Annotated in this window: 53 protein-coding genes (2 of these 53 cut by a window edge); 29 read left to right on the forward strand and 24 right to left on the reverse strand. The window is 63.0% G+C overall.

The genetic code is table 11. From position 1 onward, the window contains the following. On the forward strand, positions 1-1,464 hold the 3' portion of the coding sequence (locus ACVJNE_RS02670) for a diguanylate cyclase domain-containing protein (protein WP_499562724.1). The gene continues 540 nt to the left of window position 1, outside the view; only the last 1,464 of its 2,004 coding nucleotides appear in the window; its start codon lies off the left edge, out of view; it ends in the stop codon at positions 1,462-1,464. Between the two features lie 21 nt (positions 1,465-1,485). Here the strand turns inward: ACVJNE_RS02670 and ACVJNE_RS02675 are convergent, their stop codons facing one another. The 8 genes from ACVJNE_RS02675 to ACVJNE_RS02710 all read right to left on the reverse strand — a co-directional run bounded on the left by ACVJNE_RS02675 (position 1,486) and on the right by ACVJNE_RS02710 (position 10,712). Continuing rightward, positions 1,486-3,126: an MFS transporter gene (locus ACVJNE_RS02675; protein ID WP_499562726.1), complete on the reverse strand. Its 1,641-nt coding sequence runs from the start codon at positions 3,124-3,126 to the stop codon at positions 1,486-1,488. Positions 3,127-3,238: 112 nt separating this feature from the next. Next, positions 3,239-5,050 (reverse strand): AMP-dependent synthetase/ligase, encoded by a 1,812-nt coding sequence (locus tag ACVJNE_RS02680; protein WP_499562728.1) that lies wholly within the window; start codon positions 5,048-5,050, stop codon positions 3,239-3,241. A gap of 8 nt (positions 5,051-5,058) precedes the next feature. Next, the gene (locus ACVJNE_RS02685) at positions 5,059-5,868 is read right to left on the reverse strand and encodes an ABC transporter ATP-binding protein (protein ID WP_368805221.1); all 810 of its coding nucleotides are present in this window, start codon (positions 5,866-5,868) and stop codon (positions 5,059-5,061) included. A 5-nt stretch (positions 5,869-5,873) separates the two neighbouring features. Then, the gene (locus ACVJNE_RS02690) at positions 5,874-7,049 is read right to left on the reverse strand and encodes an ABC transporter substrate-binding protein (protein ID WP_499562730.1); all 1,176 of its coding nucleotides are present in this window, start codon (positions 7,047-7,049) and stop codon (positions 5,874-5,876) included. A gap of 23 nt (positions 7,050-7,072) precedes the next feature. After that, complete coding sequence (locus tag ACVJNE_RS02695; RefSeq protein ID WP_499562732.1) at positions 7,073-8,116, reverse strand: branched-chain amino acid ABC transporter permease; 1,044 nt, start codon at positions 8,114-8,116, stop codon at positions 7,073-7,075. Between the two features lies 1 nt (position 8,117). Next, entirely contained in the window at positions 8,118-8,999 is an 882-nt protein-coding gene (locus ACVJNE_RS02700) for a branched-chain amino acid ABC transporter permease (RefSeq protein WP_499562734.1), read from the reverse strand. Then, positions 8,999-9,823: an ABC transporter ATP-binding protein gene (locus ACVJNE_RS02705; RefSeq protein WP_499562736.1), complete on the reverse strand. Its 825-nt coding sequence runs from the start codon at positions 9,821-9,823 to the stop codon at positions 8,999-9,001. Before ACVJNE_RS02705 ends, ACVJNE_RS02700 begins: the two co-directional genes overlap by 1 nt. A gap of 112 nt (positions 9,824-9,935) precedes the next feature. Then, positions 9,936-10,712: a FadR/GntR family transcriptional regulator gene (locus ACVJNE_RS02710; protein ID WP_499562738.1), complete on the reverse strand. Its 777-nt coding sequence runs from the start codon at positions 10,710-10,712 to the stop codon at positions 9,936-9,938. A gap of 191 nt (positions 10,713-10,903) precedes the next feature. Between ACVJNE_RS02710 and ACVJNE_RS02715 the strand changes: the two genes are divergently transcribed. The 4 genes from ACVJNE_RS02715 to ACVJNE_RS02730 all read left to right on the forward strand — a co-directional run bounded on the left by ACVJNE_RS02715 (position 10,904) and on the right by ACVJNE_RS02730 (position 15,241). Continuing rightward, positions 10,904-11,983 (forward strand): AI-2E family transporter, encoded by a 1,080-nt coding sequence (locus ACVJNE_RS02715; protein WP_499563200.1) that lies wholly within the window; start codon positions 10,904-10,906, stop codon positions 11,981-11,983. Positions 11,984-12,197: 214 nt separating this feature from the next. Then, the gene (locus ACVJNE_RS02720) at positions 12,198-13,178 is read left to right on the forward strand and encodes a tripartite tricarboxylate transporter substrate binding protein (protein WP_499562740.1); all 981 of its coding nucleotides are present in this window, start codon (positions 12,198-12,200) and stop codon (positions 13,176-13,178) included. Between the two features lie 82 nt (positions 13,179-13,260). Next, complete coding sequence (locus tag ACVJNE_RS02725; protein ID WP_499562742.1) at positions 13,261-13,731, forward strand: tripartite tricarboxylate transporter TctB family protein; 471 nt, start codon at positions 13,261-13,263, stop codon at positions 13,729-13,731. Positions 13,732-13,744: 13 nt separating this feature from the next. After that, positions 13,745-15,241: a tripartite tricarboxylate transporter permease gene (locus ACVJNE_RS02730; protein WP_499562744.1), complete on the forward strand. Its 1,497-nt coding sequence runs from the start codon at positions 13,745-13,747 to the stop codon at positions 15,239-15,241. 5 nt (positions 15,242-15,246) lie between these two features. Here the strand turns inward: ACVJNE_RS02730 and ACVJNE_RS02735 are convergent, their stop codons facing one another. Then, entirely contained in the window at positions 15,247-16,047 is an 801-nt protein-coding gene (locus tag ACVJNE_RS02735; RefSeq protein WP_499562746.1) for a CPBP family intramembrane glutamic endopeptidase, read from the reverse strand. A gap of 110 nt (positions 16,048-16,157) precedes the next feature. After that, positions 16,158-17,849, reverse strand: a complete 1,692-nt coding sequence (locus ACVJNE_RS02740; protein ID WP_499562747.1) for a GspE/PulE family protein — start codon at positions 17,847-17,849, stop codon at positions 16,158-16,160. 178 nt (positions 17,850-18,027) lie between these two features. Between ACVJNE_RS02740 and gspD the strand changes: the two genes are divergently transcribed. The 3 genes from gspD to ACVJNE_RS02755 all read left to right on the forward strand — a co-directional run bounded on the left by gspD (position 18,028) and on the right by ACVJNE_RS02755 (position 21,491). Further along, on the forward strand, positions 18,028-20,238 hold the full coding sequence (gspD, locus tag ACVJNE_RS02745; protein WP_499562749.1) for a type II secretion system secretin GspD: 2,211 nt from the start codon (positions 18,028-18,030) through the stop codon (positions 20,236-20,238). 35 nt (positions 20,239-20,273) lie between these two features. After that, positions 20,274-20,786 carry a prepilin peptidase gene (locus ACVJNE_RS02750; protein ID WP_499562751.1) on the forward strand — a complete coding sequence of 171 codons (513 nt, stop codon included), beginning with the start codon at positions 20,274-20,276 and terminating at the stop codon, positions 20,784-20,786. 120 nt (positions 20,787-20,906) lie between these two features. Then, positions 20,907-21,491: a hypothetical protein gene (locus ACVJNE_RS02755; RefSeq protein WP_499562753.1), complete on the forward strand. Its 585-nt coding sequence runs from the start codon at positions 20,907-20,909 to the stop codon at positions 21,489-21,491. Between the two features lie 27 nt (positions 21,492-21,518). On the opposite strand, the gene ACVJNE_RS02760 is transcribed toward ACVJNE_RS02755, so the two are convergent. From ACVJNE_RS02760 to ACVJNE_RS02780, 5 genes are all read right to left on the reverse strand, one after another. Then, positions 21,519-22,181, reverse strand: coding sequence for a prepilin-type N-terminal cleavage/methylation domain-containing protein (locus tag ACVJNE_RS02760; protein ID WP_499562755.1), 663 nt, complete (start codon positions 22,179-22,181; stop codon positions 21,519-21,521). After that, positions 22,178-22,540 (reverse strand): prepilin-type N-terminal cleavage/methylation domain-containing protein, encoded by a 363-nt coding sequence (locus ACVJNE_RS02765; protein ID WP_499562756.1) that lies wholly within the window; start codon positions 22,538-22,540, stop codon positions 22,178-22,180. The genes ACVJNE_RS02760 and ACVJNE_RS02765 overlap by 4 nt, the downstream gene beginning before the upstream one ends. Beyond that, positions 22,537-22,950 carry a GspH/FimT family pseudopilin gene (locus ACVJNE_RS02770; RefSeq protein WP_499562758.1) on the reverse strand — a complete coding sequence of 138 codons (414 nt, stop codon included), beginning with the start codon at positions 22,948-22,950 and terminating at the stop codon, positions 22,537-22,539. Before ACVJNE_RS02770 ends, ACVJNE_RS02765 begins: the two co-directional genes overlap by 4 nt. A gap of 61 nt (positions 22,951-23,011) precedes the next feature. Next, positions 23,012-23,449, reverse strand: a complete 438-nt coding sequence (gene gspG, locus ACVJNE_RS02775) for a type II secretion system major pseudopilin GspG (RefSeq protein WP_499562760.1) — start codon at positions 23,447-23,449, stop codon at positions 23,012-23,014. A gap of 9 nt (positions 23,450-23,458) precedes the next feature. Next, positions 23,459-24,658, reverse strand: a complete 1,200-nt coding sequence (locus ACVJNE_RS02780) for a type II secretion system F family protein (protein WP_499562762.1) — start codon at positions 24,656-24,658, stop codon at positions 23,459-23,461. A gap of 445 nt (positions 24,659-25,103) precedes the next feature. Between ACVJNE_RS02780 and ACVJNE_RS02785 the strand changes: the two genes are divergently transcribed. The 12 genes from ACVJNE_RS02785 (at position 25,104) to lpdA (ending at position 38,772) form a co-directional block, all read left to right on the forward strand. Beyond that, on the forward strand, positions 25,104-28,124 hold the full coding sequence (locus tag ACVJNE_RS02785) for a S8 family peptidase (RefSeq protein ID WP_499562764.1): 3,021 nt from the start codon (positions 25,104-25,106) through the stop codon (positions 28,122-28,124). 356 nt (positions 28,125-28,480) lie between these two features. Then, positions 28,481-29,194 (forward strand): hypothetical protein, encoded by a 714-nt coding sequence (locus tag ACVJNE_RS02790; protein WP_368804799.1) that lies wholly within the window; start codon positions 28,481-28,483, stop codon positions 29,192-29,194. 49 nt (positions 29,195-29,243) lie between these two features. After that, entirely contained in the window at positions 29,244-30,320 is a 1,077-nt protein-coding gene (locus tag ACVJNE_RS02795) for a hypothetical protein (RefSeq protein WP_499562766.1), read from the forward strand. Beyond that, positions 30,317-30,922 carry a type II secretion system protein GspM gene (gene gspM / locus ACVJNE_RS02800; protein ID WP_421926550.1) on the forward strand — a complete coding sequence of 202 codons (606 nt, stop codon included), beginning with the start codon at positions 30,317-30,319 and terminating at the stop codon, positions 30,920-30,922. The genes ACVJNE_RS02795 and gspM overlap by 4 nt, the downstream gene beginning before the upstream one ends. A gap of 7 nt (positions 30,923-30,929) precedes the next feature. Next, positions 30,930-31,376, forward strand: coding sequence for a hypothetical protein (locus ACVJNE_RS02805; protein WP_499562768.1), 447 nt, complete (start codon positions 30,930-30,932; stop codon positions 31,374-31,376). Between the two features lie 77 nt (positions 31,377-31,453). After that, the gene (locus ACVJNE_RS02810; RefSeq protein WP_499562770.1) at positions 31,454-31,981 is read left to right on the forward strand and encodes a hypothetical protein; all 528 of its coding nucleotides are present in this window, start codon (positions 31,454-31,456) and stop codon (positions 31,979-31,981) included. A 175-nt stretch (positions 31,982-32,156) separates the two neighbouring features. After that, positions 32,157-33,056, forward strand: coding sequence for a DMT family transporter (locus ACVJNE_RS02815; protein WP_499562772.1), 900 nt, complete (start codon positions 32,157-32,159; stop codon positions 33,054-33,056). Positions 33,057-33,119: 63 nt separating this feature from the next. Then, positions 33,120-33,578 carry an RbsD/FucU family protein gene (locus tag ACVJNE_RS02820; protein ID WP_499562773.1) on the forward strand — a complete coding sequence of 153 codons (459 nt, stop codon included), beginning with the start codon at positions 33,120-33,122 and terminating at the stop codon, positions 33,576-33,578. A gap of 241 nt (positions 33,579-33,819) precedes the next feature. Continuing rightward, the gene (locus ACVJNE_RS02825) at positions 33,820-35,052 is read left to right on the forward strand and encodes a 3-methyl-2-oxobutanoate dehydrogenase (2-methylpropanoyl-transferring) subunit alpha (protein WP_499562775.1); all 1,233 of its coding nucleotides are present in this window, start codon (positions 33,820-33,822) and stop codon (positions 35,050-35,052) included. A 2-nt stretch (positions 35,053-35,054) separates the two neighbouring features. Continuing rightward, a complete protein-coding gene (locus ACVJNE_RS02830; protein WP_499562777.1) occupies positions 35,055-36,068 on the forward strand; it encodes an alpha-ketoacid dehydrogenase subunit beta in 1,014 nt (337 codons plus the stop codon). Further along, the gene (locus ACVJNE_RS02835) at positions 36,069-37,370 is read left to right on the forward strand and encodes a dihydrolipoamide acetyltransferase family protein (RefSeq protein WP_499562779.1); all 1,302 of its coding nucleotides are present in this window, start codon (positions 36,069-36,071) and stop codon (positions 37,368-37,370) included. It begins immediately after the preceding gene. 4 nt (positions 37,371-37,374) lie between these two features. Then, a complete protein-coding gene (gene lpdA, locus ACVJNE_RS02840; RefSeq protein ID WP_499562781.1) occupies positions 37,375-38,772 on the forward strand; it encodes a dihydrolipoyl dehydrogenase in 1,398 nt (465 codons plus the stop codon). 189 nt (positions 38,773-38,961) lie between these two features. Here lpdA and ACVJNE_RS02845 read toward each other — a convergent pair whose 3' ends face one another. Continuing rightward, positions 38,962-40,137: an aminotransferase gene (locus ACVJNE_RS02845; protein WP_499562783.1), complete on the reverse strand. Its 1,176-nt coding sequence runs from the start codon at positions 40,135-40,137 to the stop codon at positions 38,962-38,964. 17 nt (positions 40,138-40,154) lie between these two features. After that, positions 40,155-41,144, reverse strand: coding sequence for a transcriptional regulator GcvA (gene gcvA / locus ACVJNE_RS02850; RefSeq protein ID WP_499562785.1), 990 nt, complete (start codon positions 41,142-41,144; stop codon positions 40,155-40,157). A gap of 152 nt (positions 41,145-41,296) precedes the next feature. Between gcvA and speB the strand changes: the two genes are divergently transcribed. The 6 genes from speB (at position 41,297) to ACVJNE_RS02880 (ending at position 47,334) form a co-directional block, all read left to right on the forward strand. After that, positions 41,297-42,358, forward strand: coding sequence for an agmatinase (speB, locus tag ACVJNE_RS02855; RefSeq protein WP_499562787.1), 1,062 nt, complete (start codon positions 41,297-41,299; stop codon positions 42,356-42,358). A 76-nt stretch (positions 42,359-42,434) separates the two neighbouring features. Beyond that, the gene (locus ACVJNE_RS02860; RefSeq protein ID WP_444726316.1) at positions 42,435-43,523 is read left to right on the forward strand and encodes an ABC transporter substrate-binding protein; all 1,089 of its coding nucleotides are present in this window, start codon (positions 42,435-42,437) and stop codon (positions 43,521-43,523) included. A gap of 98 nt (positions 43,524-43,621) precedes the next feature. Then, positions 43,622-44,647, forward strand: a complete 1,026-nt coding sequence (locus ACVJNE_RS02865) for an ABC transporter ATP-binding protein (RefSeq protein WP_499562789.1) — start codon at positions 43,622-43,624, stop codon at positions 44,645-44,647. Positions 44,648-44,900: 253 nt separating this feature from the next. Continuing rightward, complete coding sequence (locus tag ACVJNE_RS02870) at positions 44,901-45,758, forward strand: ABC transporter permease (protein WP_499562791.1); 858 nt, start codon at positions 44,901-44,903, stop codon at positions 45,756-45,758. Then, positions 45,755-46,558, forward strand: a complete 804-nt coding sequence (locus ACVJNE_RS02875; protein ID WP_499562793.1) for an ABC transporter permease — start codon at positions 45,755-45,757, stop codon at positions 46,556-46,558. The genes ACVJNE_RS02870 and ACVJNE_RS02875 overlap by 4 nt, the downstream gene beginning before the upstream one ends. Next, positions 46,555-47,334 carry a carbon-nitrogen hydrolase family protein gene (locus ACVJNE_RS02880; protein WP_499562795.1) on the forward strand — a complete coding sequence of 260 codons (780 nt, stop codon included), beginning with the start codon at positions 46,555-46,557 and terminating at the stop codon, positions 47,332-47,334. The genes ACVJNE_RS02875 and ACVJNE_RS02880 overlap by 4 nt, the downstream gene beginning before the upstream one ends. 3 nt (positions 47,335-47,337) lie before the next feature. On the opposite strand, the gene ACVJNE_RS02885 is transcribed toward ACVJNE_RS02880, so the two are convergent. After that, complete coding sequence (locus ACVJNE_RS02885) at positions 47,338-48,474, reverse strand: Gfo/Idh/MocA family protein (RefSeq protein WP_499563202.1); 1,137 nt, start codon at positions 48,472-48,474, stop codon at positions 47,338-47,340. Positions 48,475-48,753: 279 nt separating this feature from the next. On the opposite strand from ACVJNE_RS02885, the gene ACVJNE_RS02890 reads away from it, so the two are divergent. The 3 genes from ACVJNE_RS02890 to ACVJNE_RS02900 are packed head-to-tail and all read left to right on the forward strand — an operon-like array spanning position 48,754 to position 52,338. Beyond that, a complete protein-coding gene (locus ACVJNE_RS02890) occupies positions 48,754-50,184 on the forward strand; it encodes an undecaprenyl-phosphate glucose phosphotransferase (RefSeq protein ID WP_499562797.1) in 1,431 nt (476 codons plus the stop codon). 11 nt (positions 50,185-50,195) lie between these two features. Beyond that, on the forward strand, positions 50,196-50,969 hold the full coding sequence (locus ACVJNE_RS02895; RefSeq protein WP_499562799.1) for a WecB/TagA/CpsF family glycosyltransferase: 774 nt from the start codon (positions 50,196-50,198) through the stop codon (positions 50,967-50,969). A 7-nt stretch (positions 50,970-50,976) separates the two neighbouring features. Further along, positions 50,977-52,338, forward strand: coding sequence for an O-antigen ligase family protein (locus ACVJNE_RS02900; RefSeq protein WP_499562801.1), 1,362 nt, complete (start codon positions 50,977-50,979; stop codon positions 52,336-52,338). A gap of 70 nt (positions 52,339-52,408) precedes the next feature. Here the strand turns inward: ACVJNE_RS02900 and ACVJNE_RS02905 are convergent, their stop codons facing one another. From ACVJNE_RS02905 to ACVJNE_RS02930, 6 genes are all read right to left on the reverse strand, one after another. Further along, complete coding sequence (locus tag ACVJNE_RS02905) at positions 52,409-53,404, reverse strand: flagellin N-terminal helical domain-containing protein (protein WP_499562803.1); 996 nt, start codon at positions 53,402-53,404, stop codon at positions 52,409-52,411. Between the two features lie 173 nt (positions 53,405-53,577). Continuing rightward, entirely contained in the window at positions 53,578-54,378 is an 801-nt protein-coding gene (locus tag ACVJNE_RS02910; RefSeq protein ID WP_368804820.1) for a flagellin N-terminal helical domain-containing protein, read from the reverse strand. Between the two features lie 315 nt (positions 54,379-54,693). Next, a complete protein-coding gene (locus tag ACVJNE_RS02915; RefSeq protein ID WP_499562805.1) occupies positions 54,694-55,491 on the reverse strand; it encodes a flagellin N-terminal helical domain-containing protein in 798 nt (265 codons plus the stop codon). Positions 55,492-55,806: 315 nt separating this feature from the next. Next, entirely contained in the window at positions 55,807-56,604 is a 798-nt protein-coding gene (locus ACVJNE_RS02920; protein ID WP_499562807.1) for a flagellin N-terminal helical domain-containing protein, read from the reverse strand. 207 nt (positions 56,605-56,811) lie between these two features. After that, positions 56,812-57,549 (reverse strand): flagellar type III secretion system pore protein FliP, encoded by a 738-nt coding sequence (gene fliP / locus ACVJNE_RS02925; RefSeq protein WP_499562809.1) that lies wholly within the window; start codon positions 57,547-57,549, stop codon positions 56,812-56,814. Then, positions 57,546-57,671: the 3' end of a flagellar basal body-associated FliL family protein gene (locus ACVJNE_RS02930; RefSeq protein ID WP_173193120.1), read on the reverse strand. Its footprint extends 366 nt past the window's final position; the window shows 126 of its 492 coding nt (coding positions 367-492); its start codon lies beyond the right edge, outside the window; it ends in the stop codon at positions 57,546-57,548. Before ACVJNE_RS02930 ends, fliP begins: the two co-directional genes overlap by 4 nt.

Consider the following 57,671-nt stretch of genomic DNA (forward strand, 5'->3'; position numbering starts at 1 on the left):
GCGCTGCAACAGCGGGGGCACGCGCTCAACGGCATCCTCGTGGCCGTAACCGACGGCAATGGGCGCATCCTCGCCCGTTCGCGCGACCCTGAGCGTTTTATAGGGAGCCTGGCACCGGACTGGGACAAGCTCGTTGCCATCGGCGATGACGACGGTGCTTTCGAGGCCGTCACCAAGGAAGGCGGCACGGTCATGATGACCTTTCAAAGGCTGGACGGGACACCGGGGTGGGTTGTCGTCGTCGCCGAACCGCTGGCCGTGTTCAACGCGCGATGGCGCAATCCGCTAGTCGGCCTGCTGATCGGTGGCTTGATCGCCATAGCTGCCACGGTTGCTGCTGCAGTCTGGATCGGCCGCCTTATCCTCGATCCCGTCAACGCGCTTGCCAGAAACAGCGCGGCAATTGCGGCGGGCGCCGCTCCTGACAATTTGCCTTCGATACCCCGGTCGTCGATCCGCGAATTCGAGACGTTGCGCCGCAGCGTCGAGGCCGCGGAAAAAACCCGGCGCGAAAGCGACCGCCGCTACCGAACGATGAGCCGCGCCGGCGCCTTGGTGATGTGGCGCTGGCAGGATGGCGCACTCGTGTGGATTGCCGGCTGGGAGGAACTGACCGGTCAGCCCCAGAAACACGCGCTGGGGACAAACTGGCTTGAAAGCATACACCCCGAAGACCGGCAAAGCCTGCTCGTTGCAACCTCCACAAGCGAGGCGCAGACCCGGCAATATCTCGACCTCGAGTTCCGCGTTCGCGACGCCGATGGGCAATGGCGATGGGTTCGCGACAGGGGCGGTGCGGTGCTCGACGAGAACGGTGCCGTGCTCGAGTGGGTCGGCGTGCTTGAGGATATCGACCTGCGCAAGCAGTCAGAAGCGCGCATCGCCCACATGGCGCGTCACGATTCGCTGACAGGCCTCGGCAACCGCGTCATGCTGCGCGAGCGGCTGAAGCCGGCAATCCGGCGGGCGCAGCGCGGTGTATCCGGCGCTCTTCTGGGCCTCGACCTTGACCTCTTCAAGCAGGTCAACGACACGCATGGCCACGCAGCGGGCGACGAGCTGCTCTGCGAAGTTGCCAACAGGTTGCGCGCGTGTGCAGGCATGGACGATCTTGTTGCACGGGTCGGCGGCGACGAGTTTGCCATCGTCCAGCAGGAAGGCGAGCAGCCCGACGTCGCCGCCGAGCTGGCTTACAACATCGTCGAAGCGGTGAGCGCACCCTATTATGTGGACGGTCGGGAAGTCGTGATCGGTGTCAGCGTCGGCATCACTTTGATCGCTGATCCCGAGACGAGCCTGGATGACCTTCTCCGAAGGGCCGACAAGGCGCTCTACCGCGCGAAGCAGAACGGTCGCGGCCAGGTCTGCATTTATGAGCATGACTTGTTGCTCGGGGAGATCGCTGCTCGGATCGATGAAAGCAAAGGCAAGGGCGCAGGGCCGGCCCAACAGAAGGCCGGTTGATCGACCTGTGACGCGTCGTCTTCAGCCGCGCTGGTGCAGGTCCGTCATGCCCTTGGGTTGACCGTCGCGCGCATGCCGTCCCGTCGGCCGCTCGATCATGCGCCAGACCCGCGGCGGCTTTTCGCCGGCATGCAGACGCCTGATCTGGTCGCCCACGATGGCGTCGGCGTGGGTAAGCCGCTGGTTGTAGCGTACATATTCTAGCCAAGTCGGCAGGTGATAGGCCTCGATCCAGTGTCTTGGATGCTCAAGGTCGCGCGTCAGGCTCCAGCGCCGCGCGCCGTCCCGTTTACGGATGCGCCGGCGCTCGGCCATCATTTCCAGAAACTCGCGCGTGTCCTTTTCGTCGATCTCGTATTCGATCATGATCTTGACCGGCCCGCTTCGCGGGGTCAGGTCGAGTTCCAGATGAGGCTGCTTCCAGCGGTTGAGCGGGTCGAGATTAAGCGAGGCCAGCGCCGGCAGCGCCAGCCGCCCGACACCCATGGCCGCACCGAAAAACATGACGCCTGCAGCGAACCAGAGCGCAACATCGGTGCCGTAATCTTCGGCCGCATGCCCCCATACCCAGCTTCCGAGCGCCATGCCGCCGAAGGTCGCCATCTGGTAGAGTGAAAGCGCGCGGCCCACGACCCAGCGCGGCGTCGAAAGCTGCACGGTGATGTTGAACATCGAAAGCGCGATGACCCAGCAAGCGCCGGCGATCATCAGGGCAATGCAGGTTAGCCATCCGAACGGGCTTTCTGCAATGATCACGGCACACGATGCGAAGCTTGCAAAGGCGAGCCGCGCGATCCACTCGGTCGACAACCGTTGCCGCAACAATCCGCTGATGAATGCGCCGCCCACGGCGCCGACGCCAAACGCCCCGAACAGAACGCCATAAAGCAACGCGTCGCCTTCCAGCAGATCGCGGGTAACGAGCGGCAGCAATGCGACGACCGAGATGACGGCGAAGCCGAACACGAAACCGCGTAGCAGTACCTTTTCGATATTGGGCGACATCGCCATGTAGCGAAGGCCGGAACTAATCGCCAGGCCAAGAGGCTCGGGCGGCAGGCTGTTGTTGCCGACGGGCGGTTTCCAGCGCAGCAGCACGACGATCAGGGCGAGGTAGCTGACCGCATTGATGGTGAAGGCGGCCACCGCTCCGAAGGCGGCCACGATGACGCCGCCGAGCGCCGGACCGACGCTGCGGGTCAGGTTGAACCCCATGCTGTTGAGCGCGACGGCGGCCGGCAGGTCTGTCCTCGGCACCATATCGCCGACGGAAGCCTGCCACGACGGGTTGTTGAGCGCAGCGCCACAGCCGATGAGAAAAGTGAAGGTCAGAAGCAGCCAGGGCGTCATCAGCCCGCCATAGGCCGTCAGCGCAAGCACTACCGATACGACCAGCATGAAGGTCTGCGCGACCAGCATGACCTTGCGCCGGTTGAAATTGTCGGCGATCGCGCCGGACACGAGCGCGAACAGCATAATCGGCAGCGCCGTCGACGCCTGCACCAGCGCCACCATGTCGGCGGATGACGAGATGATGGTCATCATCCAGGCCGCGCCAACGGTCTGGATCAGCGAGCCGAGATTGGTCGCTAGGCTTGCAAGCCAGATCGACCGGAATATCCGATGCTGGAATGGTGCGAGAGTGGGAAGGCGTTCGATCACGGCAGGTCTGGCGGCTTGGCTGGACGGCGCGCCCGCGAGGACTCGCCGAAGCACAGCCTAGCCGGGAATGCCAGCAAAGCACAGAGCGATCGACTGGGCCACGCCTTGCCGATCAGGCTGCCGTGTAAAGACCTTCGATCTCGCTGGCGTATTTCTTCTGGATGTTGGAGCGGCGCACCTTCATCGTCGCGGTCACCTCGTCATCATCGTGGTCCAGCTCCTTGGCCAGCAGATGGAAGCGGCGGATATGGGACACCTGCGCAAGCTGCGCGTTGGCCTCAGCGATCTCGCGCTCGATGAGGTCTCGGACGGCGGCGTTCTCGGCGAGATTTCTGAAGTTGGTGTAGGCGATCTTTTCTTCCTCGGCCCATTTGCCGACCGTCTCGTAGTCGATCTGGATCAGGGCGGAGACGTATTTGCGCGCTTCGCCGATGACGATGCATTCCTTGATATAAGGGCTGCCCTTGACCGTGTTCTCGATCTCGGACGGGCTCAGATTCTTGCCGCCCGCGGTAATCATGATGTCCTTGAGCCGGTCGACGATCTTGAACTGTCCGCCTTCCTCCGCAACCACGTCGCCCGTATGCAGCCAGCCATCGCGCAAGGCCGCCGCGGTCGCCTCCTCATTCTTGTAGTAGCCGAGGAAGACAGTCGGGCCGCGCACCAGCAGCTCGCCATGATCGCCCATCCGCGCTTCGACGCCAGCCGCTGCCGTACCGACGCAGCCCGGCACCAGATGTTCCGTCTTCTGGCCAAGCGCCACCCCGCTCGTTTCCGTCGCGCCGTAGACCTCGACCAGCGGCACGCCGATTGTGCGAAAGAAGCGGACGATCTTGGGCGAGATCGGCGCGGCGCCCGTCATTGCGACCCGGGCGCGGCGCAGGCCGATATAGTTTTGCAGCGCGCGGAAGACGAGAAGATAGGCGACCCCGTAACGCAGCTTCTCGCCCATGGAACGCTTGCTCCGCGGTTTTTCGGCCAGCGGCTCGCAGGCTCGATAGGCCCATTCGAAAAGGCGCCGCCTGAACCCGCCCGTCTCCAGCATGCGGATGTGGATCGACGAATGCAGCTTCTCCCATATGCGCGGCACGCCGAGGAACATATTCGGCGCCACCTCGCGCAGGTCTTCCTGCACCGTACGGATGGATTCGCCGAAATTGATCTGCGAGCCCAGATAGACGGGCGCCATCAGCGTCGTCATCTGTTCGGCCACATGGCACAGCGGCAGGTAGGAAAGGTGCGTCGTGCCGGCGTCGAGCGCCAGCCGTTCGGTGATGGCGATCGCCTGCGAGCGTATGTTGCCATAGGACAGCATCGCGCCCTTCGGCTTGCCGGTAGAGCCGGAGGTGTAGATCATCAGTGCGATGTCGGAGAGGCCCTGCCTCGCCAGCGCATTGTCGACGAGTTCGGGGTTGGCTTTCCGATGCGCGGCACCGCTCTCTTCCAGCTCGGCGAACGAAACCACAAGGTCGACCGGGTAGTTGCGCATGCCCTTGGTCTCGACCACGACGATGCGCTTCAGGAGAGGAAGCTGCGCGCGCACCTCGATGACCTTGTCGACCTGCTCCTGGTCCTCGCAGACGATGATCTCCGCGTCGGAGTGTTCCAGCACATAGGCGACCTCGTTCGCCGGGCTGGTCGGATAGACGCCAATGGTCACCGCCCCGACGAGGCCCGCGCCGAGCTGCGCCAGGACCCACTCGACCCGATTTTCCGAAAGCACGGCTACGTGGCCGCCATCTCCAAGCCCCAGCGCGCGAAAGCCGTGTCCTGCATCCGCCGCGCGGTCGAAATAGGCTTTCCACGACACCGGATTCCAGATGCCGAAATCCTTCTGGCGCACGGCGACGCGGGCAGGCGAACGCACGGCATGCTCGCGCAGCATCTGCGGCAGGGTCAGTTCGGGAAAGCTTGGCACGGTCATCGGCACCCTCAGGAAAGCCAGCGCTTGCGGCGCTTGTAGTGTTTGACGTCGCGATAGCTCCTGGCGCCCTCGCCTCCGCTCATGCCGAGGTAGAACTCGCGCACGTCCTGATCGCTGACCAGTCTTTCCGTCGGCCCGTCGAGCACGATCTTGCCGGTCTCCATGATGTAGCCGTAGTGGGCCACCGCGAACGCAACCGCCGCGTTCTGCTCGACCAGCAGCATCGACACGCCGGTCTCGCGGTTGATGCGCGCGATGATGCCGAAGATTTCCTCGACGAGGATGGGCGACAGGCCGAGCGACGGCTCGTCGAGCAGGATGAGCTTTGGCTGGGCGATCAGCGCCCTGCCAATCGCGAGCATCTGCTGCTCGCCGCCGGACAGGTAGCCAGCGCGACCATGTCGGCGTTCGTAAAGCCGCGGGAAGTAGCCATAGACGACGTCGAAGGAAGTGGGTTTCACGCCACGACCGGACAGCGCAAAGGTCGCAGCGGTGAGGTTTTCCTCCACCGTCAGATCTTCGAAGATCCGCCGTCCTTCCATGACATGGAAAAGCCCGCGCCGAACCAGGCCATGCGGCGTGTCGTCGGCGATCGCCTTGCCGTCGAAGGTAATCGAGCCGGCGGTCACCGCCCCGTCTTCCAGCGACAGAAGGCTCGAGATCGCCTTGAGCGTGGTCGACTTGCCGGCGCCATTGGAGCCGAGGAGCGTGACGACCTTGCCACGCTCCACGGTCAGCGAAAGGCCGCGGAGCACCTGGATCGTCTTGTTGTAGACGACCTCGATGTTCTCGACCGAGAGGATGGTATCCGCGGCCACGATGCCTACTCCTGCAGGCTGATCCAGTCGGAGACTGGCTCCATCCGCTTGTCGGCGGCGTCATACTGGTAGATGCGGCCGACCGGCACCGTGTTGCCGGGAACGGAGATCGGCACGCCGACGATGCCGCCAGTATCGAAATCCTCGATCGTGTTCAGTGACGCCTTCAGGTTTTCTGCCGTCAGCTCGTTGCCGCCCTCCAGCGTGCGTTTGGCCGCCTCGGTCATCAGCATCGCCGTGAGGAAGCCCTGCATGTAGCCGGTTGCCTGATATTCGGGACGCATCTCGCGGATGCGGTCGAGCATCGGCGCGTCTTCCTCGTCGTAGTAGTAACGATAGGGCATCACGCCCATGAAGCCGTCGGCGACCTCGCCAACATCCGCCCAGATGCTGGAATCCATCGACCAGAACGTGCCCATGAACTTGGTCTCGAGGCCGAGCTGCTTGGCCTGCGTCATGAACTCCGGCAGCGGCGCGAGGATGTAGCCATGGAAGAGCGTGTAGTCCGGCCGCGCGCGCCGCAGCTTCAGCACTTCGGTCGAAACATCGACCGCACCGGGCGGCGTGATGATCTCCTCGACGATCTCAAGGCCAAGCTCGGCTGCACGGGCGCGCGTCGACTCGATCGGGTCGCGGCCGAACTCGCTGTCGGAATTCACCGTGACGATCCGGGCGCCCGGCTTCTCTTTGGCGATGTATTCCAGTAGGATCGAGAACATCTCGCTGTAGTCCGGCCCCGCGATGAACTGATACGGGAAATTCTCAGGATCGTTGATCTCGCTGGCGAAGGACGCACCGGCCATGATCATCGCGTTGCGGCGTATGAGCTCCGGGTTGATCGTGCGCGAAAAGGCGGTCGAGTCGCCGTAGTAGAGATGCATGTTCTCGTTCTGACTCGTCAGCTTGTTGAAGACCGCCACGGACTGGTCGACCTGATAGCCGGTATCCTCATAGGCCAGCCGCACCTGACGGCCGTCGATGCCGCCCTGCTCGTTCAGGATCTTCAGATAGTCCTGGATGCCGGCTTCGATGGCGACGCCGGCGAAGGCGAAGACGCCGGTGAGCGGTATCGAGCCGCCGATAACGATCTCCTCCTTGTCCTGCGCAAAGGCAGGTGCGCTAAAGGCCAGCGCCGACGATGCAGCGAGCGCAAGCAATGTTCTCTTGGTGATTCCGGACATTTCAAACTCCTCCACGGTTTTGGTTATTTCTTGAACGGCCAGAGATGGAAGAACCTCCGTATCCTCTGGACAATCTCCGCCAGACCCTGCGGCTCCAGCACGAGAAAGGCGATGATCAACCCGCCGAACGCGACCGTGCGGATCGGCGAGAGAAGCGTTGCAGCGTTGCTGACATAGGGAGAGGCGATCTCCACGCCGAAGCGCAGTATCTCCGGCACCAGCGTCATGAACGCCGCGCCGATGACACCGCCGAGGATCGAGCCCATGCCGCCGACGATGACGGCGGCGAGATAGAAGATCGACTCCACTATGGTGAAGCTTTCCGGGCTCACCGAGCGGAAGAAATAGGCCCACATGCCGCCCGCGACACCGGCATAGAAGGACGAGATCGCAAAGCTCAGGAGCTTGTAGCGCAGAAGCGGGATGCCAAGCACCTCAGCCGAGATGTCGCGGTCGCGGATCGCGATGAAGGCACGCCCGACGCGCGTGCGGAACAGGTTCGCCGCGCCGAGCACCATCAGCGCCGCGATCGGCACGAACAGCCAGTAGAGCTGGAAGTAGGTGGTGAGCTGCGTGCCGAAGAAGGTCGCGGGAGCGACGTTGATGCCGCGCGAGCCGCCTGTGACCGAACTCCAGTTGACGAAGAAGAACTGGAGTATGATCGACGCGCCGATGGTCGCAATCGCCAGATAGAGACCCTTGACCCGCAGGCTGGGGATGCCGACGAATACACCGACAAGCGCGGCGAGCGCGCCGCCGGCGACGAGGTTGACGACGAAGGGCGTGCCTACATTCGCCTCCAGCCAGGCGACAGTATAAGCGCCAACCGCCATGAACGCGCCCTGCCCCAGGCTGACGAGGCCGGTATAGCCGGTGAGGATATTGAGGCCCGTCGCGCTGGCGACGTTGATGGCGACGAGGCAGGCAAGATAGAGCCAGTAATTGTTGAGCACGAACGGTGCTGCAATCAGAACCAGCGCGAGGATGCCCATCCACGCCCACTGGGTCCGCGTCGAAAGCAGTGCCTCGTCGGCCAGATAGGTCTCGTTGGCTGTCGCTATGCGCATGTCAGAGCCGCTCGATTTCGGTGGTGCCGAAGAGGCCGTAAGGGCGGATCATCAGCATCAGTATGAGGATGCCGAAGGTGAAGACGAGCTTGTACTCGCCGCCGAGATAGGTTCCGGTCCAGGCCTCGACGAGGCCGATGAACAGTCCTGCGATCAACGCGCCGGCCACGGAATCCAGCCCGCCGACAATGACCACAACCAGCGCCGAGAGGCCGAACGCGCCCATGGTGGGCGCAATGCCGCCGATCTGCCCGAGCAGCATTCCCGCGCCCGCCGCAGTGCCGCAGCCGATGATCCATGCGAGCGAGAAGACACCGGGCACATTGATGCCGCAGGAATAGGCGGCCGCCTGATCGGTTGCCGTGGCGCGAAGCGCGACACCGCCACGCCAGTAGCGGAACAGAACGAGGAAGATGGCGATCACCACCGCGGCGACCACGAAGCTGATCGCGATCTTGCGCGAGACGTACACCTCGCCGAGAAAGATCGGCGCCGATCCCATGAAGTCCGGCAGCGAGCGTGGGTCCGTGCCCCAGATAAACTCGACCAGCCCGACCAGGACCGAGCCGAGCCCGACCGTGACCATGAACACCGAGATCGGGCTTTCGCCGAGCATGCGACGGATGATGCCGCGCTCCACGATGGCGCCGATCAGCCCGCCCCCGGCGATCGCCAGCGGAATGGCGATCCACACCGGCAAGCTCATGCCGGCTGCCAGCGCGAAGAAGAAGTAGCCGCCCATCATCAGGGTCTCGCCGACGGCGAGGTTGATGACGCGGGTTGCCTTGTAGATGAGCACGAATGCCAGCGCGGTCAGCGACAACAGCGCGCCGGAGCCTAGCCCCGCCAGCGACACTTCGATGAAGAACAGGAGATCGCTCATCAGGCCGCTTCCTCCGCAAGCCGCTTCATCAGCGCGGCCGGGTCGCCGCTGCCGAGATAGGCTTCCACCACCTGCGGGTTCTCCTGCACCTCGTGCGGCAGCCCGCTCGCGATCACCTGTCCGAAATTCAGCACAACCACATGGTCCGAGATGTCCATGACCATGCCCATGTCGTGTTCGACCATGAGGATCGTCGTGCCCCACTCCTCCTTCACGTCGAGGATGAAGCGCGCCATGTCCTCGGTCTCTTCGCGGTTCATGCCCGCCACCGGCTCGTCGAGCAGAAGGATGCGCGGACGCATCGCAAGCGCGCGTGCCAGCTCCACGCGCTTCTGCAGCCCGTAGGACAGGGAGGCGACAGGCATGTGCCTGATATGATTGATCTCGAGGAAATCGATGATGTCGCGCTCGACCTCGGCGCGAAGTTCCATCTCCTCCCGCGCCGCCGTGCCGAAATAGGCAAGCGCCTGGAAGATGTTGGTCTTCATGTGTGCGTGGCGGCCGAGCTTGATGTTGTCGAGCACCGTCATGCCGCGAAACAGCGCGATGTTCTGGAAGGTACGGGCGAAACCCATCCGGGCGCGCTCGGGCGGATGGGTGCGCGACACGTCCTCGCCGTCGAAACGGATGGCGCCCCGCTGCGGCTTGTAGAAACCCGAGATGCAGTTGAACATCGAGGTCTTGCCGGCGCCGTTCGGCCCGATCAACGCCGTGATCGAGCCCGGCTCGACGCTGAACGACACCTCGTTGATGGCCTTCAGGCCGCCGAAGGATAGCGACAGCCCGGCAACCTCGAGGCTCGCAGGTTTCATCGGCTCGCGCATGGATGCGTCCCGACGAAAACCTGATCGGCCACGGCCCGCGCCATAACGGCAAACCGGCTCATTTCTCCTCCCTTCCCCTTGCCCACGCAGCCTCCCCGCGCATGAAGGGCACCTACAAGAACGAAGCTCCCGGTGAGAGCTTCGGAAATATTCTTTCAACGGGCTCGTCGATGTCGCGACCGGCACGCTCGAAACCACGCTTCCAGTCGCGCACGTGCCGGAACATCCAGATGCGCGCGCGCTCGACGTCACGCGCCTTGATGGCATCGATGATCTCGCGATGCGCGGCAACCATGCGACTGCCGCCCTGGGGCACGCGGCGGCAGATCATTTCCGAGGTCGGAAAGAAAAGCAGTGCGGCCGGCTCGCGCGCCAGTTCGAGAACCCGGTTTCGGGTGCTGCGCGCCACAAGCGCGTGAAACTCTGTATCGACATCCGCCAGGCGAATGGGATCGTCCACGACGCTTTCCGCGCGAAGCTGGTTTTCCTCGAGCGCGGTAATGTCGTCTTCCGTGGCGCGCTCGACGGCGGCCTCCACGGCGCCACCCTCCAGGACCTGCGCTGTTTCGTAAAGCTCGCGGAACGTGACCTCGTTGATGATCATCGCCCGACTCATCCGGCTGGACAGGTTGCGGTAGCGCGGCACGCACACGAACAGCTTGCGCCCCGTCTCGCGCCGCACGAAGCCGCTTTGCTCAAGCACGCGGATGCCTTCGCGCACGGTCGAACGATTGACGCCGAACTGGCGCACAAGGTCGGCCTCGGTGCCGATTTGGTCTCCCGGCTTCAGCCGGCCGGAGGTGATTTCGCGCTCGATGGCGTCGGCCACCATCTCATAGGCCGAGGGAACCTTGATCCTGTCAAATCTGCCGAGTTCGGTTTCCGACATCGATCCATTCATGCGAAAATGCGCTTTGTCGGACAATTGGCACTTTTGCGAATTTCGAGTCAATAGCGACGCACCAAAACGGCCTCTAGGAACTCGATACCAGTTCGCGCATTGTTGATGCTTCCAGCCGGGGGATCGCCGTGAGCAAGACCGATAGCGACGAGCGTGAGCAGTCGACGACACCCGAGCCGATTCCTGGCCCGGATAGGACAGTGCGCCGCGATTTCGCACTCACGGGCATTTTCGTTATCCTGGTGATTTACGTGCTGTATTTCGGTCGCGAATTCTTCATGCCAGTCATCCTGGCGTTCCTCTTCGCACTTACGCTGACGCCAATCGTCCGCTTCGCCGGGAAGCGCGGCATCCCCGCACCTTTGTCTGCGACTTTGCTGGTAGCGGCATCAGCATTGGTTCTCACCATCGGGGGCTACCTGCTCAGCGGGCCGGTAATGCAGCTCGTTGATGATGCGCCGCAGATCGGACGCGAACTGACCGAGCGCATGCGGGAGCTGCGCACGCCGCTGGACAGGTTGCTTACGATATCGCGGCAGATCGACGAAGCAGCAGACACGACAAGCGACCAGGGCGTGCTGAAAGTAGCCGTGCAGCAGCCCGGCATCCTGTCGCAGGCCGCGGGCAATATGCTGAGCGCGGGCACCACCATCGCGATCGTGTTTGTCCTGTCCCTCTTTCTGCTGGCTTCCGGCACGCTCTTTTACGAGAAAATCGTCCAGTCCTTCACCACGATGACCGAGAAGAAGCGGGCGCTGCGTGTCGTCTACGACGTCGAGCGCGAGGTTTCGCGCTATCTGCTTACGGTCGCAATCATCAATGGCGGACTCGGCGTTGTCGTCTGTGTGGGCCTATGGGCCCTTGGCATGCCGACCCCCCTGCTGTGGGGCGCGATGGCGGCATTGCTCAACTTCCTGCCCTATGTCGGCGCATTGATCACGATACTTGTCGTCGCCGTCATCTCGATCGTCACTTTCGATAGCTTGAGCTATGCGTTGATGGCGCCGGCCTTCGTCATTCTGTGCAATATCATCGAAAGTCAGATCGTCACCCCGCTGGTTGTCGGGCGGCGTCTTGAGCTCAACGCTGTCGCCATTCTCATCGCGGTTGCCTTCTGGTCATGGCTGTGGGGATTTGTCGGCGCGTTGATTGCAGTTCCCCTGCTGGTCGTCATCAAGGTGTTCTGCGATCATTTCGAAGGCCTGCAGCAAATCGGCAACTTCCTGTCTGCACAACAGGTGCTCAACCAGGACGACTGAGCGAACCGCAAACCAGCTCGATGCCGGGCATCTGCGCGCATGTCTCGGCTCCGACACACAGAGCAGTTCGCAGACGCGCACCGGCCGAGGCTGCAGTGCTGCGCACTTCTGGCCCATACCCTCCCGTCTGTCTGTTTCAACCCGGCGGTTGCGCACACGTTCCGTATCGTCAATTCTGGACGGCGCTATCGAGGAGAATTTCGGGAGGAATGAAATGCTCAGAAGATCGGTTCTTGGATTAGCGGCAGCCGGCGCGATCGCCACCCTGCTGCCGTTTGCGACACCTGCCATGGCAGAATACCCCGAGCGTCCGCTGACGATCATCGTGCCCTGGGGCGCGGGCGGCGGCACCGATGCTACGGCCCGTATCATCGGTTCCGTGCTGGAGAAAGAACTGGGCCAGCCGGTGAACGTCGTCAACCGGACCGGGGGCTCTGGTGTCGTCGGCCATTCGGCAATCGCCGAGGCCGATCCGGACGGTTACACGCTGGGCATTGCAACCGTCGAGATCGGCATGATGCACTGGCAGGGTCTCACCGAACTGACCTGGGAAGACTACACCCCGCTTGCGTTGATGAACGAGGACGCCGCGGGCGTGCAGGTCGCCGCGGATGCCGAATATGACACGCTGGAAGCGCTTCTTGCAGCTATCGAAGCTGGCGAGCCCGCGACGTTCCGGGCCTCCGGAACAGGTCAGGGCGGCATCTGGCACCTGGCAATCGCCGGCATGTTGAACGATCGCGGCATCGACCCCGCCAAGGTTCCGTGGGTGCCGAGCGAAGGTGCAGCTCCAGGCCTACAGGAACTTGTCGCCGGCGGCGTCAACATCGTACCGTGTTCGCTGGTGGAAGCCCGCGCGCTGATCGACGCGGGGCGCGTCAAGTCGCTCGCAATTATGTCCGCCAACCGGGCGGAACTCTTCCCCGACGTGCCCACGCTCAAGGAAGCGGTAGGCTCGGACTGGCAGATCGGCGCCTGGCGCGGCATCGTCGGACCGGCCGGACTGCCGGAGGACGTCGCCACGAAGCTGACCGCCGCTCTCGAGACCGTCTACAACAGCGACGACTACAGCAACTTCATGAAGGCACAGGGATACGGCGTGCGCTGGGCGCCGGGTCAGGAATTCGCCGATTTCATGAGCCAGAGCAACCAGGCGCTCGGTGACACGATGAAGGCCGTCGGCCTCGTCCAGTAGCAACCGGACGGCATGGGTGAGATGAAGGGCGCAGCAGCGCCTTTCATCCATCCTGCTGCACTGTCTGCCGCGGGAGGTTTCGATGCGCTTCAGCGACACCATGTTGGGTGCGATGCTACTGGTCTTCGGGTTGGCGGTCGGCATCTATTCGCAGACCTTTCCGGCAATACCCGGCCAGCGCTACGGGGCAGCCGCATTCCCGACAGCCATCGCCATCGGCCTCGTCGGCTGCGGGCTGGTGATGCTTGTGCGTGGGTTTCGCGCCGCGCCGTTTCCGCTGATAACGCGCACCGAGTGGACCCGGAAGCCGGGCGCGATGCCGGCGATCCTGGTCACGATACTCTGCGTCGTCGCCTACATTTTCTTCGCGCGCCATCTCGGCTTCATCCCGATCTCGATACTGATCCTGGTCGTCCTGTTCAGGATGCTGCGCGTCCCGTGGTGGCAGACGCTTATGTTCGCGTTCGCCGCCGCTTTCGTCTGCGATTTCGTTTTCAGATCGATCCTTCTCGTGCCGTTGCCGCAGGGGTTCATGCCCCGCCTGCCCTGGTAGGACGGAGCCCCGTATGAACGCGATCCTTGCCGCATTCGAACTGGTCTTCACAGTCGATGTGCTTCTCACGCTGATTTCGGCGGCACTTTTCGGTCTGCTTGTGGGCGCGGTTCCCGGATTGACCGCCACCATGGCCACAGCGCTTCTGGTGCCGCTCACCTTCTTCATGGACCCCATCCCCGCCGTAGGCGCGATGGTCACCTGCGCGGCGATGGCGATCTTCGCCGGCGATATTCCAGGTGCCTTGCTGCGCATACCCGGCACACCGGCCTCCGCGGCCTATGTGGACGAAGCCTACGCGATGACGCGCAAGGGAGAGGCGGAAAAGGTCCTGGGCGCCTGCGTCGTCTTCTCGGCCATCGGAGGGTTGTTCGGCACGGTCGTGCTGATCTTCGCCGCGCCGGCGCTTGCCGAGATCGCGCTGAAATTCTCCTCGCCGGAATATTTCTGGATGGCGCTGCTGGGACTGACCTGCGCCGCCTTCATCGGTGCTTCTTCACCGATCCGCGGCATGGTGAGCCTGCTGATAGGCCTCCTCATCTCGACCGTGGGACTGAACAATCCGGCCGGCGTGCCGCGCTTCACCTTCGGCTCGACCGACATGCTCGCCGGCATCGACTTCATTCCCGCGATGATCGGCCTCTTTGCGGTTTCGGAAGTGCTGCGCACTATCGCCGCCGGCGCCCCCCCCTGGGACTCGATGCAGACCAAGGTCGGCAACATTTTCCGCGACTGGGGCGCAATGATCAGGACGTACTGGCGCCAACAGGTGCGCGGCAACGTGCTCGGTACAGCGATCGGCGTGCTGCCCGGCGCAGGGGCGGACGTGGCGGCCTATGTCAGCTACGCCATCAGTCGCCGTCTGTCGCGCAATCCGGAGAAATTCGGCACCGGCCATGTCGAGGGCGTGATCGAAAGCACCTCGGCCAACAATTCGTCACTGGCCAGCGCCTGGATACCAGCGCTGGTCTTCGGCATCCCCGGTGACACCATCACCGCCATCGTCATCGGTGTGCTTTATGTGAAGGGCATCAATCCCGGACCTACGCTGTTCCTCTTCAACCCGCAGACGATCTACGCCGTCTTCCTGATCTTCATTCTGGCCAATCTGCTGATGGTCCCGCTCGGCTGGCTCGTCATCAAGCTCGCCAGACACCTGCTGCGCACGCCGAGACGCGTGTTGATGCCGATGATCCTGATCTTCTGTATCGTGGGCGCGTTCGCCTCCAACAACGCCGCCTACGGCATCGTGCTGATGCTGGGTTTCGGCGTACTCGGCTTCCTGATGGAAGAGAACGACATCCCCATCGCGCCATGCATACTGGGCATTGTCATCGGCCCGATCCTCGAACGCAATTTCATCACGACCATGATCAAGTCTGACGGAGCGGTTACCGCCTTCTTCGAACGGCCCATCGCTGCGGCGCTCGGCGCCGTCGTGGTGATTATCTGGCTGTCGCTGATCCTCGGGGCCTGGCGGCGCCGCAGCGCGAATGAGCAAACCTCCTGATCGGATCAGGCCGTACCGGCATCCGGACTGATCGCCAATGCGATGACAGTGAACATGACCCAGTCATTGATTATGTGCGCGCCGGTCGACACCCAGATGTTTTTGGTCACTATGTAGCCGGCCAGCAGCACGATGCGGGCCGTTCCTATGACAAGAAAACACTGGACGAAATTCCAGCCATAGGTCGGCAGATGCAGGGCGCCGAAGATCAGGGCCGCCCCCAGCCATGCAACCACGACGGCGCTCTTTCTAGTCATCGCAAGCTTTGAATGGCAGAACCATAGGATCGCCAGAAACGGCAGGACCGAAACGACCTCTTCGCCGAAGAGCTGGGGGATTGTCCTCGCATAGAACACGACAAGCCCGACGCCCGACGACTCACCGATAATGCCGCCGACGGGATTGGCATTCATCTCAAAAATCGAGCGAATGGCCAGCACGACGGCGACGGAAACGATGAGGTTGGCGACCGCGATACCGACCATCCACAAAAGGTCGGACATGACCGGCTTGCGAAAGAGTGACGTCCACGCAGAGCCAGCGACCATCGCCAGCGTCGCCAAAGGTATCCCGACGAAGAGCAGAACCGGGAGCACGCCGCCAGCCAGGGTTCTCAGAATTCCGATCGGTGCGATCAACACGGCGAAGCCGGCAGCCGTACCGATAAGCAGAACGAGCCATTGAACTCCGGACAGGGAAACGGGGCGTCCGTCGTAGAAGGGAAAGTCTCCGGCGAACTCGCGTTCGATCGCGAATAGATCCGGCGGCGCGGGCGCTGCGTTACCGGGCTGTTGATAATGCGCCATAATTCCGTCCTCCATGCCGGGACCAACGCCTCAAGAGCATCAGGTCGCCATTGACGCGAAAGTCCTGAGGCAAATGCGGCCGGCAGCACCTGCCCCCGTCATTAGCGGCATCAACGAAGCGCAGTCACGCGCACGACTTCGGATGGAGACGTCAGCCCATCGAGAGCCTTGCCCACCGCGTCATCGGCCATCGTCGTCATGCCACCTCGCAGCGCAGCTGCCTCGATCCTCGCATTGTCGCCGCCCTCGGACGTCAGATGCACGACCTCCTCGCCCAGCGTCAGGATTTCGAATACGGCGATACGGCCGCGATAGCCCGCATCGGCGCAACGGGCGCACCCGACGGCCTCGAACACCTGATCGCCAGCCCGGAAACCAACGGCCGAATAGCGCGGGTCGCCTGCAAGCAGATCGGGGGCGATGGTGGTCGGTCGCTTGCAATGTTCGCACAGCCTCCGAACCAGCCGCTGGGCGACCACGCCGCGAACCGCACCGACAAGCAAGTAGTTCTCGATGCCGAGATCGCGCAGACGCGTGAATGCCGCGGCAGCCGTATTGGCGTGGACCGTGGTCAACACGAGGTGGCCGGTGAGACCGGCCTGAACCGCCGCTCGCGCCGTTTCGGGGTCGCGTACTTCGCCGACGAGGATGATGTCAGGGTCCTGACGCACGAAAGCGCGGATCGCCGACGAGAATGTGAGGTCGATGGCCGGCTGCACCTGCGACTGGACGATGCCGGGTATCTGGTACTCGACCGGATCCTCGATGGTGACGATCTTGCGGCCCGGATCGTTCAGGCGAGACAGGGCGGCAGCCAGCGTCGTCGTCTTGCCGCTGCCGGTAGGACCGGCGACGACGATCATGCCATGCGTATGCTCCAGAAGCCTGTGCAGCGTTTCCATGTCACGACCGCGCAGGCCAATGCTGCCGAGATCGACCAGCGCACCGTCGCGCTGCAGGATACGCATTACCAGCGTCTCGCCGTGGATCGACGGCAGCGTAGCAACACGCATCTCGATATCGCGGTCGCGCACCTTGAGGCGCATGCCACCATCCTGCGGCCGGCGACGTTCTGCAATGTCGAGCCCCGCGAGCACTTTGACACGCGAGACGATCGGCTCACCCATATCGGCAGCCGGAGGCGTCATGACCCGCAACACGCCGTCGATGCGGAAACGCAGAACAAGCCGCCCGCGCATGGGCTCGAGATGAATGTCGGTCGCCCGCAGGTCGACCGCCCGCCGGAAAATGTCGTCGACGGCCATGACCACCGGCGCGCCGCTGGCCATGTCCCGCAGGTCGGCAATCGCCTCTTCCGACGATAGCGACGCTTCAGCGACTCCCTCGGGAGCCTGCGCGTCCGCGAGTCGCTCCAGACGCGCTTCCATGTCGGGCGCGGAGACAACGCAGAGCTCGGCATGCTCGTCAAGCACGGCGAAAAGAGCATCGAGCGGCTCATGATCGCCCGGATGAAGCGCACCCACGAGGCGCGTGCCGTCCGCACGGCGCAGCGGAAGAAGCCAGTTGTCGACTAGAAACCTTTGCGAAAGGTCCGACGCCGCAATCTCCATGTCTTCTAGAGCGGCCCCGTCCAGCAGCCGCACCCCATAGCGGCTGGCAAGGAAGGCCGCCAATGCGTCCGCATCGACAAGCTGAGCGTCAACCAGGCGGTGCAGATCGGAGGCGCGGGTTACACCGCCGGCACCGACCACACGCTCCATCGCGCCCAGCCCGGCGAGACCGGCATCCGCAATCGCCTCGAGCATTGCCCGACCCTGGAGCGCCGGATCGTGGATATTCATGCCTTTTCCTTGCTGGCTCGCCGTCACTGTCCGTCAGATGCTGTCTCATCTGCAACACGGTCACGCATTCCTGTTAAGGAGAAATGGGAAAACAGGTAGAACCGGTTGTCAAGCTGAACTGCGCTGCGATAGAAGTCTTTATAATAAGTAAATGTCGCGTACTTGTCGGGGTATTTTAGTGAAAGTCGGGAGCGGGGACATCGTCGCGGCGAAACGCGCGCGTTTCGCGACAGTGCTGGGCACCGCTGCCCTTTTGCTGTCCGCCTGCGTTTCCGGCAAGAATATCGAAGAAGCCATGCGGCCCGACCCGCTGGAGCGGGCAACCAATGCCGACCTGACGGCAAGAAATCCATCCGGTGGTGGCTTTCTCTCGTCTTTCGGTTTCGGCCGCGGCAACAGCTCCCAGGCACAGCTCTACGGCGGCACGGACCGCACATCGGTTGTGGCGCAGGCAAGCGAGTTGTCTCGTGTCGTCACCAGCGGAGAAACTTTCGAGGTCAATCTAGACGGCGCCGAAGTTGCGGTGGCGACACGCACGATCCTCGGGGAGATCCTGCGCATCAGCTACGTGATCGACCCGCGCGTCACCGGACAGGTTTCGATCGTGACGGCGCGCCCCGTACCGGCAGCCGAAATCCTCTCCATGTTCGAGGCTTCGCTGCGCAGCAACGACATCGCACTGGTCCGCGAAGGCAACCGGTTCAGGCTCATGGTGGCCGCGGAGGCCATGGGCGTGGCCCAGCTTGACCAGAGCGTCACCATCCAGCCCGGCTACGGCGCTACCGTTCTCCCGCTGCGCCATGTGTCGGCCGACACGATCCTGCCGCTGCTCGAAAACTTCGTGACGCGCCAGGGCATGGTGCGCGCCGATGCCGGGGGCAATTCGCTGATATTCCAGGGAACGGCAGAGGAGCGGCGCGCAGCGATTGCGGCGGCGCGCTCATTCGACCAGGACTGGCTCGCAGACCAATCGGTTGGCCTGTTCCCGATCGAGAATTCGACGCCGGCCGCGATGATCCCCGAGCTTGAGCGTGTTCTGGGCCTGAACGAAGGCGGCCGGGGCCGCAACACTGTCAGCCTGCAGCCGATCGAGCGCACAAACACGATCATGGTCGTCGCGCGCACGAACCAGTTGCTGCATCGCGCCGCGAGCTGGATCAAGCGCCTCGATACGACGAACGTCGCCGGCTCCAACCTGCGCGTTTACAGGGTGCAGCACGCCGATGCCCGTCGGCTGGCCTCCATGGTCAACGCCCTCTTCACGGGTGGCGCCTCTGCGCAGGATGACCCGTCGCGTCAGTTCCCGCCGGGCTCCACGCCGACGCTCCAGCAAGGCACCGACGACCCCACGGCAATGGCATCGGCGATGACCGATACGCAGAACGATTCGGCGTTTGCCGCCGAACAGCCGCAATCCTCGGCGCCCGTTGGCGGCGGCCAGGCCCTGCTGGAAAACGTACGCATCACGGCCAATCCGGAAAACAACTCGATTCTGATTTACGCGCGCCCCGACCAGCAACGTGTCATCGAGCAGGCGATCATTGCCCTCGACCGCCCGTCGGCGCAGGTGGCGATCGAGGCTACGATCGCGGAAGTGACGCTCACGAACGATCTGCGCTACGGCGTTCAGTTCTTCCTCAAATCGCAGGACTTGGGGCTCGGAGACGATGACGGCTCGATAGGGCTTTTCCGCGATGTTGGCGCAGCCGCAATCGACCGCGTGCTGCCCGGTTTCAACCTTCTGCTGGGGCCTGAAAGCGATCCGCGCGTGATCATCGACGCCCTGCGCGGTGTGACGGAAGTTAAAGTGCTGTCGTCACCGTCCGTGGTGGTACTCGACAATCGAACCGCCAGCCTGCTGGTCGGCGACGAGGTGCCCGTCGTGACGCGCACGGCACAGACGATCGACGATCCCGATGCCCCGATTGTCAACAACGTGGAATTCCGCAACACAGGCGTCATTCTAAACGTCCTGCCGCGCATCACGGCCAACGGCACCATCAACCTGCTCATCGAGCAGGAAATCAGCTCGGTTGCGCGCGGTTCGCCGGCGCTGACGCCGACGATCTCGCAACGCAAGGTTAACTCGACCGTTTCGGTCGCCAGCGGCCAAACGGTCCTGCTGGGCGGCCTCATCAGCGAAAACCAGACCAAGGGCCGCGACGGCATCCCAATCCTCGGCGACGCCCCCATCATCGGCGATCTTTTCCGCACGAACACGAGCCGGGCAACCCGAACCGAACTGATCGTGCTGATCCGGCCGCAGATCATCCGCGACAGCCTCGATGCGCAGAACGTGGCGGAGCAGATGCGTTCGCAACTGCGTATCATGGGAACGCCGAGCCGCAACGTGCCGCTGCAGCGCCCGGCACGCACTCTGATCGAATGACGCTGCCACGGGTAACCTGGCAGGCCATAGCAATCATGACCTGCCTTCTCGCAGCCGCCACCCTCCCGCCGATGCTCGATAAACCGCCTCTGCAGCAGGCGGCCTGGCTATTGCTCTGTGTTCTCGCCGCAGCAATCGCGGTCGAAGATCTCGCGCACATGCTGATTCCGGATGGCTATACGGCTGCGATAGCTGTTGTGGGGGCCGCACTCGCCTTTGCCACGCACGGTTGGGCAGGCCTTGGCGTGGCGTCGATCGAAGCGGCAATTCTTGCTGCAGCTCTGATGCTGATGTCGCTTTTGTATGAACGGCTGAGGGGGCGTTCCGGGCTCGGCTTCGGCGATGTCAAACTTCTGTCGGCGTCCGCCCTGTTGATCGGGGTATGGGGCGTGGGCATGCAGATCCTGTTCGCATCCGTCGCCGCTCTCGTGTTCACGGCGCTCCGCGCCGCTCGCCGCCGGCGCCCTTTGAAGGCAGTCACGCGCATTCCCTTCGCGACCTTTCTCGCGCCTGCCCTTGTCCTCGTATGGGTCTGGGCCTTTCGGTAACCGCCAGTCACCAGTCCCACGCAAGGCCGAAGAGATAGGGTCCAGTCTGCTTGACTCCGTTCCTCGAACGAAATGGGGCGCAAGCACGGCAGATGAAGCTTTGAAGGCGAGGCGTGCAGGATGACAACGATTCCGGGAAACATGCAAAATGGCGCGCATTGGCGCGATTTGCAGAAGCATGGCGCTTCTAAAGGCCTGGAAGACGGCACCGCATTCTTCAACCCTCCCCTGCCCAAACCCGATGGGCTACCCTTCAAGCCAGGTCCTGTTGCCGACGGCTTGCCTGCGATGCCTTCCCCGGTTGTCGAGGGGTTGCCTTTCATGCCGGCACCGGTCGTGGATGGGTTACCTTTTATGCCGCCCCCGAACATTGACGGCCTCCCCTTTGTGCCCGCGCCGGGCGTGGACGGCCTGCCTATGATGCCGCAGCCCACAATTGATGGTCTGCCCTTCATGCCCCAGCCGAGAGCCGACGGCTTGCCCTTCGTGCCGGAGCCGGGAATTGATGGCTTGCCGATGATGCCCGGGCCCGACCCCGTGATCGACGGCCTGCCGGTCATGCCCTACGACCCGCCGAAGGAAGCGGATAAGGCAGCGCCCGGCGACAAGGAACCTCTGGATGTGGCCAAGAAGCGATTGGCGGAGGATTTTGCGACCCGGATGCTGGAGAAGAAGAACCTGACGGATAGCGCGCTGGGCGAGTGAGCGTCCGACACCCTCCTGCGGCGGCTTTCAGCCGCTTCCGCCCATAAGCCGCAGGCATTCCTGGATCAGTTCCTGCGTGGCGCATGAGGCAGGCATCTCCGCCCGGGGGCGGGCGTAGGCGACCTGCTGCCATGGCCGGGGGCTTGATCCCGATATCTCGATCCGCACAAGTGTCGGCAACCTACGCTGATCGGTCCACTCGTCGACGAGGGCGCCGTCAACCGCGCGGTAGGAGAGCGAAAACCGGACATCTCCGCGCATCAGCGGCAGGTCTTCGCCGTTGCTACCTACGTCTGACCCGTAGTCGCGGCGCATCCGCATGATGGCAGCCTCGCCGTCAACCGAGCCATATCCGTAGGTGACCCGGTCAAGCCCTGCCCTGCGCTCGAAGCCAAGCGCCGGCCGCACGAAACTCAAATATTGCGCATTGCCCTCGAAAGTGCCGGCAACCGTACCGCCGTCAAAAATCAAAGTCGGCTGTGCCGCCTCGATTTCCTCCACCATGCGATCGAGCACGATCGCTGCCACGTCTTGATTGGCGCTGAGGAGCGTGATGCGATGCCACTGACCGGCCCAGCTGCCTGTGTAAAGCGCGATGCCCGCGAACAGGATCGAGGCCAGCAGGAGCGCCAGCAACGCCTCGATCAATGTGAAGCCACGCTTCGCCCTGCTGCGGCCGGCAAGGCTCAAAGTGGAGCGCTCCGAACTGTTTCGAGGATCTGCGCCGACGACACCGATGGCTGACTCACGCTCAGCGTGTAGAGCTGCCAGCCGGCGCGTCGCAGATCCGACGTGTTCTCATCTATGCGTGGACGCACCTCGACCCGGAAATCGCCCAGCGTGAAGTCTCCTGCCCGCAGCGGGTTGACCGCCACGGCCGCTGCGGCAGCAAGTTGCAGATTGGCGCGCCTTTCGACAGAACGCTGAAGTCCCCCGAACGAACCCGATATCCCCGATATGATCGAGGCTACCGGGACGATGAGGACCAGCGCGATGACGAAGGCCGCCATCACCTCGATCAACGTGAAGCCGCGCCGCGTCCTTTTCATTGCGACGCCAGTTCGACGCGGCCGGTCAGCCAGTCAACGCGCACCCGCGTCTCATATCCCGCTCCCGCCAGGGTAAGCACGCCGCCGCAGGAGCGCCCGTCCGGCAGGAAGCGCAAAGCGCGCCGTCCGGCATCGACCGGGCACTGATTGGACGTTGACCAGACAACACGGATCCCTTCATGAACCTGCAGTGGTTCGCCTGAACCCTCAATCAGGCCCTCCATCGCATCGACCATGACATCGGTGGATGCATGGCCGCGGATTGCGTCGGTTCGTGCCTGCCGGAAAATGGCTGCTGCCCGCACGGCATCGGCCTTTACGTCATTCTGCGAAAGCGAATTACTTGGTACGGGCATCAGAACGTAAGCCGCAAGGGCTATGACTGCCAGGGTCAGCACCAGATCCAGCAAGACCACGCCCCGCCGCGAATGGCGATTGCAGCGGCAGCCGGAGCGGCGCCCGGCAGTTTTGCTACTGCGTTGCACCGATCCCGTCCGGCCCCATTGTCACGATGGTGTAGGACCCCCCATCGGCGGAGTACCGATATTCCTGCCCCCACGGATCCAGAGGCACCGCTCCCCCGCGCAGATAAGGACCGCTCCACGACTGAGCGCCCGACGGCGCCTCGACCAGAGCCCGCAGGCCTTCCGACTGCGTCGGGTAGCGACCGACATCGATGAAAAAGATGTCCAGTGCACTTGAGAATGCTCTGATCTGCAACTCGGCCGCACGTTCGCGCGACTCGGTCAATTGCCCAATCAGGCGCGGGCCAACCAGCGCCGAGATAAGCCCGATGATGGCGAGCACCACCAGCATCTCGACCAGAGTAAAGCCGGCACGGCGGCGACGCGACCTGTTGCGCGGCTTCGCCTCGGCTGCATCGGACAGCGCCACAGCTAGATCACCCATGCTCCCACCCTATCGCACCAGTTCGTTGAACGACATCAGCGCGGACATGATTGACACGATCATGCCGCCGATCAAGACGCTTATGATGATCACAGCGGCAGGACCGATGAAGCCAACCAGCCTCGAAAGCTGGCGCTCCAGCCTTGCTTCATAAAAATCCGCGGCGCGATAGGCAAGCCCGCTGAGGTCACCACTTTCCTCGCCGATCCGCAACATGCGCACGGCGAGCCCAGGCAGCGACATGATCTCCAGCGCCTCGCCGATCCTGCGCCCCTGTCTTACGGCATCCGAAGCACGTTCGGCGCGTTGATCGGGATCCGCCGGATCGATCGCATCGCCGATCAGCTTGATTGCAGCCGGTACGCCGACCCCTGCCTCGACCATGATGCCCATCAGGCGCGAGAAGCGCGCGGTCCGGTAACTGATCGCGATGTCCGACAGAAAAGGCAGGCGTGCCACGAATTTGCGCAGACGCGCGCGAAATGCAGGTCGCCGTCCTGCAAGCAACCCCACGAGAAGCAGCAGCGCCGCGCCAGCCAGAATGAGGTCGCGGTTGTTGCGGATGCCACGCGACACGGCAAACATGAACTCGACAAAGCCGTTCGCCTGGCCGGTCTGTGCCAACACCGGCTCGAACTGGGGCACAACACCGACGAGGAAGAAGGTCATTACCGCCATGACGCCGACAAGCAGGAAAGCGGGATAGCGAAGTGCTTCGGCGACTTTGGCGGCAAGCCCCTCGAAGCGCTGACGTTCTTCCGCGACGCGGGCGAGCAGCATCGGCAGTCGTCCTGCACGTTCAGCAATCCGTATCATCGCGATCTGAAAGGGCGGGAACAGGCGCGGCCAGTCTTCCAGAGCCTGCGAGAACGATCGTCCGTTCGCAAGCTCACCGCGAAGCCGCGAAACGACTGGCCGCAATCGGCCATTGTCGAATTCGCGTTCCATGATGGACAGCGCCTCGTCAACGCGAATACCCGCATTGATCATGATCGACAGGTCGGAGAGGAAGCGGGTCACTTGCGGGGCAGAAACGCTTATCCGTTGCGCACCGCTACTCGCTGACCCCGATTTACGTTCATCCACGCTGACGGGTATCAGGCCGCGCCGGTCGAGGATGCGCAGCACCGATTCGGCATCGGCTGCGTCCAGCTCGCCCGTTTCCAGTCGCCCGTCCTGCGTAACCGCTTTGTAGGCGTAGCCCGCCATGAGTGCCTTTGTACTCCACTTGCGCCGCAAATCCGCGCACGGCAATCTCTCGATGATCCCACCCGTTTGTAGGTATCACGATTCCTAGATCAGGGACGTGCCTCCTACAATGTCCCTGCGGCAATCACGGCCCAACATGGCGCCTCGCCGGGAAGGGCATTCGCGGATTTCGGCGACGTGAACTCCGGAAGTTTTCAGCCAGCGAATTTTCTTGTTCTGCTCTCTACCTGATTGCAACTAGTACATTTTATACATGCTTACGCCCAAAGTGTTCAATTGACTTTCCGCTTCGTAATCTCGATAGTCGCGGAGGGTGGATTCTAATCACCTTGTTGGGTTCACGCGTGAGAAAGGCGTCGCCGCTGAGGGTGGGTGGCGCTTGTTTTGCGCATTTTTATTCTCCAGAAATTCTAAGGAGGCTTGAATGGTGGGGAAAACAGTTGCCTTGAGAAAGCAGCTGCTGGGGGCGATAGCGTCCGGCCTGCTTCTCGTCGGTGGAGTGGCTGCAACGCCATCGCTGGCTGCCGACGCCGCACCCGCTGCCGTTGCGCAGAAGGTTGAGGGACATAACGAACTTTGGTCCAAGCTCACCGCCGAGCCGGGCACGAAGCTGCCCGTGATCGTGCAGTTCAGCATGCCTGCACTGCCCGACGCTGCCACTTTCGCAAGCGCCAAGGCAGCAGACGATGCCCAGACCAAGGCGATCCATGCCGCGCAGGACAAGATCCTGGGCGCCGTTCTGCCGTCCGGCACGCTGTCCTCCGCCCAGGCGACCGAGGAGCGAAACCTGAAGCGGATGGATTTCTCGCCGATGTTCGGCATAGTTGCCGATGCGGACGATCTGGCCAAACTGGCCGCCAATCCGAATGTAACCGTGATCCAGGAAGACGTGGCGGTGCCACCGTCCCTGATCCAGTCCCTGCCCATTATCCAGATGCCGGCAATGTATTCGGCCGGTGCGACCGGCAACGGGTATCACGTTGCTATCCTCGACACCGGTGGTCGGCGTAGCCACCAGTTCCTGTCCAGCCGCATCGTGTCGGAAGCTTGCTACAACTCGACTTTTGCCCAGCACGGTTCGACGAGCCGTTGCCCGGGTGGCGCTACTTCTTCGATTGCAACCGGGTCGGGTGAAGACTGCACGGCAAGCAACATCTATGGCTGCGGCCACGGCACACACGTTGCAGGCACGGCGGCGGGCTTCAACACCTCGCCGCAGTCGGGCCAACCTTCCAACGGCGTGGCACGCGACGCGCGCATCATCTCGATAAACGTGTTCTCGCAGTTTCCTCGCAGCCAGTGCGGGAATATTCCGGCACAGTACAACAGCTGCGTGCTGACATATACGACGGACCAGATCAGCGGCCTGGAGCGTGTCTACGCGCTGCGGAACACCTACAACATCGCCGCAATCAACATGAGCCTCGGTGGCGGTCAGCACTTCAGCAATTGCGACACCGACTCGCGTAAGCCGATCATCGATCAGCTCAAGGCGGCTCGCATCGCTACCGTTATCGCCGCCGGCAACGACTACTTCACGAACTCGGTCGGCGCGCCTGGCTGTATCTCGAGCGCCGTGACCGTTGGTTCGGCGACGAAGAGCGATGTCAAGTCCGACTTCTCCAACTGGGGAACGCTGATCGACGTCGTAGCGCCCGGCTCAAGCATTGTCGCTTCCTACATTAACGGCAGCAGCAACTCGCAGTTCTCGTCGCTCTCGGGCACGTCGATGGCGTCGCCCCACGTAACGGGAGCCTTCGCGGCCATTCGTACCGCGCATCCCAACGCTACCGTCGATCAGATCGAGAATGCCCTGAAATCCACGGGCACGGGCATTTCGGCGCACGGCGTCACCAAGCCGCGCATCAACGTCAACAGCGCCCGGCTCGCGCTCGGTGGAACCACGCCTCCACCGCCGACCGGTCCGGCCAACAACAATTTCGCCAATCGCATCGCCGTGGCCGTACCTACTGCCGGGTCGACCCGCACGGTAACGGGCTCGAATGTCGGCGCCACGGCGGAGACCGGCGAGCCGTTCCATGCTGGAAGGACGAGCGCGCGGACCAGTGTCTGGTGGAGCTTCAGGCCAGCCGCATCCGGTTCGATCACCATCACGACGGCCGGCAGCAGCTTTGACACGGTTCTTGCGGTTTATACCGGGTCTTCCGTCGGTGGTTTGAGCGCAGTGGCTTCGAACGACGATTCTGGCGGCGCCCTCCAGTCGAGCGTAACGTTCAGCGGCACGGCCGGAACTCAGTATCAGATCGCGGTTGCAGGATATAACAACGCCACTGGCAACGTTCGCCTCAATGTCACCGGTGGCTCGGCATCTACGGCACGCCCGCCGCACGACAATTTCGAGGCCCGTCGCAACGTCTATCCGCCGTCGCGCGTCGGCTCCAGGCGGACGGTAACGTCGACCAATCACCTGGCGACGGCACAGCGTTTCGAACCGATCCACGCCGGTTGGGCAAACGCCCGCAACAGCGTGTGGTATCGCTTCACCCCGCAGAGCACTGGTCGCGTGGTCATCGATACCAGGGGCAGCGATTTCAACACGATCCTAGCGGTCTATGTCCGTCATTCGCTGCGTCACCTGACCGAGATCGCTTCCAACAATGACTATCGGGGCTTCGGACGCCAATCCCGGGTTCACTTCCGCGCGATCGCCGGCCGTCAGTACCAGATCGCGATTGCCGGCTACGGCAACCGCAGCGGCAACATCCGCCTGAACATTGTGGGCGGCGAGCCAGGTCGCGGCACCTATGCGGTCGGCGCAAGCTCCGTGGAGGCAACACCGATTGAGCCGTCGGCCTCCACCGCAAGCGTCAACACCTACGCATCGGACACGCCGTCCCCGGCCCGTCTGGCTGCAGCACCTGTAGCGCTGCAGCAGGGTACGTCGGCCGGCGCTTCGGCGACCAAGTCCGGCGATACAGGCGATGTCACGGTTGCGGCCCGTTCGCAGCAGGTGTCTCAGCCTGCCGCAGCTTTGGCCGGCAGCGACCGCGTCGAGCTCGTCTCCGCCGTGGTGACGCCGAGCAATGACGGGATCTTGCGGGTTCCCGCAGGCGGCGGCAGCTTCACCACTGTAGCGGTGAACAATGCCGGCGCGGATGCGACACTGACGGCCGAGCTGTCGCTATCACCGGTTGCCGGTGCGGCTTCGGCACTGCCTGCGGGCATGTCGATCTGCCGTACCGACCCGGCGACCAGCACCTGCATCGGCGCGCGGGCAAGCTCGGTGACGTTCGAGGCCGCCTCGAACATGCCAGTCACCTTCGCGGCGTTCGTGGAGCATCAGGGCGGCGAGATCGCCTACGATGCCGCCACCCGGCTCTACGTCCACTTCCGCCAGGGTTCGGCGGTTGTTGGCACCGCCAGCGTATCGGTCTGCACCATCGGCAAGGAAGGCTGCGAAGCCGGTCCGCGCCAATCGGCCAGCCTGACAGACATTGCTCAGTAGCACCACTCCGCTTTAGACGGAGCACCAACCAGATCGGCCGCCGTGACGTCTAACGTCGCGGCGGCCGATTGCATGAAAAGGCAGCAGCGCTAGCGGCATTGGAGGGCCAAGAGTGGGGAACGTCTCGACCGAAGCCATTCCCACCGACTGCAAAACCGCTCACAACGGATCGTTGCCTTGACGACAGGCCGGCAAAGGCATCAGCTTCGAAGATGATTTCAACGGCAAACCGGTTCACGAGTCCTCATCCGCGCCGCGGCGCAATCCTCGTCGGCGTCCTCTGGATCGCGGTACTATTGTCGGGGCTCGCGGTCGTGCTCAGCGTTCACATACAAAGCGTCACTCAAAGTGTGCGCATGACTGAGGACAAGGCGATTGCAAGCACGCTCGCCGATGCCGGCCTGGCAATGGCCGCCGCCCGTGTTCGCGCAGCGCCAGCCGAAGGCCCTCGCCGTATAGGCTACGAAGCAAATGCGGAGGTGTCGCTGGCCTCTGGCATAGCCGGCGCCTCGCTTCGCAACGAAGCTCTGCGTGTCGATCTCAATCGCGCGCCACCCGATCTTGTCGAAGGCGTCCTGATAGCCGCGGGCGCCAACCGCGCTCAGGCCCGCACGCTGACCCAGGCTTTGGTTGAAATGCGCGAGGCAGCCGACCGATCGCCGATCGGCCCCCTGCAGTCGATCGACGAGCTTGCATTGCTGCCCGACATGCCGGCCGCCGTCGCCATTCGGGCTGCGCGTTACGCTACCGTCTCATCCGGCCTTGAGGGCGTACGGCTCGATGGCATCGACGACGCGCTTCTTCGCGCCATACCCAACCTGCCGCGCGCTATCCGCAATGCAATCGTCGCCCATCGCGCCGGCCGAATTTCCCAGGCGCAGCTCGACGCAATCCTTGCCGAGAGCGAACTGCATACCACCACGCGTTCCCAAGTTTGGCGCGCAGAACTCAACGTGGTTCTTCCAGGCGGCTATACGCAGGCCAACGAAGCGTTGATCCTGATCGCCGGCAGCGACACCGTGCCCTACCGCGTGCTTGACTGGCGCAACGCGACAGAGGAAGTAGACTGACCGGTCCTGCAAAAGCAGAAACGGATGCGTCGTCGCATGGAGACAATTGATGCAGCAGGTCCTCCGCACCGCGTGGCAGGTGCTGGATAACTGGCTAGAAGGCCCGGCTTCGCTGATTGCCGAGCGATGGCAGGCAGGTCGCCGCCACACCGACATCGAGGCGCGTCTTGCCGAGGACGGAAGTGGCATCGCTTTGCGGGGTGCTGGCAAAGGCGGCGCTGCGGAAGCGTCGTTGCCCCTGCAGCCGGGCGGCGACCCGCAGGTACAGGCGACAGCGCTCTCGACGTTGGTCAAGGGGCAGCGCGTCGTGCTTGTTGCGCCGCGCGCATGGGTCATCGAGCGCCGCATCGAACTGCCGCAGGAGGCAGGCGATCACCTCGAAGGCATCGTTGCCGCGCGTGTGGCTTCGTTGTCCCCACTGCCCGTTCAGGACATGCTCTACGGGCACGGCGTAGCCGGCACCGACAGCGCCACGAGACGCATGCGCGTGGATATAGCGCTGCTTCCCAAAGCGCGTGTTGCGCCGGTGATCGACCTGCTCGAAACTGCCGGCGCACGGCACGCCGAGCTGGTCGCACAGGGACAGCAGGGCACACGCATCATGCTTTATCCGCGTCGCGCCGGGCGTGCAGCAACGCTTGGCCGGATCAAGCTGGGGCTTGGCCTTTTGCTGTCGACCGCGGTCGCCTCGATGCTTATCGCATTCGGGGTCACAGTCGCCAACGGCATGTATCGATCCGGCCAACAGGCAGAGCTGGAAGTCAGGGCCGCTGCGGCACGGGCGACGATAAGCGAATTGATGGCGCCCCAGACCGCGGGCACCGCGCCCGAGCAGGCGGCTATCGACATCAAGAACGATGCGATCAGCGCCATTGGCGCGCTGGACGATCTGGCCGCAGCCCTGCCTGTCCATTCCTTTGCGACCGAAGTCGCGCTGGCTGAGGGGAAATTGCGACTGGCCGGGCGAACCTACGACCTGCCGGATGTTCTTACAGCTCTGGAATCCTCGGGCCGCTTCGCCGACAGCGCGCTGATAGGCCCCGCTGTACGGGGCGAAGATGAGCGCTCGTCACTCTTCACGCTTGAAACGCGACCGCTTATCCGCTCCGGAGGCGAGTTGAAATGAGCCGCGCACCCGGAACCTGGCTCGACCGTCGCCTGCTGAGCCTTGCGGTCATCGCGATGATCCTGATCGCGGCTGTGGTGGTCATTGTCGACGCCGTGTCGACAGTCAAAGCCCAGCGAGGAGCCGTCGTCGAGCTACGCCAGCGCACGCGAATGCTGGAAGCGCGGGCAGCCGAGCTTGCGGGCGGCGGCGACGCGGCCGCCGGCAGCGCCGTCTCGCGAAACCGCCTGATCGCGGGCGACACGTCGGGCCTTGCCTCGGCGGAATTTCAGCGTGATTTCACACGGCTCGTCGAGAATTCTGGGGCTTTGGTGCGCTCGCTCGACATTCGCGAGAGCGAACAGGTCCCAGGCGTGGCCACGGAAACGAATGGCGAGCTGATGCGCTTGCATCTCGAAGCAAGCGTCGAGGTTCTCGAACAAACGCTACCCGATCTGCTATATGCTTTGGAGACGAACCTGCCGTTGATGATCGTAGACACCGTGACGCTGCGCTCCAACCGCTCGGCCGGGGGCGCATTCGACGCTGCGGTCGATCCGGGCGCCGACCGCGCACTCAACCTGCAGCTCGGCGTCTCCGCGTTCTGGATCCGGGAGCTTTGAACAGCCGATGAAGCTTCAGCCCGTCGCAATCGCCTTTCCGCTTCTGCTGATCGCAGTGCCGCTCTTGGCGCAGACCGGCAGCGAGCGCGCGGTCGGCTCTAGATTGGCTCAAGACTATGTCGCACTGCGCGAGCGTCCTCTGTTTTCACCGGACCGACAGCCACCCGCCCGGATCGCCGCGACGCCGGTGGCAACACCCGAGCCGCAACCGGAACCGGACCCTGAATTGCCGGAGGCGACGCCGGAACAGGCGCCCCAGTGGCAGCTCATTGGTGTGGTCCGTTCGGAAAGGCTTCGCAGCGCGCTCTTCCGTGTCAGCTACGACAACAGCGTCTTCAGCCTTCGGCGCGGGGAAAGCCGGGACGGATGGACGCTGACCAGCGTCGAACCGTTTGAGGCCGTGCTGGACAGCAACCACGCACGCGCCTTCATGCGCTTCCCCGAAAGCCAATAGGGCGACATCCTATGCAACCAGTCGCCCATTCGGTACTTTGCAAACGTCGCACCGCGCGTTTTCCGGAGTTGGTCTCCTTGCCAAAGCTTGCGCCACCACTCCTGCTGGCTCTTGTCTGCTTGACTTTTCAGGCTGTCGGTCACGCACGGGCGGAATTTACCATTGAGGGAAACCTGGAAACGATGACCGTTGATGCGACTGATGCTGGTCGCGCCGATATCGTCGCGACCATCAGCAAGCAGTTCGACCTGGAAATCATAAACGGTATCTACGATGGAAGTACGGTAACCGGCCGTTTCCAGGGCTCTTTGAACGAGGTGTTGCAGGCGGTGATGGGCGGCAATGGTTTTGCAATCGCCTATGAGGGCAGCCGGCCCAGCCGGGTGACCTTTGCGACCGGCCAGGCCTCTTCCACCTATGCGGCGCGCGACAAGAATTTGGATCCCAAGAAGCACTTCGGCAAACCCGATGAAAAGTCCGTGGCTACCGGCACCCAAGCGAAATCGCCGGACGGGGGGCTCTCGCGAGCGGAAGCAACGCAGCAGGCCGTTCGCGAACTTGAAGCGCTGTTGAAGGCCGCGCGCTCGGACATGGACGACCAATAGCCCCCGACGCAAGTACCTTATGCGCCGACGCTGGCCCACACGGGCTGCAAATGCTCTGCCAGATGCCGATTGCCCTAATTGCGGGCTTGCCTGCCGTGGCGCTCTGCTATTGGAACGGAGCATGGAGCGCCGCGCAAAGCTGACGATTTTGGCGCCAACGGAACCCGTCCAGCCAATGAGCACCGTCCCGTCCACTGTCCAGGCAACCGAAGCCCGCTCCACCGCGAGGCTGGGCATGGCGATGATGCTGCTCGGCATCCTCCTGTTCGCGCTCAACGACGTTTTGGGCAAATGGCTGGTGGCCACCTATTCGGTTGGTCAGGTCTTGCTGATCCGCAGCGCCGCGGCACTCCTGATACTGTGGCCCTTCCTGTGGAAAGGTGGCTTTCGGCCCCTCTTGTCACTGCAACGGCCCGGCATGCAGGCCATGCGCGTGATCCTCTCATCGGCAGAGGTCTATTGCTTCTATTTCGCCGTGGTCAGTCTTCCTCTAGCCGATGTGATGACCTACTGGCTGGCAGCCCCGATCTACGTTGCAGCGCTCTCGCCTTTCCTGCTTGGCGAGCAGGTCGGCTGGCGGCGCTGGACGGCAATCTTCATCGGCTTCGCCGGTGTTATAGTGGCCCTGGAACCATCGGCGGCGACGCTGACGGCTCCGGCGCTGATATCGATCGCTGGATCGTTCTGCTTTGCGTTCATGATGTTGTCGGCACGCGCGCTTCGCGACACCACCGACACGGCGCTTGTTTTCTGGCAGCTTGTCGGCGCCGGCGTTGTCGGGTTGGTGACTGCGCCCTTTGGTTGGGTGACGCCTACGGGTTTCGACTTCGGGCTCCTCGCGCTTCTCGGCGTTGTGGCCATGGTCGCGCATATCTGCGTGAACCGTGCATTCAAACTTGCGGATGCCGCCACCATCGCGCCCTTCCAGTACACTTTGCTGTTCTGGGCCATCGTCTTTGGCTGGCTGGTCTTCGGCGACGTCCCCCGCACCGCTATGCTGGTTGGCGCGGCGATCATCGTCAGCGCCGGGCTCTTCATCTTCATGCGTGAGCAGAAGGCTAGGGCGAAGCAATAGCAAAAGCTTGCATGCCCTACCGTTCTCGGGTGTTCTGTCGACCTTCTGAGGGAGGACGTTCGGATGCTGCGCGACATACACCCCCTGCTGGGCCCCGACCTGCTGTTTGCAATCGCCACGATGGGACACGGCGACGAGATCGCCATCGTCGACGCGAACTTCCCCGCCGCAACGGTGGGTCCTAAGGTCGTCCGTGCTGACGGTCTCAACGCGGCGCCCCTGCTTGAGGCCGTGCTGACCCACCTGCCGCTGGACACATTCGCGCCCGCCGCTGCCTGGCGCATGGAGATGGTGGACACCCCCCAGATCGTTCCCCCGATCTGTCTCGCCTTTCAGGAAATCGTCGATCGCATGGCTGGTCCGTTCATGATCGAGCCGCTGGAACGCTTCGCCTTCTATGAACGTGCGGGCAGCGCCGCCTTTATTGTCGCCACAGGCGAGCAGGCGCTTTACGCAAACATCATCCTCAAGAAGGGCGTGGTGACCCCGGAAGAAGCCGGCCGCTTCGCCGCGAAACAATAATATGCATCTTTTTTCTCGCCTGACTTTCCTCAGGTCGAAAACATGATCCGTTCGCTGCCGGCTTTCGTTCGGCAACAAATGTGAAGCCGCGCCATCCTTTCGGGAAATGAACCTAAATTTCAGCCATTTGGAGGTGCGCTTGCCTTGAAACGATGGGCCTCGGCGCCAGTTGAACCCCTGTAGACAAGACGGTTTGCTTTACATTAGCTGATCCGGAGCTTGGGTTGGTGAGGAGACGACAATGGCCGAAGCAGAGAGGCTCAGCCTCCATGTACCGGAACCGGAGGTGCGTCCGGGCGACACGCCCGACTTCTCGAAAGTCGTGATCCCGAAGGCCGGCTCGGTTGCCAGGCCGCCGGTCGATGTCGACCCGAAAGAGATCCGCGATCTCGCCTATTCGATCATTCGCGTGCTCAACCGCGATGGCGAGGCGGTAGGCCCCTGGGCTGGCACCCTCACCGACGAGGAACTGATGGAAGGCCTGCGTCACATGATGACGCTACGCGCCTTCGACGCCCGCATGCAGACCGCCCAGCGCCAGGGCAAGACGTCCTTCTACATGCAGCACATGGGCGAGGAAGCCGTGAGCTGTGCCTTCCGCAAGGCCCTGCAGGACGGCGATATGAATTTCCCGACCTATCGCCAGGCCGGCCTGCTGATCGCAGGCGGCTACCCGATGGTCGACATGATGAACCAGATCTATTCGAACGAGGCGGACCCGCTGAAAGGTCGCCAGCTTCCGATCATGTATTCGTCGAAAGATCACGGCTTCTTCTCGATTTCGGGCAATCTTGGTACGCAGTTCATCCAGGCCGTCGGCTGGGCAATGGCCTCGGCGATCAAGCAGGACACCAAGATCGCGGCAGGCTGGATCGGCGACGGGTCGACCGCCGAGAGCGACTTTCATGCCGCGCTCGTCTTTGCGTCCACCTACCGTGCGCCCGTCGTGCTCAACATCGTCAACAACCAGTGGGCGATCTCGACCTTCCAAGGCATCGCGCGCGGCGGATCGGGTACGTTTGCAGCGCGTGGTCTCGGTTTCGGCATCCCGGCCCTGCGTGTTGACGGCAACGACTATCTCGCCGTCCATGCCGTGGCTAAGTGGGCCGTCGAGCGGGCCCGACGCAATCTCGGCCCGACGCTGGTCGAATACGTCACCTATCGCGTTGGCGCGCATTCGACCTCGGATGATCCGTCGGCCTACCGCCCGAAGACGGAATCCGACGTCTGGCCGCTCGGTGACCCGGTCATCCGGCTGAAGAACCATCTCATCGCGAAGGGTCTCTGGTCCGACGACCGCCACAAGCAGACCGAGGCGGAAATCCTCGACACGGTGATCGCGGCGCAGAAGGAAGCGGAGAAGCACGGTACGCTCCATTCGGGCGGCAAGCCTTCGACGCGCGACATGTTCGAAGGCGTCTATGAGACGATGCCGCCGCATCTGCGCCGGCAGCGCCAGAAGGCGGGGGTTTGACAATGCCGCGCATGACGATGATCGAGGCGATCCGTTCCGCCATGGATGTGTCGATGGCGCGCGACGACAATGTCGTCGTGTTCGGCGAGGACGTCGGCTATTTCGGCGGCGTCTTCCGCTGCACGGCCGGCCTGCAGCAGAAATACGGCAAGACCCGCGTGTTCGACGCGCCGATTTCAGAGCTTGGCATTGTGGGTGCCGCGATCGGCATGGCCTCCTACGGTCTGAGACCCTGCGTGGAAGTGCAGTTCGCCGACTACGTCTACCCGGCCTACGACCAGATCGTGTCCGAGGCGGCACGCCTGCGCTATCGCTCGAACGGCCAGTTCACCTGTCCGATCGTCATCCGCATGCCGACCGGCGGTGGCATCTTCGGCGGGCAGACCCACAGCCAGAGCCCCGAAGCGCTGTTCACGCACGTCTCCGGTCTCAAGGTCGTGGTTCCGTCCAACCCTTACGATGCGAAGGGCCTGCTGATTGCCGCGATCGAAGACCCGGATCCGGTCATCTTCCTGGAGCCGAAGCGGCTCTATAACGGCCCCTTCGACGGCCATCACGACCGGCCGGTGACGGCATGGTCCAAGCATCCGCTGGGCGAAGCGCCGGAGGATCACTACACTGTTCCGCTCGGCAAGGCGGAGATCAGGCGCCAAGGCTCGGCCGTCACGATGCTGGCATACGGCACGATGGTGTATGTCGCCGAGGCCGCGGCGGAAGAAGCCGGCATCGATGCCGAGATCATCGATCTGAGAACATTGCTGCCGCTCGACCTTGATACCATCACGGCTTCGGTCAAGAAGACCGGCCGATGCGTGGTGATCCACGAAGCCACACTGACGTCGGGCTTCGGCGCGGAACTCGCCGCCCTGGTGCAGGAGCACTGCTTCTATCATCTGGAGGCACCCGTGGTGCGCGTGGCCGGTTGGGACACCCCCTATCCGCACGCGCAGGAATGGGACTATTTCCCCGGGCCGAAGCGCGTCGGCGAAGCGCTCCTCGAAGTGATGGAGGCGTAGATGGCCGAACACGTCATCAAGATGCCCGATGTCGGCGAAGGCGTCGCCGAGGCCGAGCTTGTCGAATGGAATGTGAAGGTCGGCGATCTCGTCCGCGAGGACACGGTGATCGCTGCGGTGATGACCGACAAGGCCACCGTGGAAATCCCCTCGCCCGTCGAAGGCCAGATCGCGTGGCTCGGCGCGGAGATCGGCGACACCGTCGCCGTCGGCTCACCGATCGTGAAGATCGATGTCGCAGGCGATGCGGCAGCAAGCACGGAGCCGGCGGACGATACGCCCGAAGTCAAAAGCAAATCCGCCGCCGAACCCGAGGCAAAGCCTGCAACAGCTGAACCGGTCGCGCCACCGGCCGCCGAGAAGAAACCGGCGCCTGCTTCCGTCAAATCGACGGCTGCTGGCGCAACCTCCACCGGCGCGCCGCGCCCCGAAGGCGAACGGCCTCTTGCTTCTCCCGCGGTCAGGCTGCGCGCCAAGGAAGCCGGCATCGACCTGCGCCAGGTGCCGGGCACCGGCCCCGCCGGTCGCATTTCGCACGAGGATCTCGACGTCTTCATAGCGCGCGGGCGCGAACCCGTCGTCACCGGGCTGCGGCCCGACACCTCGGTGGAGGAGATCAAGGTGGTGGGACTTCGCCGCCGCATCGCCGAGAAGATGGCGTTGGCGAAGTCGCGCATCCCACACATCACCTATGTCGAGGAGGTCGATGTCACCGCGCTGGAGGACCTACGCGCCTCGCTGAACGCCACGAAGCGCCCCGACCGGCCCAAGCTCACGCTCCTGCCCTTCCTGATGCGGGCGATGGTCAAGGCGATCGCCGAACAACCGCAACTGAACGCGCTTTACGACGACGAGGCCGGCGTCATCCATCGCCACGGCGGCATCCACATCGGCATCGCGGCGCAGACCCCGTCCGGTCTCGTCGTGCCGGTGGTGCGCCATGCCGAAGCGCGCGACCTTTGGGACTGCGCGGCCGAGGTCAACCGGCTTGCGGATGCTGCCAAGGCCGGCACGGCGACTCGTGAGGAACTCTCCGGCTCGACCATTACCATCACGTCGCTCGGTGCCATGGGCGGGGTCGCGACCACGCCGGTGATCAATCACCCGGAGGTGGCGATCATCGGCGTCAACAAGATGATGGTTCGACCGGTATGGGACGGCTCGCAGTTCGTCCCCCGCAAGATGATGAACCTGTCGTCGTCCTTCGATCACCGCGTGATCGATGGCTGGGATGCGGCGGTCTTCGTACAGCGCATCAAGGCGCTGCTGGAAACGCCGGCGTTGATCTTCGTGGGAGACTGATGCGATGAAGGAAATCTCCTGCAAGCTGCTCGTGATCGGCGCTGGCCCCGGCGGCTATGTCTGCGCGATCCGTGCCGGCCAGCTCGGCATCGATACCGTCATCGTCGAGGCCGGCAAGCCGGGTGGCACCTGCCTCAATGTCGGCTGCATTCCCTCCAAGGCGATGATCCACGCCGCCGACGAATATCTGAAGGTTTCCGAGATGGCCGAGGGCACGAGCCCGCTCGGCATCGGCCTGTCCAAGCCTGTGCTGGAGCTGAAGAAGACGGTGGCCTGGAAGGATGGCATCGTCGGCCGGCTGAACACAGGCGTCGCGGGCCTGCTCAAGAAGGCCAAGGTGAAGTCGCTCCAAGGCTGGGCGAGGTTCCGCGACGGCAAGACCGTCGAGGTCGAGACGGAAACCGGCGTTCAGGTCATCCGCGCCGAAACCATCGTCATCGCAACCGGCTCCCTGCCGACCGAGCTTCCGTTCCTGCCCTTTGGCGGCAAGGTCATATCCTCGACGGAGGCATTGGCGCTCAAGGAGGTACCAAAGGCGCTCGCCGTGGTCGGCGGCGGCTACATCGGCCTCGAACTCGGCACCGCATTTGCCAAGATGGGCGCGAAGGTGACCGTCGTCGAGGCCCAACCGCGTATCCTTCCGCTCTACGACGGCGAATTGACCCGTCCGGTCGCCAAGCGCCTGGACGAGCTCGGCGTGACAGTGCTGACCGGCGCAAAAGCCAGGGGCCTGTCGTCGAAGGGCGACGCCTTGCTGGTCGAGACATCGGATGGAACCGAAACGAGTATCGAAGCCGACCGTGTGCTTGTGACAGTGGGCAGACGCCCCAACGTGGATGGCTGGGGGCTGGAAGAGATCGACGTCGACCGCACCGGGCCGTTCATCCGCATCGACGACCAGTGCCGCACTTCCATGCGCGGCATCTACGCGATCGGCGACGTCACCGGCGAACCGATGCTTGCCCACCGCGCCATGGCCCAGGGCGAGATGGTGGCGGAGATCGTTGCCGGCCACCGCAGGAGCTGGGACAAGAGCTGCATCCCGGCGGTCTGCTTCACCGATCCGGAAGTCGTTTCGGCGGGGCTTTCGCCGGAGGAGGCGCGGCAGGGCGGAGCCGAGATCAAGGTGGGCCAGTTCCCCTTCTCCGCCAATGGACGCGCCATGACGCTGCTCGGCGAAAGCGGCTTCGTGCGCGTCGTCGCCCGCGCCGACAACCATCTGGTGCTTGGCATTCAGGCGGTCGGCAGCGGGGTCTCGGAACTTTCGGCCGCTTTCTCACTGGCCATCGAGATGGGCGCGCGGCTGGAGGACATCGCCGGCACGATCCACGCGCACCCGACCCAGAGCGAAGGTTTCCAGGAAGCAGCCCTCAAGGCGCTCGGCCACGCCCTGCACATTTAGCGCAGCCGTCATCCCGGGCAACCGAGCGAAGCGAGGCAGACCCGGGACCCATTGGCCGCAAGATCGTGTGGCGCGACCCGGTTCAGGATGCGGCGCATGCCGGCGCCGGCGCGAGAACCCGCAGCCCGGCCGCGCTGCTCAATGGGTCCCGGATAACCTCCGCTACGCTCCGGCTTCCGGGATGACGCTTTACTGCGTCGCCTTCAGAAGCCGGTGCGCCACTGCACCGATCTGGTCGACATCGACATTGGCGAAGGCAACGCGCAGGTGTCGTTCCAGCCCGTGGCCGAAATAGCTGCCGGGGATGGTGACGATGCCCAGGTCCCGCGCCAGCCTTTCGGCGATGGCGGCAGCACCCTGCCCTTCGTAAGGATGTCGCACGAAGGCGAAATAGGCCCCGATCGCCTGCAATTCCCACGCAGGCAGAGCGGCGAAGGCAGCCACCATGGCCCGCGCCCGCCGTTCGATCTCAAACCGGTTCGCCTCCCGCCAATCGCCAAGTGCCGGCAGCCCCTTCGCCACGGCGCTTTGTGGCGGGCGCGGCGCGCAGATCTGAAGGTTGTCCATCACCTTCGCAATCTGCGCCACAGCCGCCTCGCCGGCTGCGATAGCGCCCAGCCGATGCCCCGGAATGCAGAATGATTTCGAGAAGCTGTAGAGCTGGATCAGCGTGTGTTGCCATCCGTCCAGCCCAAGCAACCTGTGCGGAGGCGTTTCGCCCGAAGCGATGAAATCGCGATAGGTCTCGTCAAGGATCAGCCAGACGCCACGCTCGCGGCACAAGGCGAAGACGTCTTCAAGCAGCTCTGCCGGATAGACCGCTCCGGTCGGATTGTTGGGTGAAACCAGCGCAAGCGCCCTGACATCTGGAGCCAGCGCCGCCTCGATGTCGGCAAGCTTCGGCACGAAATGCGCCTCGGCATGGCAATCGACATAACGCGCCCGCAGGCCCATCATCTGAAGCGTCGTTTCGTGATTGAAATAGCGCGGATTGGTCATGAGCACGGTGTCGCCGGGGCCGGCAACCGCCATCACGGCGGCGACGAAGGCCTGGTTGCAGCCAGCCGTGAGATGGACGTTGCCGGCAACGACCGTGGCGCCATAGGCCTTGGACACATGTTCGGCATAGGCCGCGCGCAGCGTCATGTCGCCTTCGATCGCCCCGTAGCCCGAAAGAGCAGACGAGCCGGCCGCGTCTGCGAGCCACTGCAGGAGCTGCGGATGCGGCGGATAGCCGGGTACCGCCTGCGAAAGGTCGATCAGCGGCCCGTACGCGCCGTCATAGGCGCGCGCCCAAGCCTGCACCGACGGGATCGGCGGCGGCGAAAGCTGTTCGACAAGCGGGTTGAAGCGGGTTTTCGTCATTATGGATGAATCCTCGGTCATCTGATCTTCGGCGGCTTCGGCGCCGATACACGTTTGCTGCGCGCCTCCTCGGACCCGCGCCGCAAGGTGCGACGGGCGGAGGTCTGCGGCTCGGCGCGCGCGCCGTCTTCCTCGAGTTCGGCGTAAAGCCAGTCGATGAAGACATTCACGATCGGCGCCGCCCTGAGATCGCTGCGACAGGCGACATAGAACGCATCGGCGGCCGGCACTGCGAGGTTGAACGGCGCGACGAGCTGTCCCTTCGCAAGCAGCGCCGCCGCTGTCATGGTGTCCCCCAGCGCGATGCCGTGGCCGTGCATGGCCCCCTCGATCGCCAGCCTCGCGTCTGAAAAATGGTGCTGCGGCCCGCGCGACAGGTCGAGTGCGTCGGCCGCCGCCAGCCACTGGTGCCACTCGCGACCGTCATCGGCATGCAGCATCACGTGGCTGGAGAGGTCCCGGATTGTTCGCACCGGGCGGCTGTTCATCAGTGTCGGACTCATCACCGGGAACAGTTCGAGATGCGACCAGCGCTTCAGCCAGCAATCCGTCCAGCCCCCGTCGCCATAAAGGATCGACACGTCGATCTCCGGGGAGCGGATCGACTGCGCGTCGTTGGAGGCATCGAAGGTCAGCCTGATCTCGGGAAATTGCGCGGTGAAGCTGCCAAGACGCGGCAACAGCCAGAACGACAGTAGAGCCGGCACGCAGGCGACCGACAGCGCGCCCGAACTTGTCGGCCGTGTCATCCTCGCGGTTGCGGCTGCAATGTCGTCAAATGCGGAGGACACGGCAGGCAACAGCTCCGCCCCATGCGCCGTCAACCGGATGCGTTGGCCGACACGCTCGAACAGGCGCACATTCAGCGAAGCCTCGAGCGCCTTGATCTGATGGCTCACCGCGCCATGGGTGACGTTGAGCTCACCCGCCGCACGCGTCAGCGAACCATGACGCGCCGCCGCCTCGAAGGCGCGGAGCGGGTTAAGCGGCGGCAGGCGTTTGACCATGGGCTCGAACGTTTCAATGTGAGCATTTCTCACAAGATGACGTACAACAATATCAATTGAGTTTTCAATATTTCTGCATCACGATCAGCCGACTGCGGGAAAACGGCGCCTGGGAACTGAAGGGCGCGGACTGCTGAATGGGAGATGCACACGTGACCTGGACCGGAGAACGGCTCGCTGCCTTGCAGGCGAAATATGGCGAAGGCCATGGGGGCGACATCTTTGATCCGCGTTTCCGGCGCGTCGCAGACCGCATCTTCTCCGCAAGCGGAACCCGTATGGCACCCTATGCCGGACTGCCCACCCTGCTCGACGCGCCTTACCATCCGATCGATCCGTCCAACCCCGATTTCGGCGACCTGCAGGTTGCAATGGTCGGCATGCCCATGGACCTCGGCGTCACCAACCGGCCGGGGTCGCGTTTCGGGCCGCGCGCGCTACGCGCCATCGAGCGCATCGGGCCCTATAACCACGTGCTCGACTGCGCGCCCGTCTATGAGCTGAAGGTAGCCGACATCGGCGACGTGCCGTTCCGCAGCCGCTACAGGCTCGAGCAGAGCCACGAAGACATCGAACGCCATGTCGGGCGGATCGTGTCGGCCGGCGTTATCCCGCTCTCCGTCGGCGGCGACCACTCGATCAGCCACCCGATCCTCAAGGCGGTCGGCAGGGATCGCCCCGTCGGCATGATCCATATCGATGCCCATTGCGACACCGGCGGCGCCTTCGACGGAACCAAGTTCCATCACGGCGGCCCGTTCCGCAACGCCGTGCTCGACGGAGTTCTGGACCCGACGCGCACCATTCAGATCGGCATTCGCGGCGCTGCCGAATATCTGTGGGAGTTCTCCTACGAGGCGGGCATGACCGTGATTCACGCCGAGGAAATGCCGGCGATGGGCATTGCCGCGATCATCGAGAAGGCGAGGCAGGTGGTCGGCGACGGCCCGACCTACCTGTCCTTCGACATCGACAGCCTCGACCCCGCCTTTGCACCAGGCACCGGCACGCCGGAGATCGGCGGACCGACCACGCGCGAGATTCTGGAACTGATCCGCGGCCTCAAGGGCGTCAACCTTGTCGGCGGCGACGTCGTCGAGGTCGCGCCGCAATACGACGCGACGACCAACACCGCCCACGCCGGCGCGCAAGTGCTGTTCGAAATATTGAGCCTGATGGTGTTCAGCCCGGCCGTCTCTGGAAAGACCGCCTGAAAGACCTAAGATAACCGCAGCCATTCAAAACGATCGGAGCCGGAGAGTTCCGACAGCCAACAGAGGAGAACAACAGATGAGGAAGCTTCTGAATTCCGCAGTCAGCCGTCGTGCCGTTCTTGGCGCCGGCCTGGCGACCGCCGGCATGCTGGCAATGCCATCGATCCTGCGCGCGCAGGATCGCTCGATCAAGGTCGGCGTCTACGGCGGCTATTTCAAGGACTCGTTCGACAAGCACGTGTTCCCGGCCTTCACCGAGGCAACCGGCATCGCCGTCGAATCCGTCGCTGAACCCACCGGCGAAGCATGGCTGGTGCAGCTCGAGCAGGCAGCCCGCGCCGGGCAGGCCCCGGCCGACCTGTCGATGATGTCCCAGGTCGCTATGCTGAAAGGCCAGTCGACCGAACTCTGGACGCCGATCGATACGTCCAAGCTCGAAAATGCCGGCAATCTGCTCGACCAGTTCGTCAACAAATATCCGGATGGCCGCGTCGCTGGCATCGGCGCGGTGGCCTGGTACATCACCCTCGTGACGAATACCGACGCCTACCCGGAAGCGCCGGAAAGCTGGGCGGCACTATGGGACCCGGCCAATGCCGACAAGCTCGGCCTGCTGGCGCTGGTATCCAACTCCTTCCTGCTCGAGGTGACGGCAAAGACGCATATGGGCGGCACCAATGCGCTCGACACCGAAGAGGGACTGGTCGCGGCGTTCGAAAAGCTTGCGGAAGTGAAGCCCAACGTGCGGCTCTGGTATCGCGACGAGGCGCAGTTCGAGCAGGCGCTGAAGTCGGGCGAAATCCCGATGGGCCAATATTATCACGACGTGACGGGCCTCGCCGCGGCCGATGGCAATCCGGTGCGCTCCACCTTCCCGAAGGAAGGCGGCATCCTCGATTCCGGCTGCTGGGCGCTTTCCCGTGCCTCGGAGAAAGGCGAAGAGGCACATATCTTCATCGATTATATGAGCCAGCCGGAAATCCAGGCTCTCATGTCGCGCAACGTGGGCACCGCGCCCACTGTCGCGCGCGACCTCCTCGACCTGAGCGATGAGGAATTCGGCGCTGTCTCGTCGGATATCGATCCGATCATCCCGCGCTATGACCTGTACACTTCCAAGGCCGACTGGCTGAACCAGAAGTGGACCGAGATGATCGCTGGCTAGGCGGCCACGACACAGGTTAAGCTCCTCGCGCGACGGCGCGAGGAGACGCCGCCTGTATCAGCACTCCGCAATTCGGCGGAACACAAGCAGGAAATGCCATGTCCGGTCTCGCGCTGCAGGACGTCTCGAAGCGTTTCGGTGATTTTACCGCCGTCGACAGCGTGTCGCTTTCGATACCGCATGGCACCTTCGTGTGCATGCTGGGGCCATCTGGCTGTGGCAAGACCACCCTGCTGCGCATGATTGCCGGGCTGGAGGAGCCGTCGGCCGGCACGATCCTGCTCGACGGCACCGACATCACGCCCATCCCGACCCACAAGCGCGATTTCGGCATGGTGTTCCAGTCGCTGGCGCTGTTTCCGCATCTGAACGTTGGCGACAACATCGCCTACCCACTGCGTATACGCGGTGTCGGCAAGGCCGAGCAGAAAAAGCGCGTCGCGGAACTCCTCGACATGATTTCGCTGCAGGGCTACGCGGAACGCCCGGTCGCAAAGCTTTCCGGCGGACAGCGACAGCGGGTGGCAATCGCCCGCGCACTCGCGCTGTCGCCGAAACTCTTCCTTCTCGACGAGCCGCTTTCCGCACTGGATGCCAAGCTGCGCGAGGCCATGCAGGTGGAACTGCGCCAGCTTCAGCAGAAGCTCGGCATCACCACCATCGTCGTCACCCACGACCAGCGCGAGGCGATGACGATGGCCGACCTTGTCGTCGTCATGGGCGAAGGCCGCATCAGGCAGGCGGCACCGCCGGTCGAAATCTACCGGAAACCGGCCGACGCCTTCGTCGCCGATTTCATCGGCTCGACCAATCTGCTTTCCGTCGGCGCCGACGGCACGCTGCTCGGCCGCGCCATGCCGAGCCTCGCGATGGCGACACGGTCGGCAGGTGGCAAGCTGTCGATAAGGCCCGAGGACGTACGGCTGGTGGCAGCCGGCAGCGGCATGTTCGCCGGCACGGTCAGCTTCGTGCGCGACCTCGGCGGTACGATCGAGACCTTCGTCGATGTCGGCGGCACGACCGTAATGGCCATCACAACGCCCCGCGAGCGCACGCCTTTCAAGGCCGGTGATCCGGTCGACGTGACGCTGCCCCTAGAAAGCTGCGTGGTGCTGAAAGGATGAGCCCTGCTTTTGCCACGAGATTGAACTGCGGCGATAGAGTGCGTCCTTCGAGGCTCGCTGCGCTCGCACCTCAGGATGAGGGAGGTGGGTTAATCGAGCCGGATCGCAGTGTGCGCGACATACGTCAACGGAACAACCTTCGAACTCACGCGCCTGCCGGAGCGATGCACAACGGTCCTCATCCTGAGGTGCAAGCGCAGCGAGCCTCGAAGGACGCACGGCAAAACCTTCGCCGACCAAAGGAATGCCGGCAATGAGACGCGAGCCGCCGCGTACAGCCGCCGACTACGCGCCGATCGCGTTTCCCGCGCTGATGCTCGTCATCTTCTTCGTCGTGCCGTTTTCGACGATGATCGCGGTCTCGTTCTTCCAGAGAGACCCGGCGGGCTTCTATTCGCCGGCATTCACATTCGCCAACTACGAGCGGTTTCTGTCCGCCTTCTTCGGCGGCGTGCTCGGTTTTTCGATCATGCTGGCGGTGATGGTGGCCATTGTCTGCGTGCTCGTCGCCTTCCCGTTCACCTGGCTGCTGACACAGGCCTCGCGGCGCGTTCAGATCGTTTGGCTGGTCGCAATCCTCTCGGTCCTGTCGCTGTCGGAAGTCATCATCGGCTTCGCCTGGTCCACGCTGTTCTCGCGAACGGCCGGTATCACCAATCTGCTCGTCATGGCGGGGCTGATGGCCGAGCCACAAGCGCTGATGCCTGGTTTCGGGGCGGTACTGACGGCGATGGTCTATCAGGCCCTGCCCTATACCGTGCTGGTGCTCTATCCCGCCATCGTGCGGCTCGATCCAACCCTGCTCGAAGCCGCGCGCACGCTTGGGGCCTCGCCGATGCGCGCCTTCCTCAACGTGGTGGTCCCGGCACTGCGCAACACCATCATGGCCACGCTCATCATGGTGTTCGTCTTCGCGCTCGGCTCATATTTGTTGCCGCAGATACTCGGACGGCCCCAGCACTGGACGCTGTCGGTGCTAATCACCGATCAGGCGATCTACCAGTCCAACATGCCGTTTGCCGCTGCGATGGCCGTGTTCCTCGTATTGATGTCGCTGGCGCTCGTCGGCCTGACGCTGATGGTCGGCTCGCAGCGGGAGGAACGGACATGAGTGCCGCAAAGCTGCGCCGCATCGTCTTCCTGCTGGTGGCCCTGTTTCTTGCCGGCCCGCTCATCGTCGTGGCAGGCGTTTCCGTCAACGAGAAGCAAAGCCTCATCTTCCCCCCGGAAGGCTTCTCTCTCGCCTGGTACGGGCAGATCTTCACCGATCCCGGCTGGCGGTCCGCACTGGTGAATTCCCTTACGCTCGCCGCGGCGTCGGCGGCACTTGCCGTCATCATCGCCATGCCGCTCGCCTGGTTCCTGTGGCGGCGGATCGCGCCGTGGGCGCGCATCTTCCAGCTTCTGGGCGTGGCGCCCTTCATCCTGCCACCGGTGATTACCGCCTTGGGCTTCCTGACCTTCTGGGCAACGGTCGGCGCCTATGGCCAGCCATGGACGGCGGCGATCAGCCACGCGATCTTCTTCGTTACCCTGCCGCTTGTGACGCTGTCGCTGGGCTTCAGTTCCATCGACCGCAGCCTTGTCGAGGCAGCCTCGACGATGGGGGCGGACGACAGGACAGTGCTGCGCACGGTCGTGCTGCCGCTGATCCTGCCCTACGTGATTTCCGGCTATGCATTCGTCTTCGTGCTGTCGCTAAACGAATACATCGTTGCCTACATGACCGTGGGCTTCACCATGGAAACGCTGCCGATCAAAATCTTCAACGCGCTGCGCTACGGCTACACGCCAACCATGGCCGCGGTCTCGATCTTCTTCGTCGCCGTTGCAGCAATCGTTTTTGGCCTGATTGCGCGTTTCGGCGATCTGCCGCGATTGCTGGGCGCCTTGTCGGGGGATCGAGAGTGAAGATCGCCGTGCTCCAGATGCAGGCGCTCCCCGGCGACGCCGCCGCCAACATAAAGCGCATCGGTCGCGCGGCGCGAGAGGCGGCGACGAGAGGAGCCGACCTCCTGATCGCGCCCGAACTCGCGATCACCGGCTACGGCGCCGGCAAAACGATCCACGCACTGGCCGAACCTGCCGACGGTCCTGCACTTACGCGCCTCGCAGAAATTTCGGCGCAGACAGAAGTCGCTATCGTCGCGGGATTTGCCGAGGCCGATGAAGGCGCGGTCTGGAACAGCGCCGCCTTCATCCGCGGTTCTGAGCCTCCCGTCGTCTATCGCAAGTCCCATCTCTACGCGGACTACGAGCGCAATCTGTTCAGCCCCGGGACACCGTCTGCCGTAACGATACAGCATGCCGGGCAGAAGCTGGGCCTGCTGATCTGCTACGATGTCGAGTTCCCGGAGAACGTGCGACGGCTGGCGCAGGCAGGCTGCACGCTGGTGATGGTGCCGACAGCTCTGCCGCAAAGCGACCATGCCGCTTTCATTGCCAGAAGCATGATCCCGGTCCGCGCGTTCGAGAACCAGGTATTCGTCGCCTATGCAAACCATTGCGGAGCAGACGAGCGTTTCGCCTATGCAGGGCTGTCGACGGTTGCCGCACCGGACGGCAAGGTGCTCACCGGCGCGGAAAATGTCGGCGAGGCACTTCTGATTACAGACATTCTGCCGAGCGCCTACACCGCGTCTGCCGAGGAGAACACCTACCTGCGCGATCTGCGCTCGGTGGAGTGAGATCTAGAGCTTCGTCCAGGCGCCGTTCTTCTTCGAGGATTTGACGCAGGCTTCCACGAAGGCCACGCCCTCGACGCCGTCCTCGACCGTCGGGAAGACAACGTCCTTCGGCATCTTGCCGCCCTTGCGCCGCATCGCGCGGATGGCGCGCGCAGCCTCCGCATAGATATTGGCGAAGCCTTCGAGATACCCTTCGGGATGCCCCGCCGGAATGCGGCTGACGCGAGCAGCGGAGGGCCCTGCCCCTGCCCCGCCCCGCGTGATCAAGCGCTTCTCCTGACCGAACGGCGTGTACCAGAGGTGATTGGGATGCTCCTGGTCCCATTCGAGCCCGCCCTTTGTCCCGTAGACGCGGAGCTTCAGCCCGTTCTCGTTGCCGGGTGCCACCTGACTGGCCCAAAGCATGCCCTTGGCAGCCGGCGAACGGCCTTTTGCCTTGAAGCGCAGAAGGATATGCGCGTTGTCGTCGAGCAGCCGACCGGGCACGAAAGCGTCGAGGTCGGCAGCAAGGCTGTCCAGTTCCAGGCCGGTGACGAAGCGTGCCAGGTTATACGCGTGCGTGCCGATGTCCCCCGTTGCACCGCCGGCACCGGACTGTTTCGGGTCGGTGCGCCAGACGGCCTGCTTGGATCCGCTGGCCTCGACAGCTTCGGTCAACCAGTCCTGCGGATACTCGGCATGGACGACGCGCAGGTCGCCCAGCATGCCCTTGGCGACCATCTCTCGCGCCTGCCGCACCATCGGGTAGCCGGTATAGTTGTGCGTCAGCACGAAAAGCCGACCGCTCTTGGCCGCGGCGGCCGCAAGCTTCTTCGCATCGGCAAGGTTCGAGGTTAGCGGCTTGTCGCAAATGACATGAATACCCGCATCAAGAAATGCCTTGGCCGCCGGATAGTGGACGTGGTTCGGCGTCACGATCGCGACGGCCTCGATGCCGTCGGCTCGCGCCGCCTCTGCCTTGGCCATCTCGGCAAACGACGCGTAGCAGCGTTCCGCATCGAGACCGAGCTCGCGCCCGGAAGCAATAGCCCGTTCCGGATCGGACGAAAGCGCACCGGCCACCAGTTGAAACTCTCCATCCAGTCTTGCCGCGATGCGGTGCACACCGCCGATGAACGCGCCCTGCCCGCCGCCGACCATGCCATAACGGATCGGTCCGGCGTCGGTTCTGCTGATTTCTGCTTTGGCCAAATCGACCTCCCTCTCTTCGCCGGCGACTGAACCTCAACTTTTAAACCGATTCAAGTGCCCCTTTCTCGATGATCGCAGCCCACGCCTGGCGGCTCAACCCTGAGTGGCCCGCCTTTTGCAACACCTGCCGCAGGTAACAGCAGATTTGGCAAAAGAGCGTTGGGGGTCGGAATTGTGTCCCTAAAAGATACAGAAATTCTGGAAACGAGGTTCGCCCGAACCTTTGGCATGGGCGACAGAATGCCAGCGGACCTGCGGACCAATGCGCAGGCCAGCCCGCACGTTAGCGGACAGATTTATGCAGTGATGGAACTGCTCGTCACGCTGCTGCTCGGCATGCTGATAGGGCACGTCTACGTTTACACGCATCTGGAACAGCACGATTTCCTCCAGACCTACATCTGGCCGTCGATCCTCATCGTCCTGACCTTCGGCTACCTCAACTATCGCTCGAAGCTCTACGATGTGCAGAAGCTCTCACGCTTCCTGACCTTCTCGAGCGCGGCGGTGGGTAACCTCGTTGGCGCATTCCTGATCGTCGCGTTGATTGGCCTCGCGATCGGGGCTGCCGACGAATTTTCGCGGCTTTGGTTCGGCGTGTGGTTGTGTTCGTCGGTCGTCGCCGTCTGGACGCTGCGCGCAGCCGCAGCCCGGGTCTTTTCGAGCCAGGCCGTGCAGGGCGCGATTTCCCGCCGTGCGGCGATCTTCGGCACGGACGCTCCACTGCGGCGTGCTGTCGAGGCATTGGGAATGCCCGACAGCGGCGTGCGAATTGCAGGCATCTTCGGCCCGACGCGCGACAGCGACCAGACTGGCGTTGTGACCGCACGGGACGGCGGCCTCGCGGAGCTGATCGATTTTGGCCAGCGCAACGATGTCGACACGGTCATCATCGCGCTTCCGCCCTCTCAGCGGCGGCACCTGGAGGATATGCTTTCAGAGCTGAGCGTTCTGCCGGCCGAGATCAAGCTCCTGCCCGATATCGAAACTCATATGGTTCCGTTCCGCGGCATCAGCTCGCTGGCGCAGGTGCAGTTCATCGACCTGCAGCAGAAGCCCATCTCCGGCTGGGGCCACATGATGAAGGCGGTCGAGGACTACGTGCTCGCGTCCATAGCGACCGTGCTGCTCGCACCGTTTCTGCTGCTCGTCGCCGCCGCGGTTAAGCTCGACAGCCCCGGCCCCGTTTTCTTCAAGCAGAAGCGTCACGGTCTGAACAACCAGGTCATCACCGTCTTCAAGTTCCGTACCATGCACGTGCAGTCGGAGGGTCAAGGCTTCCGGCAGGCAACGCGTAACGACAATCGCGTCACGCGGGTCGGGCGGATCCTGCGCCGGCTGTCGATCGACGAACTGCCGCAACTCTTCAACGTGTTGCGCGGGGAGATGTCGATCGTCGGGCCCCGGCCCCACGCGGTCGAGCAGAACGCCGCCTATGCCGGGCTGCTGCCCATGTACAACAACCGCCATAGGGTGAAGCCAGGCATCACCGGGTGGGCGCAGGTCAACGACTTTCGTGGGCCGACCTTCACGGTCGAGGCCATGAACAAACGCCTGGAATACGACCTCTACTACATCGAGAACTGGTCGATCCTCTTCGACATTTCGATCATCGCCGCCACGCCCTTCATCGGGCTGGTCCACAAGAATGCCGTGTGAGGAAGATCACAATGCGCAACCAGAAAATTCGTGACCTCGTGCCGGTCTGCAAGCTTGGCGGAATGGCAAACGCCCGCCTCAGCCTGCGCGAGACGGTACAACTCATGGACGACGCCATCGCGGGACGCTTGCCCGAATTGGAACAGCCGCTTTTTATGACCTCGTCGAATGGACAGGTCCTGTCCATGTATGCGCGCAGCAGCAAGATAAGACGGCTGTTCGATCAGGCCGACGTTATCAGTGCCGACGGCCAGCCGATGGTAACGATCTCCCATCTGCTGACCTCCAAGCCGGTACCTGACCGCACAAGCACGACGGACCTGTTCGACGATGCGAGCCTGCTGCTGCCGGAAGGCACCTCCTACTATCTGTTCGGCACGACACCGGACGAGATCGAGCGCGCAGCCGCAACGGTCCGACACCGCTTTCCGCGTATCAAGCTTGCCGGCTACTCGCACGGCTACCTCGACGAGGCAGGCGAGGAAGCGTTGTTCGAGGATCTCGACCGGTTACAGCCGGACATCCTCTGGATCGGTCTCGGTGTTCCGCGTGAGCAGGAGTTCGTGCTGCGCAACATGGACAGGCTGAAAAGCGTCAAGGTGGTCAAGACCTCCGGCGGCCTGTTCAACTTCCTTTCAGGTTCGCGCTCCCGGGCTCCCGTCTGGATGCAGAAGGCGGGGCTTGAATGGCTCTACCGCACGGTGCTTGAGCCGCGCCGGCTGGCGATGCGCTACCTGATCACCAATCCCCACAGCCTCTATCTTCTGCTGACGCGGACCGGGTGACACCTCGATGGCGGCGATAGGCGATACGAGAGGCAACGTCAGACGATCGGCCGGTCCGATCGTCACCGACGCATGGGCGCTGCAATGCTTCCTCATTGCCGCGACCATCGTCATGCTGCCGGTGAACTGGGCGCTTGGCACCGATCTGCCCTGGGTCTACCTCGTGGGGCTCGTCCTCGCCTTTGGAATGGTGCGTTTCGCACTCCCTGAGTGGCAGCTTCTGTCACTGGCGGCGGCGCTCGCCTTCTCGCTCTTTCTGGCAATGATGACCCATTTCCAGGGCGAGCGCGCCTTCGGTGCCGCCTACAACATATCCGTGCTGCTGCTGCTTCTGGTCTTCATCAACTTCGGCCGGCAGCTCGACCATGCCCCGCGCAACAACCGCGGCATTTGGCCCAAGGACACGATCTACGGCGCAGCCCTTATCGCCTACATCTCCTATGTGGTCTTCATGGTGGTGACCATGGGCTATTCGGCGGTGTCCGGCCAAAGCCGAATCTACTTCTATTCGCTCATTTTAGGTAACCTCGGCCAATTGCCGGGCATTCTCGGCACCTACGCGCTGAACATCGTCGTGGAGAGTGACTGGATCAACGGCGGGGTCGTCTCCCGAAATCACGGTATGGGTGTCTACGCCACCGAAAGCGCGATCCAGGTCGTCATGTTGGGCGCGATGGGCGCCATCTACCTGATCCGCCGGCGCATGTTCATGTGGGCCATACTTCTGGAACTCTCGATCCTGCCGATGCTCCTGCCGTTCGGCAGCCGCACGACCAGTCTCGCCTATGTCGCTTCGCTTGCGTTCCTGGCGGTGGTCTGGCGGGGCGGCGTAATGCTCGGCGCAATTCTGCTCGGGCCGTTGGTCCTGGCCGTGGTCGCTCTGTTCGGCTCGGACCTGGTCGATCTGTTCCAGGCTTCGGCGCAGTCGGTTGCCGAGTCGCGCGCGGGCTCAACCGCGACGCGCCTGGAGACCTATGCCCTCGCGATCCGCATGGTGCTGGACCAGAACCTGATCTTCGGGCTCGGCATCAAGCCGGTAGACGTCTCGCTTGCGGAAATCCCGATCGGCTCGCATTCGAGCATGGTGTCGACCTTCACGCGCGGCGGGCTGATAGGGCTCGGACTGTTCCTTGCCTTCTATCTTACCCTGACCGCCCGAATGATCGTGGTGCAGGTGGCTGCCTTCGCGCGCAGCGCCCGGATAACGATAGAATCGCGTCTGGAGATTATTTTTCTGGCCCGCGCGCTCTTCGTCATTCTGGTCTGGTACCTCACGGAAGATCTCGACGTGCCGCTGTACCATACGCTGCTATCGGGTCTTATCGTCGGCATATTCTGGAACATGGGCGAGCGGCTGCGGCGCATTTGACGGGTGCTCCCAATGCAAACGGGCTGCCCTCGCGGACAGCCCGTCAGGTGCTAGTGCCTGCGATACCGCGCTAGTTGCGGAACAAGAGCAGGATGTTTTCCGCATAGGAATTGGCGATCTGGAGCGACTGCACGCCAAGCTGCTGCTGCACCTGCAGCGCCTGCAGCCGGGTAGACTCCTTGTTCATGTCTGCATCGACTAGCTGACCGACACCGCGGTCGATCGAATCCATCAGGTTGGACGTGTAGTCCTTCTGCAGGTCCACACGCTTCTTGATCGCGCCGATGGCCGTCGCGGCGTTGGCCATTTCCGCCAACGTCTGGTCGACGACGGTAAGCATCTGCTCGAGCTGCTCATCGGTATGGCCAACGACGTTCAGCGACGATACCGCGTAGCCGTCGGTCGCGGCCACGGTTCCGGGCGTCGCTGCGGTGGCGGTGTTGTCGCGCAATCCCGTGGTGCCGAGGCGGAGCCCCTCGAGCATGCCCATCGTTTCGTTCGTCGTCGCCGCGGCGTCATAGAGCTTGATAGCCTGTACGTCGATGCCGATGTAGCCCAGAATGATCGCGCCGTTCTGGTCGCGCGTGAAGGCCGAAACAATGTCGACCTCCTTATGCACGCCGTCCGACGGATGACCGTTGGCTGCGAGCGAGTTAACCGACAGCCAGTTGGCGCCCGAGAAGGTTGCGGCTAGCGCAGTGAATCGAAGCTGCTCCTGGAAGGCGGTCACTTCTTCCTGGATGCGCTCCTTGTTGTCTTCGCTCATGCCGACAGCGGCGAGAACCTTCTGTTTGATCTCATCGATGAGACCGATGGCGGCTTCGAGCGCCGTATAGGCGGTGTCGACGCGGCTGGCGCCGAGGCCGAGCGTATCCTGGACGGTGGACAAGACGTTGTTGTCGGACCGCATCGTGGTCGCAATCGACCAGTAGGCCGCGTTGTCGGACGCCTGCGAGACGCGCAGGCCGGTCGAGATGCGACCCTGCACAACCTCCAGCGCTTTGTTGGTGGCGTGAAGGACCTGCAACGCGGTCATCGCTGCCGGGTTTGTGTTGATGCTCGACAAGGTGTTGCCCCTTCTAAGACGCCCGCTGATTTGGTTAACCATAAGTAGATTTTCATGGTTAACGGGTCGTTAAGCAGACATGCCGAATGGGGTTCCCCGAGAAGCGCGCACAGCACAAAGGCCCGCGCCCCCATGAGGAGCGCGGACCAGCACCGCTTCAGGTGCTTTAGGGATCAGCCTCGGAACAGCGTCAGTATGTTCTGGCTCGACGAATTTGCGATCGACAACGCCTGGATGCCGAGCTGCTGCTGCACCTGAAGTGCGGACAGCTTTGCTGACTCCGCATTCATGTCGGCATCGACGAGCTGGCCGACGCCACGGTCGACAGCATCGATGAGCTTCGACGTGAAGGTCATCTGGGATTCGAGCCGCACCTTCATCGCGCCCAGTTCGGAAGCAGCACCGCGCATTGCATAGAGAGCAAGTTCCGCCGTGTCGGCATCGGTCATCGTGGCGGCTTCCGCCTCGAGGTCGTAGGCGTTCAGCGTCAGGGTCTTCACTTCGGTCGAGCCCGCGGTGCCATCGCCCTTGATGTAGCCCGTCACCACGGTCACGTTGGCGCCAGTGCTCGCCAGTAGGTTCTGGCCTTCGAAGTCAGCCGCGGCGGCGATTTCCTGCATGGCGGCAACAAGTTCGTCGATTTCCGCCTGGAGTGCCGCGGTATCGGTGCCGTCCTGCTCCATCGCAAGGTAGCGGGAGTGGATCTCGGTGGTCAGCTTGATCGCTTCGTCGAGGCCGGTATACGCGGCATCGAGGATCGCCCGGCCGAAGCCAATCGAGTCCTTCACGACGCCGAGCAGATTGCTCTGGCTCTTCATGCCGACCGAGATCGACCAGTAGGCCGCATTGTCCGAAGCCTCGTTGACGCGCGCGCCGGTGGCAATTCGGTTCTGGGTTACAGCAAGTTTCTTGTTGGTGCTGGTAAGGGTTTGCAGCGCCGTCATCGCGGCGGCATTCGTCAGGAGACTAGCCATTTTTCTACGCCTTGAACTGATTACGTCACGACATGCCGGGCTGATTGCCGGCGTGGCGGATTGGCGTCATGCCCCCGGATACTGCACACTCGGTCCGGCCCGCTTGTTGACGCTATTTATGAACAAGGATGGATAATGGGAGGCTAAGAAACATGGTTAATGAAGTATAAATTCCAATATTTTTGGTTTATAAATAGTAAAAATATATGATAATTATTTATACAATGGAAACTTTAGTTCTCAAATGGTAAAGGCCGCGCTCCGGTTGAAGCGCGGCCTTCGATTGTTCAGGGCTGGTTAGCCCTGCCTTGTCGCTTAGCGGAAGAGCGACAGGATGTTCTGGCTGTTGGAGTTGGCAATCGACAGTGACTGAATGCCGAGCTGCTGCTGGGTCTGCAGAGCCGACAGGCGAGCCGACTCGGCGTTCATGTCAGCATCAACGAGCTGGCCGACGCCGCGATCGAGCGCATCCATCAGCTTCGAGGTGAAGCTGAGCTGGGCATCGAGGCGGGTCTTCATCGCGCCGAGTTCCGAAGCAGCCTCACGCATGGCGACCAGCGACGCTTCCGTGGTGTCGGCGTCGGTCATGTTCGCCGTCTCCGCCTCGAGATCGTAGGCGTTGAGCGTCAGGGTCTTGGTCTCGGTCGAACCGGCAGTGCCGTCGCCCTTGATGTAGCCGGTCACGACCGTGACGTTGGCGCCACCGGTGGCGAGCAGGTTCTGGCCCTCAAAGTCGGCAGCCTGAGCGATTTCCTCGATTGCCGTCTTCAGCTCGGCGATTTCAGCGTCGATGGCAGCCGTGTCCACGCCGTCCTGCTCACGAGCAAGGTAACGCGAGTGGATTTCCGAGGTCAGCTTGATGGCTTCGTCGAGGCCGGTATAGGCCGCGTCGAGGATCGCCTTGCCGAAGCCGATCGAGTCCTTGACGACCGACTGCAGGTTGCTCTGGTTCTTCATGCCGACCGAAATCGACCAGTAGGCGGCATTGTCGGAGGCCTGCGAAACACGCTCGCCAGTCGCGATGCGGTTCTGCGTGGTAGCCAGGTTGTTGTTGGTCTTGGTCAGGGTCTGGAGCGCCGTCATTGCGGACGCGTTGGTCAGAAGACTCGTCATGAGAATACGCCTTGTACTGAGTACTAAACTGACATGCCGGATAACTGCCGGCTAAGCGGAGGGGCGTCATGCCAACCGGAACACTCTGTGTTTCCTCCCGGCCCGCTCTTGAACGCAGATGTAAACAGCAATGGCTAACCGCTACCTAAGGAACATGGTTAATGATTTGCTTTTGCTGAAAAATTTACCATTCGCCTTAGTATTTCGGCTCCAGGATAACTCCCGCATGGTAGATACAAGCAAAAGGCCGCGCCCTGAGGGACGCGGCCTGATGATAGGAGATAGGCTTCAGCCTATCCCAGCCGATGGAACGTCTTAGCGGAAGAGCGCGAGAACGTTCTGGCTGTTGGAGTTGGCGATCGACAGCGCCTGGATACCGAGCTGCTGCTGGACCTGCAGGGCCGACAGGCGAGCCGACTCTGCATTCATGTCGGCATCAACGAGCTGGCCGACGCCGCGGTCGAGCGCGTCCTTCAGCTTCGAGGTGAAGCTGAGCTGGGCGTCCAGACGGATCTTCTTGGCGCCGAGATCAGAAGCAGCCTCACGCATGGCGACCAGCGACGCTTCCGTGGTGTCGGCGTCGGTCATGTTCGCCGTCTCGCCTTCGAGATCGTAGGCGCTGAGCGTCAGGGTCTTGGTCTCGGAGGAACCGGCAGTGCCGTCGCCCTTGATGTAGCCGGTCACGACCGTGACGTCGGCGCCAGCAGTGGCGAGCAGGTTCTGGCCCTCGAAGTCGGCAGCCGCCGCGATTTCCTGGATAGCCGTCTTCAGTTCGGCGATTTCGGCGTCGATGGCAGCCGTGTCCACGCCGTCCTGCTCACGAGCGAGGTAACGCGAGTGGATTTCCGAGGTCAGCTTGATGGCTTCGTCGAGACCGGTATAGGCCGCGTCGAGGATCGCCTTGCCGAAACCCATCGAGTCCTTGACGACCGACTGCAGGTTGCTCTGGTTCTTCATGCCGACCGAGATCGACCAGTAAGCAGCGTTGTCGGAAGCTTCGTTGACGCGCGCGCCGGTGGCGATGCGGTTCTGGGTGTTGGCCAGATTCTTGTTGGTGTTGTTCAGGGTCTGGAGCGCCGTCATTGCGGACGCGTTGGTCAGAAGACTCGTCATGAGAATACGCCTTGTACTCGATACACAATTGACATGCCGGATTCTCACCAGCGAAGCGGCGCGGCCTCATGCCCGATCGGTTGGAAAGCCCCATGACCAATCTGCCCCTCGCAATCCGTTCTAGGGGCCAAACCCTACGGATGAGATAAGCAGCGTGGTTAATTTTTGTCGGAAAATCAGATGGTTAACGCGCGCTGAATCGGCGCGTTAAGCAAACGAGCGCACGAGACTGCCAACGAGCAGGTTCCAGCCGTCGATAAGGACGAAGAACAGTATCTTGAACGGCAACGACACCACCACCGGCGGCAGCATCATCATTCCCATCGACATGGTGATCGTCGCCACGATCAGGTCGATCACCAGAAACGGCAGCACGATCAGAAAGCCGATCTCGAACCCGCGCCGGATTTCGGAGATCATGAACGCCGGGATGAGGATGCGAAAATCCGCGTCCTGAACGGAAACGTCCGCCTGTTCGCGTTCGCGCGCGAGATCGGCGAACAGGTCGAAATCCTTGTCGCGCACGTTGGCTATCATGAAATCGCGGAACGGCTCCGAGATGCGCCCGAACGCCTCTTCCTCGTTGATTTCGTTTGCGACCAGCGGCTGCACGCCCTCGTTCCAGGCGCGATCGAATGTAGGTCCCATGACATAGAACGTCATGAACAGAGACAGGCTGACCAGAATCAAGTTCGCAGGCGTGCTCGGCAAACCCATGCCCGAGCGCAGGATCGAGAACACGATGACGAACCTTGTGAAGCTCGTCACCATGATGAGAATGCCGGGCGCAAGCGACAGGACCGTCAACAGCCCGAAAAGCTGAATGATCGAACCGACCGTCTGGCCTTCGAGCTGATCGGTCAGGCCCCCGAGGTCGAGCTGCTGCGCGCTGGCCGGCGCGACAAGCACCAGCAGCAAAAGGACTGAAGTGGCCAGGCGGATCATTGGAAAAGCAACGTCCGTATCAGGATACGCTTGACTGCGCCGTCGCTGCGGATGGAGGCGCGCTCCTCGATGTCGGAACGCAGGTGCTGGAAGCCGCTAGCGCCTTCGACCTGGTGAATCTT

Source organism: Mesorhizobium sp. DxT (assembly GCF_058448885.1).

Bases quoted from the DNA above. Each gene is read 5' to 3' on its own strand.
- ACVJNE_RS02755 (WP_499562753.1), top strand. From the start codon at position 20,907: ATGACAACGATTCCGGGAAACATGCAAAATGGCGCGCATTGGCGCGAT.
- gcvA (WP_499562785.1), bottom strand. From the start codon at position 41,144: ATGGTCAAACGCCTGCCGCCGCTTAACCCGCTCCGCGCCTTCGAGGCG.
- ACVJNE_RS02765 (WP_499562756.1), bottom strand. From the start codon at position 22,540: ATGAAAAGGACGCGGCGCGGCTTCACGTTGATCGAGGTGATGGCGGCC.
- ACVJNE_RS02710 (WP_499562738.1), bottom strand. From the start codon at position 10,712: ATGTCGGAAACCGAACTCGGCAGATTTGACAGGATCAAGGTTCCCTCG.
- ACVJNE_RS02740 (WP_499562747.1), bottom strand. From the start codon at position 17,849: ATGAATATCCACGATCCGGCGCTCCAGGGTCGGGCAATGCTCGAGGCG.
- ACVJNE_RS02690 (WP_499562730.1), bottom strand. From the start codon at position 7,049: ATGTCCGGAATCACCAAGAGAACATTGCTTGCGCTCGCTGCATCGTCG.
- ACVJNE_RS02890 (WP_499562797.1), top strand. From the start codon at position 48,754: ATGGGCGACAGAATGCCAGCGGACCTGCGGACCAATGCGCAGGCCAGC.
- ACVJNE_RS02875 (WP_499562793.1), top strand. From the start codon at position 45,755: ATGAGTGCCGCAAAGCTGCGCCGCATCGTCTTCCTGCTGGTGGCCCTG.
- ACVJNE_RS02700 (WP_499562734.1), bottom strand. From the start codon at position 8,999: ATGAGCGATCTCCTGTTCTTCATCGAAGTGTCGCTGGCGGGGCTAGGC.
- gspM (WP_421926550.1), top strand. From the start codon at position 30,317: ATGAGCCGCGCACCCGGAACCTGGCTCGACCGTCGCCTGCTGAGCCTT.
- ACVJNE_RS02910 (WP_368804820.1), bottom strand. From the start codon at position 54,378: ATGGCTAGTCTCCTGACGAATGCCGCCGCGATGACGGCGCTGCAAACC.
- ACVJNE_RS02790 (WP_368804799.1), top strand. From the start codon at position 28,481: ATGACTGAGGACAAGGCGATTGCAAGCACGCTCGCCGATGCCGGCCTG.
- ACVJNE_RS02860 (WP_444726316.1), top strand. From the start codon at position 42,435: ATGAGGAAGCTTCTGAATTCCGCAGTCAGCCGTCGTGCCGTTCTTGGC.
- ACVJNE_RS02915 (WP_499562805.1), bottom strand. From the start codon at position 55,491: ATGACGAGTCTTCTGACCAACGCGTCCGCAATGACGGCGCTCCAGACC.
- ACVJNE_RS02830 (WP_499562777.1), top strand. From the start codon at position 35,055: ATGCCGCGCATGACGATGATCGAGGCGATCCGTTCCGCCATGGATGTG.
- ACVJNE_RS02695 (WP_499562732.1), bottom strand. From the start codon at position 8,116: ATGCGCATAGCGACAGCCAACGAGACCTATCTGGCCGACGAGGCACTG.
- ACVJNE_RS02870 (WP_499562791.1), top strand. From the start codon at position 44,901: ATGAGACGCGAGCCGCCGCGTACAGCCGCCGACTACGCGCCGATCGCG.
- ACVJNE_RS02725 (WP_499562742.1), top strand. From the start codon at position 13,261: ATGCGCTTCAGCGACACCATGTTGGGTGCGATGCTACTGGTCTTCGGG.
- ACVJNE_RS02680 (WP_499562728.1), bottom strand. From the start codon at position 5,050: ATGACCGTGCCAAGCTTTCCCGAACTGACCCTGCCGCAGATGCTGCGC.
- ACVJNE_RS02835 (WP_499562779.1), top strand. From the start codon at position 36,069: ATGGCCGAACACGTCATCAAGATGCCCGATGTCGGCGAAGGCGTCGCC.
- ACVJNE_RS02705 (WP_499562736.1), bottom strand. From the start codon at position 9,823: ATGCGCGAGCCGATGAAACCTGCGAGCCTCGAGGTTGCCGGGCTGTCG.
- ACVJNE_RS02805 (WP_499562768.1), top strand. From the start codon at position 30,930: ATGAAGCTTCAGCCCGTCGCAATCGCCTTTCCGCTTCTGCTGATCGCA.
- ACVJNE_RS02895 (WP_499562799.1), top strand. From the start codon at position 50,196: ATGCGCAACCAGAAAATTCGTGACCTCGTGCCGGTCTGCAAGCTTGGC.
- lpdA (WP_499562781.1), top strand. From the start codon at position 37,375: ATGAAGGAAATCTCCTGCAAGCTGCTCGTGATCGGCGCTGGCCCCGGC.
- ACVJNE_RS02720 (WP_499562740.1), top strand. From the start codon at position 12,198: ATGCTCAGAAGATCGGTTCTTGGATTAGCGGCAGCCGGCGCGATCGCC.
- ACVJNE_RS02825 (WP_499562775.1), top strand. From the start codon at position 33,820: ATGGCCGAAGCAGAGAGGCTCAGCCTCCATGTACCGGAACCGGAGGTG.
- ACVJNE_RS02845 (WP_499562783.1), bottom strand. From the start codon at position 40,137: ATGACGAAAACCCGCTTCAACCCGCTTGTCGAACAGCTTTCGCCGCCG.
- ACVJNE_RS02815 (WP_499562772.1), top strand. From the start codon at position 32,157: ATGAGCACCGTCCCGTCCACTGTCCAGGCAACCGAAGCCCGCTCCACC.
- ACVJNE_RS02900 (WP_499562801.1), top strand. From the start codon at position 50,977: ATGGCGGCGATAGGCGATACGAGAGGCAACGTCAGACGATCGGCCGGT.
- ACVJNE_RS02795 (WP_499562766.1), top strand. From the start codon at position 29,244: ATGCAGCAGGTCCTCCGCACCGCGTGGCAGGTGCTGGATAACTGGCTA.
- fliP (WP_499562809.1), bottom strand. From the start codon at position 57,549: ATGATCCGCCTGGCCACTTCAGTCCTTTTGCTGCTGGTGCTTGTCGCG.
- ACVJNE_RS02920 (WP_499562807.1), bottom strand. From the start codon at position 56,604: ATGACGAGTCTTCTGACCAACGCGTCCGCAATGACGGCGCTCCAGACC.
- ACVJNE_RS02885 (WP_499563202.1), bottom strand. From the start codon at position 48,474: ATGGTCGGCGGCGGGCAGGGCGCGTTCATCGGCGGTGTGCACCGCATC.
- ACVJNE_RS02865 (WP_499562789.1), top strand. From the start codon at position 43,622: ATGTCCGGTCTCGCGCTGCAGGACGTCTCGAAGCGTTTCGGTGATTTT.
- ACVJNE_RS02750 (WP_499562751.1), top strand. From the start codon at position 20,274: ATGACCTGCCTTCTCGCAGCCGCCACCCTCCCGCCGATGCTCGATAAA.
- ACVJNE_RS02735 (WP_499562746.1), bottom strand. From the start codon at position 16,047: ATGGCGCATTATCAACAGCCCGGTAACGCAGCGCCCGCGCCGCCGGAT.
- ACVJNE_RS02820 (WP_499562773.1), top strand. From the start codon at position 33,120: ATGCTGCGCGACATACACCCCCTGCTGGGCCCCGACCTGCTGTTTGCA.
- gspG (WP_499562760.1), bottom strand. From the start codon at position 23,449: ATGGGTGATCTAGCTGTGGCGCTGTCCGATGCAGCCGAGGCGAAGCCG.
- ACVJNE_RS02780 (WP_499562762.1), bottom strand. From the start codon at position 24,658: ATGGCGGGCTACGCCTACAAAGCGGTTACGCAGGACGGGCGACTGGAA.
- ACVJNE_RS02730 (WP_499562744.1), top strand. From the start codon at position 13,745: ATGAACGCGATCCTTGCCGCATTCGAACTGGTCTTCACAGTCGATGTG.